Source organism: Microcystis sp. LE19-131.1A (assembly GCF_027532015.1).
Taxonomy (GTDB): Bacteria; Cyanobacteriota; Cyanobacteriia; order Cyanobacteriales; family Microcystaceae; genus Microcystis; species Microcystis ichthyoblabe_A.
Genome location: NZ_JAPZSS010000160.1, coordinates 1 through 43,950, shown reverse-complemented (window position 1 = coordinate 43,950; position 43,950 = coordinate 1). Strand labels below are relative to the sequence as shown.

The window sequence follows — 43,950 nt, the reverse complement described above, 5'->3', positions numbered from 1 at the left end:
GTTTGTGAATCTTTTGTCAGAAGACAATGTTCTAAATCTTCATCGTAATTTAACCAAAGTTTAATTATCCAAGAGAAGATATTGATAAAAATAGCAATCATAAAAAGCAAATCCCCAACATTTATCAAGCAATTATTTTTATTAGTAAATATTCTACACAACTCAGTCCAGATAAGCAAGATGGCTTACCACTACTACCGAATCACTACCCAACATACCTTCGATACCCACAATGGGAGATTTACTCGAAGGAGGGGCAGAATCCCAGTCTAAGTTCTGACACGGAAGTAATGTCTTCGGCTCCGGTTCTTTTTCGATACTGGCTGAGTTTTGACAGCTTCTCGCAACGGGTTCATTATGTCCTCTATTGTAATTTCTCCATAACCCAAATCTGCCAATAAATCTTCAACGACTTTGTAATTAAGTTGAACTACTAAAGATCGCATTGATTCGGACTCTAAGAATCTTTTAAATCCATCACTGCCCAGTTCTTTTTCTAGGACTTCTCACACTTTCCTGCATTCGCGATTGCTTGTACCACTCGAGAATGCATTTTCTGGCGTTGGGTGTAACCGCGAAATTGAGCCAGTCTAGACTTGGGTGACTATTCTTGCTGGTGACAATTTCTACTACATCCCCATTTTGCAGGAGGTAGTCCAAAGTTGTCCAACGCCCATTAACCTTAGCACCTTTCACGCGATGTCCCACCTCGGTGTGGATGCAGTAAGCGAAATCCACTGGAGTTGAACCTTGAGCTAGGAAGATGACATCCCCTTGGCGATTAAACACATAGACATCGTCCTCAAATAGATTGTTCAGGCTGTTCACGTATTTCCAGTATTCCTGGATATCCTTAAATTCCTTCCGCCAATCTAGCCGTTGTCTCAGCAACTGAAACTTTTTTTTATCATCAGAGGTTAGTTCACTCCCATCCCCATATTCAGCAAAATGGTGCATTTCTAGGGTGCGAATCTGTACCTCTAGGGGGCGGGCATTTAAACCAACAACGGTGGTATGGAGAGATTGATAACGGTTAGCTTTTGGTAAACCGATATAGTCTTTAAAACGGTTGGGAATCGGAGTAAATTGGTCGTGAACTACGGCTAAACAACGATAACATTCCTGTTTAGTTTCGACGATAATGCGGACGGCGGCAATATCATAAATCTGCTCGAATTCTTTGCCTTGATTGTGCATTTTATGATAAATGCCGTAGAGATGTTTGGGGCGACCCTGTAAATCAAGAACTTTTATGCCAATTTCTTGCAATTTTTCCCGCAATGTGTTAACAACTGTTTCGATGCGGGCCTCTCGATCGATACGTTTTTCCGATACCAATAACTGTACGGTGCGATAAGCATCGGGTTCGAGGTATTTAAAGCATAAATCCTCTAATTCCCATTTAAATCGCTCAATCCCTAAACAGTTAGCCAGAGGAGCAAAGATTTCTCTAGTTTCGAGGGCGATGCGTTGCTGTTGTTGCGGGTTAAGGTATTCGAGGGTTTGCATATTGTGCAGGCGTTCGGCTAATTTGACCACGATGACGCGGATATCTTGAGCCATCGCCAGGAACATTCGGCGAAAATTCTCCGCTTGCCGTTCAGTTTTGCTAGAAAAGTTGTATTTGGAGAGTTTTGTCACCGCTTCCACCAAATTACGCACCTCGACACCGAATCTAGCCTCGATTTCTTCTGGAGTTACTTCTGTATCTTCCACCACATCGTGCAGGAATCCCGCCGCAATGATAGTGCTACTCCCACCTAAATCTCGCAACAGGCCAGCAACGGCGATGGGATGAGTGATGTAAGGTTTTCCTGACTTACAGTATTGACCTCTGTGCAATTGATAGGCAAAGTTGAAGGCGCGACAGATTAGATCATTGTCTTCACTTTTATCTTGCCCAGAATCAGATTGATAAGCACTCAAGCATTCTTGAAGCCAAGCAGGCAATTCTAAAGAGAACAAATCTTTGAATTTTTCTTCTCTGCTTTCACGACTAATTCCCAATTGCCTAAGAACGCTTGGGGCTAATTGTCTTAACTCTTCTTCCCTTATTTCTCCCTCGGCTTGCTCTTGCTGAATTTTTTCTTTGAGTTTCTGTTCATCTCCATAAAAAATTTCTGATAAAACTTTTGAGTTGTCAGTTAAGTATTGATATTCTTCGTGATAATTTGTTCTCTCAAGGGGTTCGGCTAATAGTTCTACTGTATTAGTAACTTGGATTTGCTCTGAAAGTCCTAAGATATGATTTTCTTCAGATAAACTTGACTCTAATAAGTGAGTCATTTCTTGAACAACTAAATCAGGATTTAGATAAGCCTGAGCGATCCACCGTTGGGTTTGAATGATTTGTGGGCGTAGCTTTAATCCAGACTTGCGAGCCAAATAAAACTCTAAAAATTTCGCCAAAGTGAACGGACGTTCCCAACCAAACTGATTCTCCAACTCCACCAACAAAACTTCCCGTATGGCTGGCTCAACCTCATACAAACCCTCATCAACCGGACGGCAAAGAGGCGACAGCAGCAAATCCACCTCAGCTACCCAAGGAATCCCTTCCCCTTCCAAAAAATTCAGGTGAATTAAATTGACCAACTCTGGAGATAAAATTAAAGGCAAAGCTGCATGGCAAGCTAACTTTAAATGCCTCAGACCAAACCGCCGTTCAAACGCCAAAACTTCCCGCACCGCCAACTCAGTGGGCAGCCAATTTTCCCGCACCAAACTAGGAGAAGTAATAATCTCTTCCAGCGTCTTACTCATTGAGTCCCACTCCTGCCGGAAAAGGATGTCCCCGCAAAATATTCACCGCATCCTCCAACCCCTCTCTTTCCAAGGGAAACATCGGCACCATGTTGGCAATATCTTCAGCAGTTGTCGTCAGCCAGCGATTTTGAGGCATAGGATTGAGCCAAGCGTAGAGGTAAGTGTAGGTGCTGAGGGTTTGGAGGAAAGTTTTAGTATCCGTCACCCGCATACCATCATAGTAACCACGCGCTGCCCCCCCATCGCTGATAATTAGCACACTATTTCCCTTGGCCTTCTCCTGCAAAACCTCCTCCAAAGGCCAAGCATTAGTCAAAGTAGAGCACTGGTAGAGAAACTGTTCGGGACAGTCATGGAAGTAATAGCAGTCAATTTTTCCCAGCAACCCTCCCCGTGAAATACTTTCGATAGCTGCCTCAATTAGCGGGACGAAGGGAACCATCGAACCCTGCTGGTCCATCAAAACCAACAAACGGGCGAGATTGCGGCGGCGGGGCTGCAATACTGGGCGCAACAACAGGCCAGTGCGACAGATGCTGTCAATCGTACCTTCAACATCCAATTCTTCGGGAACGCCCACTCGCTGGGGGCGGCGCAGTTGCCGCCACACTCCCGCCATATCCCGCCGATTCAGGGGCAATCGGGGCGTTAATTGGTAGTAATGGGGACTTTCAGTAAAATCAGTCTCCAAGACAAAGGACTGCTTGACCGCACTAGCAGGTAGTATTACTTTTTCCGGCTGCGGTTGCTGCACTTCCTGCGGTTGGAGTTGAGGCTGCGGTTCAGGGGAACTGGGGGGAGGCTGAGGGGCTGTGGTTGTCGGTTCGGGAGTTGTCGGTGGCGGCCCGGTGCTGGTGGGAGTTCGGGGAATCGGCGTGGTAATAATTTTTAGGTGAGGTTCGACTAATTCGGCAAAGGCAGTATCGAATAATTCCTGGTCTTCCCGTGATTTTGCCCAGAATAAGTGCAACAGTTCCTTAAAACGGTCATTATCTTCTAATCCCATCCCCCCGCGAATGGTTTCAATGGCTTCTAGATAATCCGATACTCCCAACGGGATACCATTGCGGCGCAACCGCTCGAAGACTTGAAAGAGTGAGGTATCTAACTTGGCCATTCTGCACCCTGAGTTTGCGGCGAAATTAGTTCTATCTTATTCTCGATCTTATTAATGACATACTCAAAAAAAGATCTATCTTTTTCATCATAACTAGAGTCAGTTTTACTGAGCAACTCCAAAAAATCAAATAATCCTAGTCTTGTTGAAGAATTAGTTTGAGAATGAACCTTTGTAAGTTGAGCCAAAATACTAATAGAAAACTGATTCAAAGGTTTATCTAATTGAACTAGATTACTAGCATTTTCTAGCCCACAAAGGCTAAGGAAATTTTTGCGCTCCTCGGCAGTTTGAAGAAGTTCACTTCTGGTTAAAATTTGCTTTAGAATTACAATTTCATCAGCATCAAGAAATTTGGCTAAATTCGAGTAATTCTCATGGCTATCTGTAAACTCATTATTGATGAGTTGTTCTTTAGCTCTAGTGATTGAAGAAATTACTGGTTTCTTTCTAATTGCCTCAAAAATAGTTCTAACGATAAATTTTATCTGGCTTTGTTGAGAATCTTGCTCTAAGGGAATGTATTCGGTATTTCCTGAATTATCCCAAAAGAAAAGACCGGGCAATTGGGAATACTCAATAAATCTAGTTCTTTTTAAGACATTTAGGTTTTCTATATAATCATAAGCATCCTCTAAATTATGAAACTGCCCCAAGCTAGGATAAATATCACAATACTCTCCAGAGAGAGTATCTAATGCTCCCCAATTATGCAAAATGTAATTTTCGATATTATCATCTTCTGATGTGTACAAAAAAATCCCATGCAGAGGGACTTCTCTATATCTTTCAAATACGTCACGCCCTTGCCTATTATGATTTTTGAGGCTTGCTCCCATTGTTTTAAATTTTTGAAACAGACGATTAGAACGTATTTCAATTAAGTTAAGCTTGTTTCTTGCAAAAGCATATCCTTCCCAATCTTCACGACCTCTAAAAAGGAAATCAAAGCCATCCAGCCACTTGTTTGTCAGTCGCTGATTATTTTTTAACTTTCCACCTTCAAATTCATTGACCAACTCTAACAATTCATTGTCGTTGAGATGGCGTAAAGAAGTTAGATGTGGATAACGTTTTTCTAGCCAATCTAGAAAGTTAAGCATAGTATAGCCACGAATTGGATTCATAGTATTCCTTCTTCAGGGACTCTGGTTAATCAGTCTTGCTACTATTATCTCTATCTTAGTCATTCTGCGCCCTCAGTTGATTGAGCGCATCCAAATCGCTTTGGGTTTTCACCAGGGTTTCTAATCGGGGTAAATTCACCGGATGGGTGCTTGCCAATTCTTTGGCTGTCAGTTGTTTTACCGGTTCCTGTTCCTCCAATACTGCCACCCAATCCAAAAATTCGCTCGTCCCCGGTATTTTGCGCCAACTCCTCAACTGTCGAAGTTCCCAAAATTTCTTGACAGCAGCTTCAAATAGGGGCGTAAGCTGGGGTTGGAAGTGACTTTGGAGGATATTCCTCAGCGTCGCTTGTTCTGGAAACTCGATGTAGTAATACAAACAACGGCGCAAAAACGGTTTGGGCAGTTCCTTCTCGCGATTGCTGGTGATGATAATCAGGGGCAAAAATGGCCGCCTTTCCTTCCTCATCTTGCCTTTGAGAGCATCAAAGCGCATCTGAGGTACTTCTTTTACCTGAAATTGCAACCGATCCAACTCCAGCAGCAAGTCATTAGGAAAATCGATGTCCGCCTTGTCAATCTCATCAATCAGCACCACTGAGGGGATGTCCTTTTCCGACTGTTCAATCGCCCTTCCCAACTCTCCTAGAGAGACGTACTTTTGCCGCAAGGGAAATTGATTCAGTGAGGGGGATGGCTGGCGATCGCTACTTTTGACTTTCTGTTGCTTACTAAGCTCAGGTTCCGCTCGATTTTCCCATACTTTTTGCTCCTGAATGTCGTACAGCCGCCCCAAGGCATCATAGTCGTAGAGCAAATCCTGCGCCCGACTGGTAGAACGGATGTAGCAGGAATGGAGAGGATAACCTAGTTCATAAGCCACTGCATAGGCGAGTCGCGTCTTGCCACAGCCAGCGTCTCCTTCCAGCAACAGGGGACGGCGTAAATAAAGGGCAGTATTGACGGCATTTGTTAGGGTGTGGGAGGCAACGTAAGGTTCCGGTTCCCGCCAAGCATCAGTAAGCGGTTGGTAGGAACATTTGCCCTCACCCGTGTATTGTCGTTTTTCAAGGTCATTCATACAGTTTAGAACTACCTTGTAGTTCGCTGACGATTTGGTTCATTTCCTGGTAAGTTCCTATTAAATTACCATATTGGCTTTCCAATCGCTTGAGGTAGTGTTCAATTCTCTTCTCCTCAATTCCTAAAATTTGGAGTTGACCGCGAAACCAAGGCAAGAGGTCATCAGGGTCGAACCGTTTGGGAGTTGGTAAAGCTGGAAATCCCGTCAGGGTTCTTTTTCCCTGAAGATTTGCCCAAAGAATCACGAAACAACGGCTCTTTCCTGTTAAGTAAGGATCAACAGAGGAATGGGTATCTGTCCAAAAATCTTGGGACAGGGACTTGATAATTTTGGGAGGAATGTCATGATTCCAAATGATCAGCACAAGGTCAGAATTATATTGAATTTTAAATAAATCAGTGAAGCATTCAAGTTGATGTTTTTCGAGAAACTTACGTTCAATGTCGGCAGAAGTAGCTATTCTATATCGGTAAAGGCTGATTTCTAATCGTTCATTTTCTCGTCCAGTTTTCTGTTTCAATTCCCGCCGGATGCGTTCTATAATATATTGCTCTAGAATCATAAATTCACCCGCAACAGCAAAAACAAAAGCACCTTCGTATCCCACTTTCTGTCTGAATGCCGACATCAGTTTGTCCAGGTTATAGTTAATAATTAAACTTCGGTCAACTTTGAGGGTTTGTTGTAGCGAGATTGAGGTATCTGATTCTTCACGTCCTTGGGCGAGTAGGTTATTAATTTGATTCCGTTGTGGTTTCTGAATGCTGGCTTTCTGCTGTTGTTCCCATTTAGATTGTTCTGGTGAGCCGTCTAAGTTTTCAGCTACTTTTTTGACAGATTTCGCCAACTTGTCAACAACGTCTTTAATAAAATTCTTATCTTCCGGATATAAACTAAGATCAGCCCCATGCAGATATTCCAAAAAAACAATCAATCCAAGTTGGTTTGATTTATTATATGGGACTTCAATCTTTAAAAGCTGAACGAATAGATCGCGGACAAACTTACCTGAAGTTTGATCTAACTTTAATTCACAAAATTCGGCTAAACCGCAAGCTTCTAAAGAATTCCTGCGATCATCAGCCGTTACCAAAAATGAACTTCTGACTAAAATTTTCTGAAGTTTAATTCCATCATCAATCTCCATCAGCATATCAGCATATCACCCAAATAACCGTTCCAATGCTACTAACTCCGCCTCCATTTCAGCATCCACCTCTGGCAAAGGTTGCTGCATAATCGAATAAAGAGATCGCCTTCCCTCCGTTACCCCTTGCAAGCCAATTTCCCGCAAATAATCCTCAACTTTCAGCACCACCGCACGGCGGTCAGATTTCGTCACATCAGCAGTACGATAAATAGCCGTTCTAATTGCAGGCAATAGAGTCTTTTTTACCTCCTGATATTCTCCTTTAAAAACTGCATCTTGAGCCTGATTAACTAACTCTTTAATACTTTGCAATGACTCCCAATCCTGTGCAGTACGCATCTCAATCCGAAAGAGCATATAACTATAGCCTTCTAAGGACTTGCCATCCTTAACAAACACCTTCGTCTGTCCTGGCGAACCCACCTTCAAACTGTCGTTAACTACGCAAAGCGTACTCCCATTAAGTTGATTTTCCTCCGCTAAAATTGCCACAAAATACCCCGCTCTCAGATCATTGTTTCCCCCTCCCCCTTTTTCCGAAAAAGTTTGTTGATACCCCAATTCTAACTGACTATTCCCAATACAGATTAAGTCTTCAATCCCGCGATAAACGGGTTCTGCAATCTTTAACACCGATGAAAATTCTGGCACAGGCAATAACGCAGAAAACCGCCCCATCGTCTTGATAAACTTGCCAATGGGGTCACTCGCTGCCAAAGTAAACAAACCCGCCTGCAACTCCACTAAACCCTCATTGAAGGGAAACAGAGGAGTCAGGGGATAGTTACACTGAATCACCCTATCCAGGTTATCGGCTGCTAATTCCCGTAAATATCCCGGTTCAGCCAGATAGGGGACTGTAACGGGTTTGCCGCCGTAATTGAAGCGAATAGCAGCATGAACCACTGGATAACGCTGTTTAAACCAATCCACATCTCTTGCTAGGCGCATCTCCACCAACCAAAGGCGACAGTAAGCTTTTCCAGCTTTAATTCCCGTCCCATCATAAGCCACATCCACCCGATAATCTGGCAGGAAAAGTGCCTGATATTTCTTCGAGTCACGCCGGAACATTTCTGCAAAATCTTGCCACAAACTCATAAGCGCATTCCTTACCACGATTAAGATAGGTGAGATTGAATTTGAGTCCAGAAGCTACGCAGGGGAAGCCCTGATGTCGTTCCTGGGACGAGAGTTCGCCCCAAGATTCCTGGATGTCCGCGATGAATCGCCACCAATTTCCAGTCCCGATTGAAGATGGGCGCACCAGAGGAACCTTCGTCGGTACTAATATTGTGGTCGATGTAATCTTCTCCCACTTGCACTACGTGTCCCAATTCGGAAACTACAACGTGCTGTCCTTGGGGATGGTGGATCAAGCAAATTTCCTGTCCACTATCTAATATAGCATCAGTCGAGATCGCCGTCTGTTGTTTCGGTTCGCCTTTAACGGAGATTAAGGCATAATCTTCTCGACTGGAACGATTTGCACAATTGAGATCCAGTTCAAAGACATCGGAATCTAAAGCGTAACTGTTAGGAGTGGAATTGAAGCGAACCCAAGCTTGTTGCGCCCGACTTTTAGTAAAAATGTGGTCACAGGTGAGTAATATTTTCTTGCCAATTAATACACAAGTACCAATACCTGTACCTTTCGGTGATTCGATTCTACCAACCGTACTGCGGGCAGTTAAAGCTTTGAGGTTTTCTTCTCCCCTTTCTACTAATCTGGTGAATAGAGCGACATCTTCATCTGCTAGTTGATAAATAATTGGTGCTAATTCGTACAGGTGTTTGAGAAAGCGTACCATTGGATGATAGTCTAATCTTTGATTGGAGACGCAATAGGTTTTAAACGCTGCGACTAATGCCTGAGCAAATATATTAGGTTTAGTGTCCTGTCTCAGGTTGCTGATAAATGCCATATCGATACCAGCATTTTCTAGAACTTCTTGGCGATCACTGGCAACATTTACCCTAATAGCAAATAGATTGAGAGCTAAAATCAGGGATGTAACTTCCGTTTGCAGTAAGAAAATTTCTGGATTCATAATAAATTTTTGGGATAAGTTTGAATTAGCTTGAGAATCTAGAGTGAGAGAATCTCAAAAGCTATTGAAAATTGGCCAATTTTGTAATCCGCATGGGCATTTCAGGTTATACCAGTCAATCAGAATAGTCACGAAATCGACCCATTTGGCTAATTTTTGCTTAACAATTGAGATGGCCAATTCTCCTCAAATATACCTGAATCGTCCTCTGGGTAAGCCACTCACATAAAGTTCATTTTGTCAAGAATTGTTAAGATACGTTTACACTGCTTGAGAGCCAAGGCTAAGATTCGACTGGTTTTGATTATATTTGCTTGTGTTTTGAATTACTTTTTGTCGTTTTTGTGTTTTGTATTTTTCTATTTGTTCGATAGGTAGAGATAAGGTTTCCTCAATTTCTTGTCTAATATAATTACTAACGTTACGGACACTGGTTAAACACTCCCAGATCCCAGAGGGAGCATCTCATTTATGCAAGTGAGTAATTATACTTATTCCTAAAACTGTTTTCTAGCAAGGCTTTCAAAATAGCTTGACATAAAAACCTGATTTAGGGGTTGCAAAGGTGAGATGCTCCCGCTCCCAGAGTAATTGATTGACATTATAACCCACATTCCGCACCCTAAAGTGCCGGCTCTTCTGTTTCTCAGCAATTCTCAGTTTTAGACACAGCAAACCTTTTAGGGATTTAAAGAACATTTTAAAGGGGGATTTTTGGGGCAACTTTGGGTGTACTATCACGTCAGAAGCCCGAAAACTCGTGAAATGAAATTCGCCATCCCATTGAATTTTACCCCGTATTATGGGAACTAACTCCCAAAAGCCTTGCTACAGGGCAAATTTAGAATTGCTGTCTGTTTCTTCAGTTTGTGTTGTACAATGGACTGGGGTTATAAGAGATAGAACTCTTATAGAGAAAGACGTTTGGCGATTTTTATCAAGTATTTTGTCTAGAGCGAACTAATCAATTAAATCTTTTGCCAGATAAGGATTTAGTCGATTTATGCTCCCCTATCGAATCATACCAAGTAACGAAGAACTGTTAAAAGGTATAATAAAAATAATGAGAAACGAATAATGGATACTAAAACTAATAAGAATATTGCTCCTAAAATTCGCAAATTGGCTGAGACAGCGAGGGAACTATACCAAACCAAATATGCCCTCAATGTCACAAGGCTCACCAGTCTCAAAAGTCTTTGCCAAGACGAAGAAGCCGCCGCTAATTTTGCACTGTACCTAGCTAAATTGGTAGTCAAACAGATGGAATCTAATCAAACTACTAGGTCTTTTCTTGGAGAAGAAGCCTGGACAGAACACTGCCAACTAATTAACCATACTGTTGAAAAAATGGAAGATTACCTAGAATATCCAACTCCAGATAAACGGCAGGATTTGTATAAATTGTTAACCCAACTAGAACAAATTCAAGGTTGGGAAAAACACATAAGATTTGGAACACCAATTCGTGTCATCAATAACAAATATGCCTTAATAATTGAAGATGCCCTGCGCTGTATGACAAGTTTAGATTATCCTTATTGGAGTTACCAAATGGCGAGAGATTATGCTGAACGCTATAACTCAAGTTGTGGCAGTGGACTAACTTCTGAATCCGCTCCTTTAGTCGCAGAAATTGCCGAGTTTTGGTGTCAATATTATTTTGGCAAAACTCTCACAGAGAAATTCCCTGATAAGAGTTGACATCAAAATAGAATAAAATTTAATAATTTTTATCTCCATACTGTTCAGGAGGTTGCCCTACTAATTCAGTAGGACAAGCTCTTGATTTTCTTCATTTAGAGGGGCTACATTTTTCCAGACCATCTCAAATTTCCATTCTTCGATTAAATCATAAATAAAAATTAACTGACTTCTCGATGATAAGGATAAATCTCCTAATTTCTAACTATCATTGTAAGGAGGAATTTCGGTAAAAGGATGGTAAATTTATGTCGTGCAACGGGAGTGTCAAATCAACGAGGCATAACATCGTTGAGAGAGAGTTGAAGATCGGGAAAAATAGGAGAGGAAATCAGTTCTCCCAAACGGTATTGTTGTTGCCGATAAACTTCATCAAGTAGTTGGCAGACGGTAAAAGTGGGTTGTTTGGGTTTGCCGATAAAGGCAATTCCTCCTAATCCGCGATAATCGACGATCCAATATTCAGGAATTCCAAAAAGCGCGTATTCTTCGACCTTACGAGCGTAATCAGTCTCCCAATTGCTACTGACCACCTCGACAACTAATTGAATCGATCGGGGTAGGGTAATTACAGGTTCTTTGTCCCAGATGGGTTCTAGGGCGAGAACGGTCTCATCGAGAACGACAACATCGGGACGACGAGCCGTGGCCGCATCGGTAAAAGGGCGGATCAGACAGGTTCGGGGAATGAACCAAGATTTTCGCGCTTTAATTAAAGCCATACCGATGTGGGTCGCTATTTTACCGCTAACCGTTTCATGCGGCCCGGTCGGTTCCATATCGATTAATTCTCCATCGGCTAATTCATAGCGAAATTCATTGCCATATTTTTGTAAAAAATCCTCGAATATCAGAGGTTTTTGGGATAGGTAAGTCATCTGCACTCCCGATGGCAAAGCCCCTCAAGATAACGATTTGTAATTAGTTGAATTATATCCCAATTTTCAATCGTCGTGACTAACATCTAACCCACATTCCGCACCCTAAGTGTCACAACGTCTCAAAAGAGGAAGGGGCGTGAGCCAAAATACTTATCTAGAGGAGTTAGGGACTTGCGTGGGAATAATATCCCAGCCAGAAAATCGCTCTGTAGAAGAATCAGACCAGCTAGATGGCACAGGATCAAAGCGCAAGTCCCTTAGCTGCGGGGGCTCTGGAAGGCTCTCTCCCTACTTAGGGTGATCAGCAAACCTGATCGATCCGGAGGGCGCAAGCCTTGCGCCCCTACAGCAGCAATTCTCATTTTGAAAAAAATTCAGATAAAATTCTCTTATTTAAATAGAGAACTTGTGTAGAAGCATTATTTTTTGACAGATAATTATCATCCAACGCTGGAGATAGAAAGGTTTTAAGAACTTTGTCCATGAAAAATCGATTTCAACTCATAAATCTGGATGAAATTCTAACAAAATTTTTAGTTTTTTTTATAAACAACTTTCTTTTTCTCCTTCAAGAGTTCTGACATTTTCAACTAGAATTTACTTTTTTAAATGGGACATATTCGGTTAGAATAAATGAGAAAAATTCCGACCAATTCTTAAACCAAATAAATTTTAATAGGGTACGAATATCATTAAAGAAAGAAGTCCGAGTTACTAATAGCTCACGAATCTTTTGATAGGTGTAATTAACTAAATCCAAAACGGTATGAAATAAAAAAGCTAGTAAATTCAAAGACAATAAGAACTCGCACAAATGATTCTGACCATGACCAAAGTTATGCTCTAAATTATAACCGTGATTTTTAAGAACGTTATTGCCTTCATTTTCAACTTTCCATCTACTGCGTCCAGCTTTGACAATTTCTTCGACATTATTTTCCGTGATTTTATGATTAGTTATCCAATTATTTTGGTAAATAGTTTTCTGGGTTTTCTCATTAATAACAGTCACTTCACACCAATTAACTTCGAGACTTGAGTCGCCTTCTCTTAAGGGAACTCTAGAAGCATAACGATAACGATAAATTAGATTTTTTCGCCCATCCCATTGTTTCTTTTCAACGATCCTAACTTCGCCACTTTTTTCTAAAAATTCTAGCCATTCATATAAAGTTTTATGCGACGTTTCTAAACAAACAAAAATAAAACTATAACCTTGTTTTACCGCTAATTCACAAATAGGTTCGTGAGAATATAAGTCGTCTCCTAAAAGAGTTACAGGATAACCATACTTATTTTTATGATTCTTATTTAACCATCTTTTAACGGCCGCATTTTCACAGTCTTGTTCTTGATTTCCATCTTGTTTTTTAATGAATTCTGGCTCTAAATTAATTACTTGTTTTTGCTTAGGAGAAACCACCATAGGCGTGACACAGCCATGAAAATAAGTTGTAGTTCCATTTCGATGATTACGACAGTTACAATGAGGGCAATTAATTTTCTTGGATGAGAAATATTCTGTGCCATCTAACGCCACTAAAATTTCTCCATCTAAGTAGAGAAACTTTTCCAAAACTCCCTTTTCCTTTAACCATTGATAGACTTTTTGAAAAGTCCTAGAGACATTAGAGGCTGGCACTGGATCTAACAGATTTCTTATTTGATTATCCCCAGGAATTTTTTCAATTGAAAATAAACTTTCAGCATTATCTTTTCCCTTATTACTTTTCATTAAACGTTGATGGTTTAAAAAAGACGGCGACTGAGTAAAAAAGACTGAAAATGCAGCCATCACGGCATCTTCTACCTCATATTTTCTATTATTTCCAGGTTTTCTCTCCTCGGGTAAATCATCTAATTCTTGACGTAAAAATTGCATTAATTCCGAAACTTCTAGGGTTGCCGCTTTTTGAGCCATCTTGGAATAATTTGACGTGCTGGTGGATTTCTATCTCACCCATTTTACCTTAGCTGACAATAATTATAAATTTTTATTTCCCTTGAATTCCCTATTCTAAAAATAGAACTATCTTCCTGAATTAACCCCGTTCGTTCTCAGCCAACCCCTTTGATTGCTTGAGTATTTATACTTAATTTGTCCAACCAATTGTTTTTTTAGTGACCGCCTCTCCTCAAAAATAGTTACTTTGTACTATATTGCCCATGCCAAAATCGGGGTTAATGCTCTATTTATTTCAAAATGAGAATTGCTGCCCCTACAGTAACGGATTTTGTCCACAATGTAGGGGCGAACTGCGTTCGCCCAAAAGGTACATTATCAAAGCGCAAGTCCCATAAATAGTTTAAGGTTCAATACTGACAATCCAAGTACCGACGTAGAGACGGACGGGAATATTGCCAGAGGCAGTCACATCACAGGTAAAGTAATAAGTGCCTAATTCGGGATTTCTGACATTAGACATGACGATTTCAACTTTGCTGGTGGGATCGATCGCTTGTTCGGGGACAATTTGAATAACGCGACTATCCTTATCCCAAACCACTTCCTTTAAAGGTAAAGATTTGCCGTTGATGCGTACCTCGATTTTATTGGTGTCAAACTGGCCGTTAAAATAATCGGGATAGGAAATAAAAAAAGCTGAAGCTCCTTGGGAGAGTTTTTTCGCGGGAATATAGAGTTTATAACGATCCATTTGCTTGGGACGACCGCCAAATTGCAAAAAATAATCTAATATATCCTTGCGATCGACTCCACTAAAAATTGTTAGGCCAGGGTTGCCATTGGCTAAAGTTATTTTTGGTAAAATAATTCCCGCACCCACCCCTAAGGATAGAGCGATCAAAGCGGGTGTCCTAGCATATTTAATTACTTTTGTCAAGAGTTTTAACATAAATTTCAATCCAAGGTGAGGGGGATGGTGATGGCTGCAAGGAGCCGAATACAGTTCAACTCTAACAAAACTCGCTCGTTTCTTACCTAGACCTTTGCCAGTCCGATAAGTGTCTTGGTTAACGCTTCATCGCTCGTGCCATATCCCGTTGATCCTGACGACGTTTCAAATCTTCGCGTTTATCGTGTAATTTCTTGCCTCTACCGAGGCCAATGCTGATTTTTACCCAACTACCTTTAAAATACATCTTCAAAGGCACAAGAGTTAAGCCTTTCTGTTCCACTTGACCGATGAGTTTGCTGATTTCCTTTTTGTGCATCAACAATTTTCTCGTCCGGCGCGGATCGTGATTAAAATATTCGCTACTCTGTTCGTAGGGGGAAATATGAACATTAATTAACACCGCTTCACCATTGCGGACTAAAACGTAACCATCCCGCAGGTTTACCTTACCAGCGCGCACAGATTTAACCTCGGTCCCCAGCAACTGCACCCCCGCTTCAAAAGTCTCTAAAATCTCGTAGAGATGGCGTGCTTGCCGGTTATCAGTGATAATTTTGATTTTGTCGTCTTGATTGGCCATATAGTCAAGTGAAAAGTGAAAAGTAAAAAAGCGATTGGTAGAGGCAGTATCGGCTAATTATCTCGATTTTTCCATGTCCTTATCTTTATATCTTACTCGTTCTTTTGCTCTCTGGGGACTGACTGCTGGTGGCTCTTTGGTGATCACCGGCCTTGTCAGGGGGAACGAGAAGGGGGAAAATGAGAGCAGTGTTAAATTTTTATGAAGTTTGGTTCTGTGGACAAAATTCGTACTGTTTCCGATAGTAAGCGTGATTTTTATACTCGCCACACCCGCCCCATCAATTCGGTGTATCGGCGCGTGGTTGAGGAATTATTAGTCGAGATGCACCTGCTCTCCGTTAATGTAGATTTCCATTATGATCCAATTTATGCTCTTGGTGTGGTTACTTCTTTCGAGAAGTTCATGGAAGGCTATCGTCCGGGGGAAGATAAACCGAATATTTTTAATGCTTTGTGCCAAGCGGTTAACGGTAATCCCGAAGTCTATCGTCGTGATGCCGAAAATATTATCGCTATTGCCAAAGAAACTAATATTGATTCCTTGCTTTCCCAACTGCAAAACCCTGCCCTAGGTGGTAACAATCAGTTGTCTGATAGTTTAGTTTCGGTGATCAACGCGGCTAAGTTTAAGTATAGTCGCCTGTTTGCCATCGGTCTTTATACTATTTTAGCCGAAGCACAACCAGACATAATCAAGGAAAAAGAAAAACGCGAACCAATTTTGCAAAAATTCTCAGAAATTCTGCATCTCTCCAGCGAAAAACTGCAAAAAGACCTCGATGTTTATCGCGGTAATCTCGATAAAATGGATCAGCTGCTCAAGGTTATCGAAGATGCTCTAGAAGCGGAAAAGAAAAAACGTCAACAAAAAGAACAGGAAAAACAAACCACCCTGCAATAAAGGCTCTCAACCGGAAATTACCGCGTGCAGACAAGGGAATAGGGAACAGAAAAAGGATTAAATCGGCTCTCTTTCTTTACTGTTCCTTCTGACCTCGTTCTACAATTAGGATCGGCAACCCTCAATATTTATTTCCCGTGACTAACTCCTCCATCACCGCACCCGTAACCGATATTTTGGCAAAAGCGCGGTCAGGGGCGAATTTATCGGCAAAAGAAGCGATTATCTTGCTAGAAACTACCGATAACCGTTTAATTGCCCAGATTCGGGAAACGGCCGACTTTTTGCGTCGTCAACAGGTGGGAGATACCGTCACCTACGTGATCAATCGCAACATTAATTTTAGTAACATTTGTGAGCAGCATTGCAGTTTTTGTGCATTCAGACGCGATGAAAATGAAGAAGGGGCCTTCTGGCTTAATTTAGAGGAAATTATCGCTAAAGCGGCGGATGCTGTCCATCGTGGGGCGACAGAAATTTGTATGCAGGGAGGATTAAACCCAAAAGCCAAGATTAAGGGCAATTCCTTAGACTATTACCTCGAAATTGTTAAAAACCTGAAACAAGCTTTTCCTGACCTGCATTTACACGCTTTTTCACCCCAAGAAGTCCAATTTATCGCTAGAGAAGACGGTTTAAGTTACGAAAAAGTTATCGCTTCCCTGCAAGAAGCAGGAGTGAATTCTCTCCCGGGGACGGCTGCCGAGGTGTTAGTCGATGAGGTAAGACGGGTAATTTGTCCAGAAAAAATCGATGCCGCCACTTGGTTAGAAATAGTCGGTATTGCCCATCGCTTGGGGTTACATACCACCAGTACCATGCTCTGCGGTCATATTGAAACCCCTAGTCAACAGGTGCAGCACCTTGAAAAAATTAGAAAACAGCAAGAAATCGCCCTAGCAAATAATTATCCGGCTAAAATAACCGAATTTATTTTATTGCCTTTTGTGGGACAATCGGCCCCCAAACCCCTGAGAAATCGAGTCGGACGGGATCAACCAATTTTAGCCGATACATTAAAATTAACAGCAGTGGCGCGGATTTATCTGGGCAATAGCATTAAAAATCATCAACCCAGTTGGGTAAAATTGGGCTTACAGGGGGCGACAGAAGCCTTAAACTGGGGTTGCAACGATCTCGGTGGTACTCTCATGGAAGAACATATTACCACTATGGCCGGGGCCCTGGGCGGTACCTGTTTGACCGTCGAGGAGTTAGAAACGGCGATTAAATCCCTCGATCGCCCCGCCCGTCAACGGGATACAATCTATTAGAGTCTATTTAACCCGAATCCTGGATTAGCTGAAAGCTTGATCCTGTCCCGGGTTAAAACTTTCCTTCTCCCGTCCGAGTCCTGAGAAAATTCCCCTAACCCGAACTGACGTTATTAAGAGGAACTATTTCTTTTCAAGGCAATTGCTAATTGTCTCAGTCGTTCACTAACTTCTAAATTAAATTCTTGAGATTTCAAATTAGCGGGTAATTCTGCTACAAGCTGAGGATTCTCCTTATACCATTCGTTTTGGGCGACACCTGCCCATGTTCCTTCTTTTTCTCGAAAAATATCCACTAATCCTCTTAATTCTTGAATACAGTAGGACTCAAATCCTGCAGCTTCAAAAATACCATGGCGTAGATATTCTTCAAAAGCGTTAATATCATTAGTTACTTCAAAGGTAACAACCTCTCTGGGTGGGGTTAATTGGTCAGCCAAATCGATCCAATTAACCCCAACTGTATCTACCGTCATTCCGATAACGTTTTTGGCAATTTCTGTTACACCTAGCACCTGTTGACGAAGATTAGGATTAAAGAGTAAATCAGAACCATACTTAACGTATTTTTTTAAGACTCTAAAAGCAGGTTCATCTCCTTGATAATAGTTATCAATCAGTTCCACATCAACCCCTAATGATTTGACAATTTGGCTGCGGGTATCACTGTTAACAGGACCGCGAATTAATGCTTCAGCAACGGGACGAGCAAATCTTAAAAATAACACTGATAAGCTATTTTCTAAGCGAGTTAAAAACTCCTGTTCTGAATAACCAATTAATCGTTCTTTTACTTGAGAACTTCCCCATAATAAGGAGGACATATAATCGACTAATTTTAAAGCTTCATCTTTTAATTCTGCCGCTAATTGTCGAGCAAGGGCATCCAAAAATTTTCTAACATCCCCATACAAGTCATCCCGCCAAGCATAATTAGCTTTTGCCTTGTCGAAGTCTGGAAAAGAATTTGCATCAAAAATAATTTCTTTTTTTCTTAAAGTTTCTTGTCTTAATTTTGCCATTTCACTGGCTAACAGTTGCCCATAGCGTTCTTTAAACTTTTCGATACTACTAGAAGATTCGTTATTAACTTTTTCTAAGGGTTTGTTAATGGCAGATGTTTCATAAAAGTTTTGTAAATCAGCTTTTATCTGTTCCCATTTTGTATGCCACCATTCTGAAAAATCAATTCTTCTTCTTTCCTCTTCAAAGCGTTGTGCTTCTTCAGGATTTTCGGGAAATCTTTGACTGACAAAATGGTGAATATCCTCTGAGGTGCTGACAATTTTATCAATGGAAGCTTCACAGCGTTTCTTGAGAATTGCTACTCGCTCAGTATTAATATAATTAAAGATTTTTTGTTTAATTTCAGGGATTCCTGTAGCTTGAGTTCTTAACATTTCATCATCTATAATTCCAGTTAAAGTTTTTAATTTATCTTGAATATTGCTGGCTTTTCCGATTTCTAATTGAGTATGTTCTTCCGCCAGATTATTTAAGATTAAATAAGCTCCTGCTGAACCAGAAACAATGCGATTAACCGGTAAATTAGCGCGTTTTGACCAATCCTGAGAGGCTTCTGTAATATGAGTTTTAAGGGCTTCTGGGCTACCAAGAGAGTCAATATGACTTAAAAAGACAAATAATTTATCAGCAATGGTGACATTCTTATCACCTTGTTCTGTAAATTTAATAATTTCTAATTCGGCTTCTCGAATACTGCGAAAACGCTGAATCACGATGACTGCATCACAGTCTGATAACATTTGTTGTGCTTCATCAACGTGCTTGGCTAACCCAGAATCTGAACCAGGAACATCATAAAAGACGATTCCTTCTGCTTGAGCGAGTTTATTAGTATAAAGTCGTGCTTCTAGGACCGCATGGGCGTATTTTTCATCAGCAACGTATTTTTTTAGTTGTTCTCGGATGTCTTCTAGTCGAGTAAAAGGAATAACTAAATTACCTTCTCGTCTGACTTGTTTTAGGGTGATTTCGTTTTCTCTAATGGTGTTTAAGTCTTCTTTTGCGCCAACGGTTTCTAATTCTTTGAGAAGATGAATAAATTGTTCTTCGCTGCGGGTTTGCACTTCTAATCTTTGTTCAGATTCGCTTTTAACGGAATAAATTTGCGTGGTGGTAAAGGTACATCTTCCTCCTTTGGCAGGAAGTAAATCACATTCTAACCATGCGTTAATAAAGGTACTTTTTCCCGCCTTTTCTAAGCCAACCACAGCAATACGAAATTCTCTTTTTCTCAGTCTTTCGAGTTGACGGTTAGCAGGTATTGCCTCTTGCAGGAGGATTTCTGTTAATTTAGAGGGAACTTCAGCTTGGGGAAGTTTGGCTAAGTCAACGGCAAAATGTTGGATATTTAAGACATCACTGAGACGGGTTTCATAGTAGGATGAGGCCGATTTCCAATCCATTAAATTAACTCCTTAAATACGGTTGAATTCTCTGAGAATAGAGACATTTTTGAGAAACCCTATCTGTATAACTTTTCCTGTTACATTAAGTGGAAGTTCTCGCTTCATTCCATACTGAGTTTCTTTACCAATGATATTACCTCCATTTTTGAGATTAATTCTAACGTAGAATTTTAATCGACTTTCAGGAGAGCGTCCTTCCTCCGGTATAGTCTCTACAGATATTTTTTTATACTCTGGCACACATAAAAATTCTGTAGCACAATCAATTAATCTTACAACATCATCTCTATTAAGATCATACCCTTCATGTAAATTATAAACTTCTGATGCAGGAACAGCTAGACATAAAGAAGCTGTCGGACTAATTTCATTTTTAGAACGAGTCCTTTGTAGATATTTAAAACAAGTAAATGCCCCTACCATTAAACAAGCTACTGTAATAATTAATTCCATTTGGCGTTCTTCCTTTGATTGATTTGATTTTGTTAGATCAACGTTATCTAAGATATCACTTATGCCAGTTGCAAGATTTGTTGAATTAAAGTCCCCGAATTTAAGCCTTTCTACATAAACGAGCTTTGTTACATCATTAAGAAATTCACCAGACAACCTTTTATCTTCATCTAAACAAGAGGATTGATTAATTCCAAAATAACGACATAGATCATCTCTCTGAGATTCTTCTCTTTCAAGAATAATACTTAAAACATGATAGAGTACACCTCCTTTTTTAGATTTTATTTTTGGATACACAATTGCAAAAACATCTTTACAAATACTCGAAAAATATTTATTATTCACTAATTCACCTCCTCTTTTTCAAAATTTTCTAATTCCGCAAGGCTTTGTTCTAAAAATTTAGCTCTTTCTTGGATAGGTTTCCATATAATTTGTGTTTCCTCGTAGTTAGTAGTTATTTCCTGTTGAGCTTTTTCTAGGCTGGCTAAATAGCTATTAAAAATGTCATGGGTTTTATGATCTACATTTTTTTTTAAATTATCAATCTGTTCTAATAGCCATTCAAACATTGAACATAACATTTCAGGTTCGCCCTGTTGCTGGAATTGATGAATCCAATTCTGTAAAAGAGTTTCAGTGCTTGGAATTTCTGCAATCATGCTTTCCTTTTTTTTCATCCATAGCCAGTGTTTAAAACTTCTGTAAGTACCAGAACTGATTTCAATATCAGACTCCAAATTAAAGTCAAATTCCAGTTTTCTAGTAAATGTATTAAGTTCAGATTGTGGAAATTTTATAACAAAATTTGGTGCTTTTTCTTCAGCACCCTTTTCTATATGTTTAATATGAAATCTAAACAATTCAGATACAGATTCCTCTATTCTGTTAATCTCCTGAGCAGACACTCTCTTTAATATTTGCGATAATATGATAGTTAGATTAATTGATAAATTATTTAACTCTTTTTTAATTATTTGAAGACTTAATTTCTCTTTATCCCTTTTTGCTGTGATTAATAAACCATTTCTTGCATCTGAACCTGTATAGCCCAATTGAATCAGGATATCCAAGTTGTTTTTTAGCATATTAACCTGATTAACATTGGCCTTTTTAAAGTTGATATTGTCCAAATCAACTCTGCCATTATCTAAAGATTTAACTACTGCTTCTAAGACGTTTCTAATAACAGTCTTTAGTGCCTCTCTCCACTCAACTAAGGGAACTAATTTCTCTTGAATTTGGTCATAAGGGGGAGTAAATTGAAGTTCATTGATAGCCTCTCTTAAACTAGCTACTAAATTATCGGCTGTTTTGGTATCAATATCTAATTTTTCAAAAACGGCTAGAGGCTGTCTTAATTTGGCATTACTAGCTTGGAGAAAAGAATCAAGATTTTCTTTTGTTTGTGATAACAATTCAGATTCTTGCTGATAATTTTCTTCCGAACTGTTAAGAATTGCCGTAGTAGTTTGTACTGCCCATTGTGCAATACTATTTCCCGCCGCTACATTAAATTTTTCTATAGCTTGGGGAATAACTAATTTAGGAAAATGTTCTGCTATGTGCTTGCTTAGTTTCTTTTCAAATTCTTCTGCATAGGATTGTTTGAATAACTCTTTGGCAATTTGTTCTTGTTGAGAGATAGTCCATTGTTTAGCATCAAGACTTAAGTTTCCTCGCTTCATGATTTCCTTAATTAAAACTTGAAAGTTATCTATGGCTTGCTCATAGGGTTTTAATACTTTCTCAAGTCTAGTTTGATCATGCTCTGACCAATTTTCCTCTCTTGTAGGTAATTCCTCTAACAGATCCTGAAGCAATTTCTTATTATCCTGAATTTGTAAAGCCAATAAAGCTGGCCATGTACTCAGTTTTACAATTCTCAAATTTTCAATATCTTTTGTATATTCTCTTAAATTCTCGATCAGTTTTTCCTTAATGTTTTCAGTCGTTTCTTCAACAAACTCACTTTCACTTTCTTGCCAATCATCATCTGATCTGAATATATCAATCCGATTTAAAATAAATAGCATTCGTGCAGGAGAGCCGCCTAAATCTTTAACTTGATCAACAACTTCTGATAACAGATTATCAACTTTATAAGGATCTGTTTCTGCGCTGTTATATGTTACTAAACATAAAGCTTCACGACATTGTTTGATCATCCCAATATTTCCCTCATCTCCTACATAAGATAACCCGGGTAAATCTAATAATTTAACTCTAACCCCTTTAGGCAATTCTAAGAAACTTTCATCTTTAACCAGTCTAAAAGGATAATAAATAATAGATCGAGGATAAGCTAAATCAGGTTGTTTTTTTCTGGCTTTAATATAAGCCTTCATTAACTGTTTTAAGCGACTATAAATATCTTCGTCGCTAATCTTTTCCCACTTCCCGCATTCCCACAACGCCCCCGGTGTTTTTTCAATAATTAAAGTCTTTTCTTCGCTATACTCAATGGTAACTGTTCCTGCACTCATTTCTCGCTGTGCCATCGGCACAATATCAGCACCACAGAGGAAATTAACTAGGGTACTCTTCCCACTGCTCGTCGTGCCAGTCGTCGCTAAAATCAGGGTAGGATGGCGCAATTCATTGATTAAAACTTCTAAAGCTTTCTCTAGATTACTAGAAAGTTCGTGGATCTCACCATGATAGGATTCAGGCAAATGCTGAATAATCTCCGTTTTGAAGTCACCCCAATAACCCGCTAGAAGGTTAGCTTTATTTTCCACTGCTTGGAAAACTGCGTAAGATTTTTGACCCATAATACTCTATCGCTGACAGAATAAGCTGATTCAAGAATAAGCCACAACTTCATTATAACGATAATTTTCTTTCTTGCCTTTAATTCTCCTATTCTAAACTGGTAAAAAATCAAAATCTATAATTTCTGCAAAGGTATAAGGACAAACTTGCGGAAACGTATCAACAGATAAACCAGTTTTTTTGATCACCGATCGCTTGGCTTTATCATAAATTATATCTAGCCTAGAAGCACCATAATTGTAGAGGGTTTTTGACTGGAATAAAATTTCTAGTTCTAGACGAAAATTATCGATTTCATCGGTCCATCCCCGGCCACAATTACCTTTTTCCGTCAGCCAATACTGATACATCAATAAATGTTTAACGGTTTGAATTAGATAGCTTTCCACTTTGTTTCTTTGTTCTCGCCCCAAATCTTCTATCTCCGTTAAAAGATGTTCCCAATCTAAATTTTTAATCTCCCCGCGTCGAATTTGTTCGGTGGTTCGCTCAATCCACAAAACAAAGTCCTGATCATAAAGTTGTTTTAATTCTTCCACCTGCATAGATTTTTGAGATTGAGCCGCGCTTTTATGATCAATCATAAACAAAAACCCCCCACCAATGGGCGGGGGGTTTTTTAGTCACCTAATTCAAGGTTTAGCCGAACTTGCCAGCAGTGGAGGCGATCAAGAAGGCGGCGTAGGTGAAGATATAGCCAACGGTGAAGTGAGCTAAACCAACCAAACGAGCCTGAACGATCGAGAGAGCCACGGGTTTGTCTTTCCAACGAACGAGGTTCGCCAGAGGAGTGCGTTCGTGGGCCCAAACGATAGTTTCGATCAACTCTTGCCAGTAACCACGCCAAGAGATCAGGAACATGAAACCGGTTGCCCAAACGAGGTGTCCAAAGAGGAACATCCAGGCCCAGACAGAAAGGTTATTAACACCGTAGGGGTTGTAACCGTTGATTAACTGAGCCGAGTTAGCCCAGAGGTAATCGCGGAACCAGCCCATCAGGTAGGTGGAGTTTTCGTTAAACTGAGCCACGTTACCCGACCAGACACCGAGGTGTTTCCAGTGCCAGTAGAAGGTTAACCAACCCAAGGTGTTCAACATCCAGAACATGGCTAGGTAGAAGGAATCCCAAGCAGAGATGTCGCAAGTACCGCCACGGCCAGGACCGTCGCAAGGGAAGGAATACCCGAAGTCTTTTTTATCGGGCATTAATTTGGAACCACGAGCGTCTAAAGCACCTTTAACCAGGATTAGAACGGTGGTGTGTAAACCAAGAGCGATCGCATGGTGAACGAGGAAGTCGCCAGGACCGATGGTTAAGAAGAGGGAGTTAGTGCCGCTATTGATTGCGTCTAGCCAACCGGGTAACCAAACATCACCGTAGTTGGGATAGGCGGTGTAAGCGATACTATCGGGGTTAGACAACAGTACGTTCATGCCGTACAGGGTTTTACCCGAAGCTGCTTGCACGAATTGAGCGAACACAGGTTCGATCAGGATTTGTTTTTCGGGAGTACCGAAAGCGACGACCACATCGTTATGAACGTAGAGGCCGAGGGTGTGGAAACCTAAGAAAAGGGAAACCCAGCTTAGGTGAGAGATGATCGCTTCTTTATGCTCCAGCATCCGGGCCAGGACGTTATCTTTGTTCGCTTCGGGATCATAGTCACGCACGAAGAAGATAGCACCGTGGGCGAAAGCACCCACCGCTAGGAAACCAGCGATGTATTGGTGGTGAGTATAAAGAGCCGCTTGGGTGGTGTAGTCCTTAGCGATAAAGGCATAAGGGGGTAGCGCGTACATATGCTGCGCCACCAGAGAGGTGATCACGCCTAAAGAAGCGAGAGCCAAACCGAGTTGGAAGTGGAGAGAGTTGTTAACCGTGTCATAAAGATTTTTGTGACCGGCTCCTAACTTACCACTGGGGGGTCTGTGTGCATTGAGGATGTCCTTGATGCTGTGACCGATGCCCCAGTTGGTGCGGTACATATGACCAGCCACAATGAAGATCACAGCGATCGCCAAGTGGTGGTGAGCCATATCGGTTAACCAGAGGGACTCGGTTTGGGGATGGAAACCACCTAAGAAGGTGAGGATCGCAGTTCCCGCGCCTTGGGCAGTACCGAAAATGTGGTTAGCAGTATCGGGGTTTTCCGCATACACACTCCAGTCACCGGTGAAGAAGGGTAGTAAACCCGCCGGGTGGGGGGGAGTGGAGAGGAAGTTGTCCCAACCAACGTGCTGACCGCGGGATTCGGGGATAGCAACGTGAACGAGGTGTCCGGTCCAAGCCAGAGAGCTAACACCGAACAGAGCGGCGAGGTGGTGGTTCAGGCGAGATTCAGCGTTTTTGAACCAAGCGAGGCTAGGACGGAACTTAGGTTGTAAGTGTAACCAGCCAGCAAAGAGGAAAATCGCCGAGAGAATCAGCAGGAACACCGCACCTTGGTATAGGTCTTGGTTGGAGGTCATACCGATGGTGTAGAACCAGTGGTAAACCCCGGAATAGGCGATGTTAACAGGGTTAGAAGCGCCAGCTTGGGTGAAGGCATCTACAGCGCCTTTACCGAACTGGGGATCCCAAATCGCGTGGGCGATGGGACGGATGTTTAAGGGGTCTTTGATCCACTGCTCGAAGTTACCTTGCCAAGCGACGTGGAATATAGTGCCGGAAGTCCACAGGAAAATGATTGCAATGTGGCCGAAGTGCGACGCGAAAATCTTTTGGTAGAGATTCTCTTCCGTCATGCCATCATGACTTTCAAAATCGTGGGCTGTGGCGATCCCGTACCAAATCCGACGGGTGGTCGGATCTTGGGCTAGATCTTGGCTAAATTTAGGGAATTTAGTTGCCATAGCTGTTTAGGAAATTCTCCTCTCTAAATAACTGAGGCTCTTACACGAGTGCTGGTTATTTCCTTTTTTCAATTCACCTTCTGTAATAGGAAACGCTTACAGAGGTATCGGTCAATCGACGCCTGTTGAGCCTAGTCTTGCCAATCCCCGGGGGACTGGCAAGCCCTTATAGGCAAGTTTAGCCAATCGAGAGACTTCTGGCCAAGAAGAATGCCCAAGTGGTGACAATACCGCCTAAGAGGTAGTGAGCCACACCAACGGCACGACCTTGAATGATGCTCAGGGCGCGAGGTTGGATAGCGGGGGCAACTCTTAACTTGTTGTGCGCCCAGACGATCGACTCGATTAATTCTTGCCAGTAGCCGCGACCACTGAACAGGAACATCAAGCTAAACGCGAAGACGAAGTGACCGGCTAGGAACATGATTCCGTAGGCAGACAGAGCGGAGCCATAGGAATTAATGACTTGCGCTGCTTGCGCCCAGAGGAAATCGCGTAACCAACCGTTGATGGTGATGGCACTTTGGGCGAAGTTACCAAGGGTAACGTGGGTGACAGTGCCATCGGGGGCGACGGTTCCCCAGACATCGGACTGCATTTTCCAGCTAAAGTGGAAGATTACGACCGAGATGGAGTTGTACATCCAGAACAGGCCGAGGAAGACGTGATCCCAACCCGAAACTTGGCAGGTACCGCCGCGACCGGGACCATCGCAGGGGAAACGGAAACCGAGATTCGCTTTATCGGGAATCAGACGGGAACCACGAGCGTAGAGAACCCCTTTGAGGAGAATCAACACGGTGACATGGATGGTGAAGGCGTGGATGTGATGCACGAGGAAATCGGCAGTACCGAGAGTGATCGGCATCATGGCCACTTTGCCACCCACTGCTACCACGTCGCCACCGAAAGCATAACTAGCGGTAGTGAGAGCGTTAGGAGCGGTGTTGCCGGGGGCTAGGGTGTGGAGACTTTGTACCCATTGGGCAAAGATGGGTTGTAGTTGAATTCCCGTATCCGAGAACATATCTTGGGGACGACCAAAAGCCCGCATGGTGTCGTTGTGAATGTATAAACCGAAGCTATGGAAGCCGAGGAAAATACATACCCAGTTCAGGTGGGAGATAATTGCGTCGCGATGACGGATCACCCGATCGAGCAGGTTATCCACGTTTTTGGCTGGATCGTAGTCGCGCACCATGAAGATCGCTCCGTGCGCTCCCGCACCGACGATTAAGAAGCCACCGATCCAAGTGTGGTGAGTGAACAAGGATAGTTGGGTGGCGTAGTCAGTCGCCTGATAGGGATAGGGCGGCATGGCGTACATATGGTGGGCCACGATGATGGTTAGCGAACCTAAGAGAGCCAGGTTAATCGCTAACTGGGCGTGCCAAGAGGTGGTCAGGATTTCGTACAGTCCTTTGTGACCTTGACCGGTGAAGGGACCTTTGTGGTTTTCGAGGATTTCCTTCATGCTGTGACCGATACCCCAGTTGGTACGGTACATATGACCAGCAATGATGAACAATACAGCGATCGCCAAGTGATGGTGAGCGGTATCGGAAAGCCAGAGACCACCAGTCACGGGGTTCAAGCCACCTTTGAAGGTGAGGAAATCCGAGTAAGCACCCCAGTTAAGGGTAAAGAAGGGGGTCAAACCCTGGGCGAAACTGGGATATAAATCCGCCATCTTGCTCGGTTCGAGAATGAACTCGTGGGGCAAGGGGATGTCTTGGGGAGCGACTCCCGCATCGAGGAGTTTGTTCACCGGTAAAGAAACGTGAATCTGATGACCGGCCCAACCTAGGGAACCTAAGCCGAGTAAACCCGCCAAGTGGTGGTTCATCATCGATTCCACGTTTTGGAACCATTCCAGTTTCGGTGCGCTTTTGTGGTAATGGAACCAACCGGCAAACAGCATCAGGCCCGCCATCACTAAACCACCGATAGCGGTGCAGTATAGCTGATAGCTGTTGGTGAAACCAGAAGCTCGCCAGAGGTAGAACAGACCAGAGGTGATCTGAATCCCGTGGAAACCGCCGCCCACATCGCCGTTGAGGATGCCTTGACCGACGATCGGCCAGACCACTTGGGCGCTGGGTTTGATGGCGAGCGGGTTGGTTAACCAAGCTTCATAGTTAGAAAATTTCGCGCCGTGGAAGTACATTCCACTTAGCCAAACGAAGACAACGGCGAGATGTCCGAAGTGGGCGCTGAAGATTTTCCGAGAAATATCTTCGAGATCGCTGGTTTGACTATCAAAATCGTGGACGTTGGCGTGTAGGTTCCAAATCCAGGTAGTGGTTTTGGGTCCTTTGGCTAAAGTGCGATCAAAATGCCCCGGTTGACCCCACTTCTCAAAGGAAGTAGGTACTGGGTCTTTATCTACAATCACTTTAGCTACCGCCTCTTTGGGGGGGAGTGCCATGAGGATTCTCCTCTCTCGACAATAGACTTAGCGTTTTATTTGAGGATAGATTTTTTAACCTAAAAAAGGCAAGTTGAAATCTGACCCACCTTTTGTTAATGTCGCTTGACTTTCCTCTTGGGTGAGATTCCAGTCGAAAGCATCAATAGTAGATGATAAGTCTTTGTTCTCTCCTCTGTTCGTTGTGCTTAACAATAATTAAAATTCTCTCAATCCTTGATAGGAGAGACATTTTCTGCTATGGACGGTCTTAGTCAGGGTCAGACCGGTAATTTTTCTTTACAAAAGTTTATTAATTGTCGCCCCAGAAGCCGATTTCCCCTTTTTCTCCCTCACCAGACCATATAGAAAATTCAATAGATAGATTCTCAAAAAACAATCAAACAATTCTGTAAAATTGAGGCCATAACCTGATCTTCTCGCGCTTTTGCTGACACCAGAGCATTCAATGACTCTAGCAAAAATCAATGGTTTGTATAGATTTTGGCCTTGGCTCTAGGAGGAACGTGCTATCCCTACTACATAAATTAATCCCAGTCAAAACCCTTCATATATGTCTTGTGATCGGTTTACTGACCACTCTGTTAAACGCCTGTGGCGATCGCTTGACAGCCACCAATCTCCCCACTTCCGAAACCTCTAATCTTCCCGTCGTCCAAGGCCGCATTTCTGAGGTTGCTCCCCCGGCCCTAATTCAGGAACTGCGCCCCAGTTTAGAGCGTTACGCCCCCCAAGTAACGATTCTCAGCCCTCTGGCCGAACAGGTTTTCGATGACACCCAGGTGATAGTTAAACTACAAGTGTCAGATCTGCCAATTTTCCAAGACGATACCCTGAAATTAGGACCCCACTTGAGTCTAATTGTCGATAATGAACCAGCAGCAGCTATTTACGACCTCAAGCAACCGATTATCCTAGAAAATCTTGCCCCAGGTACTCATACCCTGCGCGTCTTGGCCCTGCGTCCTTGGCAGGAAAGTTTTAAAAATGATGGGGCATTTGCTGAAACAACCTTTCATATTCTGACAAAAACAGGCAAAAATGCCCCTGATCATAACTTACCCCTGTTAACCTACAGTAGTCCGCAAGGAATCTACGGTGCGGAACCGATCCTGCTCGATTTTTATCTGAGTAATGCTCCTCTACGTCTGTCCAATACTGCCAACGGGGATAATAATCTTCAAGATTGGCGCATTCGTGTCACTGTCAACGGTGACAGTTTTCTGCTTGATACTTGGGAACCGATTTATCTCAAGGGTTTTGCCAAGGGCAATAACTGGGTACAACTAGAATTCATCGATGGTCAGGGAAATAAAGTCGAAAACGAGTTTAATACCAGCGTGCGCGTGATTAGCTTTGATCCCTCTTACCAAGACGGCCTCAGTCAATTAGTCCGCGGCGATTTATCCCCTACAATTGCCCGTAGCATCGTTGATCCCAACTATCAAACTATTCCCAGTCCAGAGGAAGAAACCCCTGTTATCGAACCAGAAACCTCTATAGTTGAGGAAGAAAACCCTGTAGTTGAGGAAACCCCTGTTATTGAGCCAGAAAACCCTGTAGTTGAGGAAACCCCTGTTATTGAGCCAGAAAGCCCTATAGTTGAGGAAAACCCTGTTATTGAGCCAGAAAGCCCAATCGTGGAAGAAAAACCAGTAGAGACAGAAACAATCGAAAAGGTGGAGGAAACCCCTGAAGCGATCGAATCTCCCCTAACCACCATACCAGAGACAAAGGAGATTAACGAACCGGCCTCTGGGATTCAGCCTCCGCTAGAAGTGGAACCTATTCCCGAACCCCAGAACAATAGCGAGCAAAAAATCACCATTTTTGATCGCGTTCAACAAACCTTAAACCGCTTCCAGTTGGCCTCTTCCCCAGCAGAAAAAGATATCGAACTACCCACCCTCGATCCTCAATTATTCAGCAATGTCGAGCGGTCTTAGAGCCTAGCTTAATCCAGTTTTCAGGGGAAGTGGGGGGGTGGGGGTTTTTCAGTGAGCAGTAAACAGTAATCAGTAATCAGTGAAAAGAAAGCTCCCAAGTTTGGTTATATTGGAGTTAAAGTGATCAGCTTATCTTATCGAAAAAACGGCATAAGCCTTATGTCCCTACCATTAACATCGTGCCGGCTGTAGGGGCGCAAGGTGGTCAGTGAGTTTATCGAACTGCTTGCGCCCATTATGTGACATAGTGAACATTTTTCACCTGATGTCCAGAAGACACCGAAGTTTTCACCCAACACTGTCTACTTAAAACTGCAATCTGATAACTGATAACTGAAACCTCCAACCGCTCGATCGAGAAATTATTAAACTAATATTTCGCAATATAGACAAAATTGGGAACTAGGTTATAATCTAAAACGTCTATAGACAATTTACTAACTTTTTGCTTGAGGTAATTGTGTTTAACAAAATTTCCCTTGTCGCTGGTTTTGCCGGTTTAGTTGCCCTAACTACCGTTGGTGCTGTACCCGCACAAGCAGGACCACAAAATAACGAAATCCTGATCAGTCAACTGCGCGGCCATGACACCTACAGGGGTGAGCCGCAACTCAACCCCGGTGACTATATACTCGGTCGCGTCCGGGGAACCGTGGGTGGCATTATGTCCATCCAATTGATCAGACTTGTAACAGTGGATGGCAAAGAAATTTTCAACGGCGACTTTGCTGACGGAACCACCACTCGTATTGTTGGGGATGCCATGGGTGGTGATGACGTGATTTTGCAAGTGGTAGATGGCAAATTAGTTTATGTGGGTAAAGCTCATCCCTATTGGGTTTCCCGCTTGAAACTAAAATCAGAAATCGCCGTCAGTAGCACTCGCTCGCAACTTTTAAGAGAAATCAACGAAAAACAACCCGCTTGGGGACTTCCCGCTTTACCCCCGGAAACCAGAACCTTTACTGAAGTTGCTCCCCAACCTGCTCCCGAGCCTAGTGTATCTCCTATCCGCGGACTTTGGTAGTGGGAAGACATCAGCAGAAAATCTCTTGTCTTGAGACTGAGAAGGGTGAAAACTTTCCTCACAATCTAACCAATTTGGACTAAATAAATCCCTCTTTTTCAGATAAAAGGGGGATTATTATTGCTCTCTTAGGTTTGGTGGGTAAAATGTATTCTAAGATACAGTCCTGCTGGCGAGGGAGTGGAAGGAACCACTCCAGACACAGAGGACACAAAGATTGATCGCTTCTATAGTAAGTTAAACTGATCACACAAAGAATAAGAGAGCCATGACCGAATCCAGATAGGGAAATTTCCCGATATTCACTCCAGTTCAAAAGACTGATTATTAAATTTCAAAGTCCGACAATTCTCCGTCACCGTCCGCACCACATCATCGGGCGCACCATCGGGAATTTCGGCTTCAATCTCCAGTGTTACCTTAACCCTGGCCCCACTGAGTCGGGTGAGATGCTGGATGATCTCATTGGCGATCGCTGGAGCGTCTCGATTGATCCGCAGGGGATCGATCGAGACAATGCCGTAAAACCTCCGCAGAACTGGCTTTTTCTCAACCAGATCATCGGGGGACTCTTTCGCAGTTAATCCAACACCAGAGGGTAAAGATGGCGGCCGATCGGGGTCACTAGAGATAACGGAATCAGTCTCGGCAGCGGTCGGGGGGTTAGCTGGTTTCTCGGCCTCTAGCTGCCCCATGGCTACATCAGGCTTAACCAGAAGGATGTGACTGCTGATACTCGGGTTAATATCCCGAAGGATGACAAGACCAGTATATCTTTGCTTCGCCTCATCCCAGCCCTCTGCATAAGCGAAGTTCTCCTGTACAAGCGTAGAACGGACTCCGTTCCGCACAGTTTGAAGTAGAACATCCTGGTTCTTGAGACGGGGCAAGTAAAGATACTGCGCTAGGTACTCCCACAGACGTTTCAGATCGATGTGGTTAGTTGAACGCCACAGGTATTTGTCGAGGGCTTCCCTCCGCAGGTTGTCACCAGAGTAATGGGTAATCAGTTGCCCCTCATGAACCAGTTTGCGGCTGGCTCGATCGATAGGGGAATCATCCCCCTGAAGAGGGGTTTCAGTCCAGTGGATGCCTTTCTGGGGGTCGGGTTGCTCTGGAACCAGCAGCCACTTATAGGTTTGGTTGAGGATTGTGCTTACCTCCTTGTCGGCTTGATCGCGCTTAGTGATCGCCTGTTTATTCTGAGAAACATCGAGATTGAGGGTTTCCTTATCCGCCACAATTGAATTCCAGGCAAGATATCCGGCGACGTTCTTCTCTAAGTTTTCCAAGTTCGACTTGTCAGCGGCAACGAATACAAGCGTATTCTTGTAATAGCGGGGGCTACCCCCTCTCTGATTGAGAATTTCCGCCACTAAACGCCGAGCGGGGCTATCTTCGGCGGATTTGCTGTGGGGTTGCCCAGGACCGAGAACTACAAGCCGCACCCCCAGATGAGGATCATCGGGAATATCAGCAGTAGATTCTGGGGCAATATGAATCGCTCCAAACTCGCCCCGCTGCTGGTCGGCCTTCAAGCACCGGACGATTTCTTCTGTCACTTTATACCGCTCCTCAAAGAGCAGGTTTGCCCGATCTTGGGCGGTGCGGGTAACGTTGGGCTGGTTAGAAATCCAGTAACGGTTGCCATCGATGTAGAGGTAGGTGGCCCGATCTGTTAGCCGCCGTAGGGCATCACCAAAAGTGGCTACAGTCTCCCCCGGCTGCACGCAACCGAGTTTTATCCTCTTATCTTCTAGTCCTCGGTTAGCAGCCCGAATCGTGGGGGCCGAGCCAAGGTAAATAGTGCGCGTAACCCGACGGCAAGCAGAATAGCGTCCCAGGTTGGAATTTTGGCGATCGATGTCGAGGGGCAGAGAATTGGGGCCATCCACATCCTTTTCGATGATCGGAACCCAATTATCATCTAAGTAGCGGGTTAACTCCGACTGAACCTGAGCATCATCCATCGGGACGTGGGACGGCATGATCAACAAGCTCTTGTCCTCTCGCTCCCAAAGGGAATGGATGACCTTGGCCATGAGTCGCAAAACACCCCTGGTGCGTTGGAATTTATCGAGGGTTGACCAGTCGGAGTAGAGGCGATCAAAAAATTCCGGGTGAATGGGATAGGCTTCCCGCAGGCGGCGCCCGTAGTCAGCCTCCCGGCATTCGCTAGGAAACTCCTGGGCCTGGGTGCGATACATCTCGGAGAAAGCTTTAATAACCGCATCCCTGGCCACATATAGTTCCGAGTCAGTCATGGTCTGGAACAGGCGGCGGCGGACGATCTCGAAACTCTCCTCGGCACTGGCGGGTCGCCAGGGGGACTGGACGCGCCCGATCGCATTTTTAAGGCGGTCTAGGGCCTCTGTGCCCCGTTCTCCTCCGGTTTCAACATCTGTAGCCCGTACTTCTCCGGTTTTTTCGTCAACGGTTTCCGAAGCGGGGATACTCACAGCCAAAAGCGTCTGCTGGGCATTTTTCGCCGACTCGCTCAGGGTTTGGGCAAAAGTAAACTGGGTGTCAAAACTACCGCCGGCAATATCGTTCTTGTCGTGCAATTGCCTGGCATAGGCAACCCATTCGTCGATCAAGATCAAACAGGGTGAAAAACGATTAAACAATATTTTGAGTGCGTCCCCGGGATTAGTGGAAGTTTCATCGGCGTTGCGAACTAGAGCGTAGCCCTCAGCGCCGCCGAGTTGCCAAGCTATTTCTCCCCACAGGGTCTTGATTTCTGGTCGATTTTGCTTGTTGTGTTCCGGTTTATAGGGGGGAATGCCACTAGGCTGGACTTTAGTGCCGACCAGAACAGCAATGTTGACATTTTCGGGGGGTTTTTTAATGTTCAGAGCTTGGAAGATCGACTCCATACCGGGAAGATCTTCGATCGCCAAAGCATTGCACAGATGGTAGAGGGCCAGCATGGCGTGGGTTTTTCCGCCACCGAAGTTAGTTTGCAGTTCAATCACCGGCTCTCCGCCATTACCACTCAGACGCAGCAGGGCATTGGTCAGAAGTTGCTTGAGTCCTTCTGTGAGGTAGGTGCGGCGGAAAAATTCCGTCGGGTCGCGGTATTCGTCAGAGCCTTCATCGAGATAGACTTGCCAGAGGTCGGCGGCAAATTCGGCCTGTTGGAAGCGTCCAGAAGCCACATCGGGGTGGGGGGTGGCGATTTCCCGCCAGGGTTTCAATCCCGACATCGGTTGTCCTTCCGTAGGTGCGATCGCTTGGCGCCTTGTCTCTCGCCGGGCCTGTTCTTCAAAGCGAAGTCTGAGGATTTCTTGCTTCTGCTTCTCCACCTCTTGGGTGTCGGCGGAAACCGAACTCAGTAGGCGAGAGATGCTGTCAAAAGCCCGGTAAGCATCGTCGAGGCTGAAAGCATCGTTATGGGCCCAGGCGTTGCGGACATCTCTTAGTTCACTGGACAGAGAGCGATCGCTTCTGCCTAGGGTTTTCTTAAAAACTTCATTCCACTGCTCCCAGAGGACAATTAGTAGGGCCGAAACGTCTTCTTTGAGGACGGCATCACCTGTCCTGCGGATCGTGTAGCTCTCAGGGAGGCAACTTAAGGCCACGGCCACCCACTTCTGGCCGTAGCTTGCTTTCATTTCTCGTTCAATGAAGGGGTATAGTCCCTCTCTGAGGAAATCTAGGGCGCGTCCGACTCGTTCACGATTGCTGATTGCCATGGGATTTGATGAGGAGTTATTTTTATAATGCCTCAATTTGGGAGAGATAACCACAAAGGCACAAAGGTCACAAAGTTTGGGGAACCACAAAGGCACAAAGGTCACGAAGGGGGATTTTGAACCACAGAGGCACAGAGGTCACGGAGGGTTAGGTACTTGTGCTTGAGTGGTCTGTGGGGAGACGATTTCACCACAAAGAAACTCTATGCTGATTCCGTAGATGGTTAGGGCTTCGTAAAACTCGGCCCAGTCTGAATCCACAGCGTTGATAATGGGAGGGCAATCTTGTGCGGCGAGGGCAACAGCGACAAATTTTCGGTCTGATGGGTCGAATTTTTTTAATTGAGTATCATCAGGAAATTCTTGAAAGCTATTATCTTCTGAAGGATGAATCTTGACTTGTTGACAACGTTGAGAGTTTGTCTGATTAGTCAATACCCATTTGAGAAATGCGTCTCCTATTCCTGGTTGTCCTGTTTGATTTACTTTGTTTCTATATTCTTTTAAGATTAGCCATTGATTGTCTATCACAATGATTCCATTTTCTTTTATGTCTTTTAAATATTGTCCTGTCCTTAACTGACATTTAGGAGTAACTTGAGGACAATCTCTACCGTTAGCGGCGATTAAGACGTTCGTATCAATAATGACTTTCATGGGTTTATTCACTAACTATCTGACGTTTCATAGCAGCTTCGGTCATGGCAAATAAATCTCCTATTTCATCACCAAAGAAATTTTCTGGCCAGTTGGCAATATTTCCAAAGTCGTCGATTTCTAAGGTGGTTAAACTAGAGCTTCCATCTTGCTTGGAATTACAGAAGTAAAGTTTAATGTCTTGAGGGCTTAATCCGTCTTTTTCTTCAGCAATACGACGCTGAAGACGACGCAGTAAATGTTCGCTATGACTCTCGACAATGATTTGAATTTTGCGAGTTTTAATAGCATCAATAAATACATCGGCAAGTCCAGCCTGTACGGAAGGATGCAGATGAATTTCTGGCTGTTCTAAAATGATTGTTGAGCCTTCTGGCGCATAATAACACAGAACCAAAACAGGTAAAACCTGAGAAACACCAAAGCCGACATCTGTTATTAAAACTTTTGCTGTATTGGGAAATCTTTGTACCAAAACTTCATAGTCTTTGCGATCTTTTGCAATTGCTTGCACCTGAAAACTATGAATTAGAGCTAATTCTTTTAGCCAGTAAGCAATGGTCTCTTGAATGGTTGATTGTTGAGAAGCTAGTAAGGCCGGAATAGCTAATTCTCCCCTACGACCAACATCTCGCGGTTTTTCTCCGGCCCAAGAGTAAATTCTTTTGGGGTATTCTCTCAGGGGACCAAGATAATAGATACTCTCAAATGCTTTTTCATAGGCTAGGGAAAAATCCGATAAAAAGCCTGTATTTTGAAAATAACTAATTGCTTGGTCAGGAAAACCATAGTTTTTTATTGGAACTGGGAGAGGCCAAGCTCTCCCCCTACTTCTTTTCGGTTGATATCCTTCTGATTGTAGTTCATATTCACAGGAGTCTTTTTCGGCATTTTTCTTGAATTTAAAGCTTATATTTTCTGAATTATAGTTAAAATTATAGCAAAAATTTTCTAAAAATATTTGATTATCATTTAGCTTTATTTCTGAATAAAATTCCAGAGAGTTTAAGGAAAAAAGTACATCTTCTTGAGAGCTTTCGGGATTAAAAATATTTAATTCTTCTGATAAATCCCATTCTAATTTAAAAGAGATTACACTGGGGATAATATGATTATAAGCAATATCATACAATGTCCCTAACTCAACATAACTTCTTTCATCCCCTGTGTTTAAGACTCTTTGGCGATCGCTAGACTCCACAGTTTGCTTGAGAAGTAAAAAGAATTGAATAATGCTGGATTTTCCAGAGCTATTATTACCAAAAAATCCTGTAAGAGAAGCTAAGGAAATGTCTCCTGTATCTTGCCATGATTTAAAGTTTTTAAACTTGATTGTTTTAAACATAATTACAATTTGAGATTAGAAACTTGTGGGGATTTGGGAGAGGGGGGATTTTGAACCACAAAGGCACAAAGGTCACAAAGTTTGGGGAACCACAAAGGCACAAAGGTCACAAAGTTTGGGGAACCACAAAGGCACAAAGGTCACAAAGTTTGGGGAACCACAAAGGCACAAAGGTCACAAAGTTTGGGGAACCACAAAGGCACGGAGGTCACAAAGATTAGGTAGATGGTGTCCATAGCTCAATGTTTTTAAACCAAGTTAAGTCTCTGTAATCGAGAGTCCAGATTAGGGCGTTAAATTTTTGAGCAATGACTACCACTGAAGCATCTTCTAGACTACCCTGCCAATTGGTCATTTGTATGACTAAATCAAATGTAGTCTGCATGGTTTCCATTTCAAGCGGCACGATTGTGGTCTCTTCTTTAATTATAGTTAATGCCTTTTGCGCTACTTGTGGACATTGTTCCCTAGCTACGAATTTATAAACCTCGAACAAGATGGGTAAAGGGGTTAAAACTGCGCCAAATTCCTGCGGTAGTTGTGCAAACCCCTTTATCGCTTCCTTGTGGTAATTATCTTGGCTCGATAACAGGGCAATAAGTGGCCCAGCATCAAGGACTAATCGTCTCATGTCAAATAATCTTCGTTAACGGAGGCATCTGGTGGGGCATTCTCGACAATTCCCGCTAGTTCTAGAAGTCTAGAGGTATCTTTGGGAATTAGTTTGATTTCTAGCACTTTACCGGCTTTTGCCTCTAGTATGCCAGCTTCAACCATGCCCTGAATACTGGTGTTTTTGGCTTTGGACAGGGTTTCTGCATCGCCATATAGTCCTTCGTTGAATTGGTACTGCTCGAACCAAGTCAGCGCCCAACGGGTATCACTATCAAATTCTCCTTCTTGTTCGGTGAGAAATTCGTCGAGAATCTGGTTAATCAGTTGCAGGGCGGTGCGAACACCCATAGAAGTGCCGTTAGATTCGAGGATAGCGGCGTATTTGGAGTAGATTGCCATCCCGGGCCCGATACTGGCTTGGGCGAGGTCAACGGGGGCAATATTGCCCTGTTGCAGCAGTTTTAGGGCTTGGGGAAGGTCTCGTTTCAGTTCGTTGAGGAATTGGCGGCGGCTGGCTTTGGGCGCGTCGGCGGGACGGGGGCGACACACGAGGACTATAGATGAGGCGAGGGCGTTAGAGTTGATATTACGGGTTCTAGCTTCTCTTTCTGTTCGGAGAGGCCATGTTCCGTCAATACTAAAATTAGCTTGTATTAAACCTTCTAAAATTGTTTCCCAACCTGTAGAAGAGACGTTCTGCTGATCATCAGTTTCAGTTTGCTTGAGCGCATAGTAGATTGTGACGGGATAATCTTGATAGTTGATTTGATTGACTCGTTTAAAAACTTGAATAAGACTATCTTCAAAAAATTGTTTTGCCTTCTCCTTGCTTCCGTGTCGAAAGTGATCGGCAACCATTTCTTGAGTTTTAGGAACTAATAACGTATTAAAAATCTCTGGATAAATTGAACCTATAGACCGACGCAGCCAAACATAAAAGAAATCAGATAAGTCTGCATAGGGTATAGCATCATAATAAGGGGGGTCTGAGGAAATCAATTTAGCTATTGAATCATTTTTATGATTTTTAGTAGCATCGAGTTGAATAACTTGTCCTGGAGCGGAACAAGAGGATTTTTTAATAACTTCAACTATCCAATCAATTGCACCATTAAAATTGCCCGTCGAGTCACTCATGGGATTTGCTTCGGCAAAATCCCATGACATTGGTATAGCTTGACGAGCGAAAGTATTGCGAATCGTATCGCGCCCAGAATGCCAACTACAAATAGTGGAGTGATAGTCTGTCATCTTATCCACTCCAAAAGCCAAATAAGTCGCCACCGCATCCGCATAAGCCGTCGCGCCTATTCCCCCATCATTAAGAGGTAAATCATCATCAGGGATTCCTGCGGCTACTGCATCAGCTTTAATCTTTTCTCTGGCTTCACTTACTAAATCGCTAAAAGTAGTGAGGGCGACGAGTTGACGGGGAGTGAATAAATCGGCAAAAGTCCTCATCCCGTAATTTGGTGTCTTGAAATCTCGCGGATTATGAGGTAATTCAGCATCAGGTTTCCATTCAGGCTGTGCTTTTTTAGCAATTCTCACCTGTTCCTCATCAGGAGAAAGATAAACCCTTCCCGCTTTTCCTTCAGCGACAATAGCCATTAACTGAGCATCCATCCGGCCTGCCTTACCTTCGCTACGGATATGATCCAAGAGAACAGGAGTATTACAAGCGATACAAACTGCACCCTTGCGGTTTACCGTCCCATCTGGGGCCGTACCCTTACCCGTTTTGACCTCAAAGCGGATTTTGGGTGGCACCCCAGAGACACCAAAATCATCCTCCTTTGTGTCCTCTGTGCCTTTGTGGTTAAAATCCCCCTCAGTGCCTTTGTGGTTAAAATCCCCCACAATAGGCTCAACCCAAGCCTCCTTACCCTTCTTCGTCGAAAGCGAGAACTTATTAACCAGAGGCATCTGACAGCCACAGGCCGGATTAGGACACTTCACCGTCCTGGCCCAAAGCCAAGCAATCACCTTAGTGTCCTTTGTGCCTTTGTGGTTGGTTTCCACCATCGGATAAAGATAGCCAATCCTTTTAAAAGCCTCATCCCGCATCCACTGACCGTAATAGCGCACATCTGCGGCCAATCCCTGGGCCCCTTCCCAGGAAGAAATCTTTTGTTTTTGGCGAGAATCGGGATTAACCGGCGGTTTATCCTTAAACTTGGGCGGAATCTCGATCAAAGCCTTAGTAATCAACACCGCCACCGGATTGAGGTCACTACCGTGGGCCTGCAAACCCAAGCGCTGGGCCTCCAAAGGAATGGAACCACCACCACAAAACGGGTCATAGGCGGGGGGGGCATATTTAGCGATATAATCCCGTATAGCATCAGGTTTAGTGGGGGGTTCTTCCCCACGTTCCCAAGCCAAACAGCGCGCAATTTCTCGCTGTGCTTCTAGCAATACTGCTGAGTTAGGCTGGTTAATCTCATCCCAAGATACCAACCCTCTAACCACCTGCTTAGTGTTGCCTTTTTTGTCCTTTTCAAGCTCAATCCTACCCAAAATATCAAACAATCGCTGCCGTTCCTGATTCTGTGCTTCTTCCGTGGGAAATTTCTCTGGCCAACTGGAAGGATCATCCACCAAAGAAGCCCATAAAACCGCCCTAGTTGTAGCCAAAGGTTTCCGGGACCACCAAAGATGTAGAGTAGAGGGATGACCATGGCGAATCGATTTTTCCCGTGCCGATTCGACGTTAATGGCTTCTAGGGGTAGGGCCACTTCAATGAGTTTTTTACGGTAGGTCATGGGAGATAAAAGAACCACAAAGGCACAAAGGACACGAAGGTTTAGTTGAGCTTAAGTAATTGTTTGAGAGCTTTCTCTACAATACTTCGATCATTCACTGTTAATTTGCCGATGCGTTTGACAATTAGTGAATGCTCCAGGGTAAATAACTTCATGCGGACAATAGATGGAGTTTTTAATCCGGCCGCTTGTAGATTGGTAATCCTTACATCAAGCAACCAAGAAGAATGGGTTGCCGTTGTAATCATTGCCATAACGCTACGACCAACAGAAGTATTGAAAGCGAGCGCATCAGACAAAATCAAAGCTGGTCGTCGTTTAGTGGCATTTATATCAGTGAAAGGAAAGGGAACAACGACAACATCAAACTGTTCATAAATCACTGTAGGCACATTCATCAGCCTCTGACTCCCATTCACTCATCATAGATGAAATTCCCTTGAGATATTCCCTATCCGCAGGCTCAAGAGGTTCGTCGTATCGAGAGGGTTCTTTTTCGCGTAACGGATATAAATTAGACGCTGATTTATTAGTAATAATTTTATCTTGCTGAGTTTTGGGATGCGATCGTATGATCACTTCCACCGCATCTCCAGCGTGAAAAGGTAATTCTTTCAATAATACTGTCCCATCTTCAGTTAAAACTGTTTGTATTTTGTAGGTATTCATAATTGAGACTCTTGAGATAAGGAACCACAAAGGCACAAAGGACACAAAGGAAGGGTTGTTTGTTGGGGAGAGGGTTTGTATTCGTTGGCTAGTCCGTAATCTTTGGACAGGAGGTGACTAGACGATTGTAGGCGATCGCATCGGTAGTCCAATTTTTTCTGGCGCATAAGCTATAAATAGGCGAGTTCTTTGGCTAAAAGGAATCACTTAAGCGTGTTTACGTCGGGGTAGGCAAGTATTTTTTCATCTACTGTCAGGAGGGGACAATTGTGAACCTTCGCTGTGGCGACAATAATTTGGTCGGCTGGATCGTTATGAAATCCAGCAAGTTGAGTTGATTGCACGATAATGGGTAACGTCAGTAGAAGTAATTGAACACCTGGATAAGCGATCGCATAATTGAGCCACTCATCGACCGGATAAGATAACTCCACTCGGTTCTTCTCAACTAATTTAGCAACTTCCCAGCAAGAAAAAATACTAACTCCAAGCTGACTAACCTGATGCTCTAAAATTAATTGTTCTAGCCGTGCTGTGAGACGTGAGCTACTGTCAACCCACCAGAGCCAAATATGAGTGTCCAAAATAATCATTTTAGAACTTCCCAGTCTTCTGGTGGAATAGCTGGTTCAAAGGGATCATCATAACGAAGGACAGAACCTTTCAAGGAATGTATTAGTTTTTCCTGACTAGATGATGACGATGTTTTAGATTGCTCTAAAATAATAATTTCCACCGCATCTCCAGCCTGAAAAGGTAATTCTTTCAATAATACCGTCCCATCTTCAGTTAAAACTGTTTGTATTTTGTAAGTATTCATAATTGAGACTCTTGGGATAAAGAACCACAAAGGCACAAAGGACACAAAGATTAATTATTGACAAGGCGTTTGATGCCTTGTTTGAGAACGGGAACGTTAAAATTAATCAGTAATCCTAGCCAAAGCCGGCGTAATTTGAGATAGGTTAACAACTGGGCCTCGTGAATGGGGGTAAGTTGTTCAACCGTTTTCAGTTCGACAATAACCAGATTTTCCACCAATAGATCGAGACGATAACCACAATCAAGTTTAACACCGCGATAAATCACTGATTGAGGAACTTGACGCTCCACCGCTATCCCCCTATCCAATAACTCGTACTCTAAACAGGCCTCATAGGCCGACTCCAATAGTCCTGGACCCAACTCCCGATGAACAGCGATCGCCGCCCCAATAATCTCCTTAGATAAATCATTAGCCCTCTCATCCATAACCTTAGTGTCCTTTGTGCCTTTGTGGTTAATCCCCTTAGTGTCCTTCGTGCCTTTGTGGTTCAATCATATCCCCCCTCTCCCATAACTCTCCCCAATCATAATTAACACTACACGCCCCAAAATCCGGTTCTCTCTGGAATGGCCGGCGCACATATCTGACCCGAACCTCCTCTGAGGGAGAAACCGAAACCAAGGCCAGCAGAAAATCCTCTGGCTTGTTAAAGGATGCAAGGATCTCGTTCTTGGTGACAGTCACCGTCTCTGCTCCTTCTACTCTACCCTTGACTTCGATAAACCGTAATCGGCCAGTTCCGGTCTTGCGCGATTCGATGTCATAGCCGCACTTCTCGGCACTCACATCCCGCGGTTCATACCCCAAAGCTTTTTCGGCCGCCATGACTGCCGCCATTGCCAGCTGCTCGACGCGCTTTGTCTCCCGGGCAAACATTGGCTTGCCTAAAAGTCGCCCTAACAGTCCCCCCGGTACTATGAGGGCTGCTCCCACCACCACCGGCGGCGATGGGGATAAATGACGCTCCTGCTCCAATTCAGACAAGCGCTTTTGCAACCGCGTTTGTAGTTCATCGGCCCGCATCTGGGCTTTGTTGGAATTGATCCGCGCATTTGTCTTCCCCGCTTCTTCCTGTAGGCGCAACTGGGCTGCCCGATGGTCCCAGTAGTTGATCTCCTTGGTCAGGCGGTCTTTAACTGCTATAAGGGTCTTTTCAATTAACTCTTCCTTGCGCTGCCGTACCTCCTGAAGATGGGAAGAGACGAGGTTAGCGATCGCATAATTGCGGGCCTGGCTCTCAATCTCATTACCGATAGGGAGAGAATCAAGGATCGGCCCTAGGATCGCCCGCTCCTCCTCCTGCAAAGGACGATAATCTAGATAAGGGGCATACCCAGCATCTCTCTCTCCCTGTCTCTGTGGTGCAAACAGAGGAATTTCCACATACTGCATTCGCCGCGACACCACCCGCCGTCTGCCATCGGGATTTAGCCGAGCGTCTTGAATGGCGTGTTCTAAGTACACCAGCGCCCGAATTTCCTCCCTCGGATCACTGTCATCAACTAGGATAGCCCCCCGTCTGAGTAATTCCCGATGCCGTTCCAAGACAAGATCGATAGTGGCATCTAACAGGGGATGGCCGGGACAGACAAAGGTAGCAACGGGTTTCCCCGGAACACTAATCAGATCTTTATCAAAACAGATGCGCTCATAGCGTTTGAGAATTGGCTCTCCTATCCCGAAAAAGCGGTCTCTGTTACGGATAACGGCGGGGACGTTGGTAATCTCGTATCGCTTTGGCTCTCGCTGGCAGCAATTCTCATTTTGAAAACAAAAGAAGATAAAGTTCTCTATGTGAACAAGAGAACTTCTGTCTAATTATCATTTTTTTTTCAAGATAATCATCATAATTAGCTTCAAGAGACAGTTTTAAAATATCTGCCCATAAAAAACTTATCTCAACTCATAAATTTAGCTGAAATTCTGACCTAATTTGTGGTTTTTTCAATGAATAAAATAATCTTT

34 protein-coding genes and 3 pseudogenes are annotated in these 43,950 nt (G+C 43.4%); 8 read left to right on the top strand and 29 right to left on the bottom strand.

The window, feature by feature from the left end:
- Positions 1–322: 322 nt before the first annotated feature.
- The 7 genes and pseudogenes from O9323_RS12845 to O9323_RS12815 all read right to left on the bottom strand — a co-directional run.
- Positions 323–2,007 (bottom strand): annotated as a pseudogene (locus O9323_RS12845) (RelA/SpoT family protein); the annotation flags it as partial.
- Between the two features lie 748 nt (positions 2,008–2,755).
- Positions 2,756–3,883, bottom strand: a complete 1,128-nt coding sequence (locus O9323_RS12840) for a hypothetical protein (RefSeq protein WP_149106789.1) — start codon at positions 3,881–3,883, stop codon at positions 2,756–2,758.
- The gene (locus tag O9323_RS12835) at positions 3,871–5,010 is read right to left on the bottom strand and encodes a hypothetical protein (RefSeq protein ID WP_130758525.1); all 1,140 of its coding nucleotides are present in this window, start codon (positions 5,008–5,010) and stop codon (positions 3,871–3,873) included. Before O9323_RS12835 ends, O9323_RS12840 begins: the two co-directional genes overlap by 13 nt.
- 55 nt (positions 5,011–5,065) lie before the next feature.
- Positions 5,066–6,091 carry an AAA family ATPase gene (locus O9323_RS12830; RefSeq protein ID WP_149106788.1) on the bottom strand — a complete coding sequence of 342 codons (1,026 nt, stop codon included), beginning with the start codon at positions 6,089–6,091 and terminating at the stop codon, positions 5,066–5,068.
- Positions 6,084–7,247 carry a hypothetical protein gene (locus O9323_RS12825; protein WP_288125235.1) on the bottom strand — a complete coding sequence of 388 codons (1,164 nt, stop codon included), beginning with the start codon at positions 7,245–7,247 and terminating at the stop codon, positions 6,084–6,086. Before O9323_RS12825 ends, O9323_RS12830 begins: the two co-directional genes overlap by 8 nt.
- Positions 7,248–7,256: 9 nt before the next feature.
- Positions 7,257–8,345, bottom strand: a complete 1,089-nt coding sequence (locus O9323_RS12820; protein WP_002754224.1) for a hypothetical protein — start codon at positions 8,343–8,345, stop codon at positions 7,257–7,259.
- A gap of 20 nt (positions 8,346–8,365) precedes the next feature.
- Complete coding sequence (locus O9323_RS12815; RefSeq protein ID WP_288125234.1) at positions 8,366–9,295, bottom strand: trypsin-like peptidase domain-containing protein; 930 nt, start codon at positions 9,293–9,295, stop codon at positions 8,366–8,368.
- 850 nt (positions 9,296–10,145) lie between these two features.
- Between O9323_RS12815 and O9323_RS12810 the strand changes: the two are divergent.
- Together O9323_RS12810 and O9323_RS12805 are read left to right on the top strand one after the other, a co-directional pair.
- Positions 10,146–10,341 (top strand): annotated as a pseudogene (locus O9323_RS12810) (hypothetical protein).
- 31 nt (positions 10,342–10,372) lie between these two features.
- Positions 10,373–10,999 (top strand): hypothetical protein, encoded by a 627-nt coding sequence (locus tag O9323_RS12805; protein WP_024969805.1) that lies wholly within the window; start codon positions 10,373–10,375, stop codon positions 10,997–10,999.
- A gap of 272 nt (positions 11,000–11,271) precedes the next feature.
- On the opposite strand, the gene O9323_RS12800 is transcribed toward O9323_RS12805, so the two are convergent.
- From O9323_RS12800 to smpB, 4 genes and pseudogenes are all read right to left on the bottom strand, one after another.
- Complete coding sequence (locus tag O9323_RS12800; protein WP_123229997.1) at positions 11,272–11,877, bottom strand: Uma2 family endonuclease; 606 nt, start codon at positions 11,875–11,877, stop codon at positions 11,272–11,274.
- A 675-nt stretch (positions 11,878–12,552) separates the two neighbouring features.
- Positions 12,553–13,801, bottom strand: a pseudogene (locus tag O9323_RS12795) (ISNCY family transposase).
- 385 nt (positions 13,802–14,186) lie between these two features.
- Complete coding sequence (locus O9323_RS12790) at positions 14,187–14,735, bottom strand: DUF2808 domain-containing protein (RefSeq protein ID WP_002754207.1); 549 nt, start codon at positions 14,733–14,735, stop codon at positions 14,187–14,189.
- A 118-nt stretch (positions 14,736–14,853) separates the two neighbouring features.
- Positions 14,854–15,318, bottom strand: a complete 465-nt coding sequence (smpB, locus tag O9323_RS12785; protein WP_002732921.1) for an SsrA-binding protein SmpB — start codon at positions 15,316–15,318, stop codon at positions 14,854–14,856.
- Positions 15,319–15,352: 34 nt separating this feature from the next.
- Between smpB and O9323_RS12780 the strand changes: the two genes are divergently transcribed.
- From O9323_RS12780 to cofH, 3 genes are all read left to right on the top strand, one after another.
- Positions 15,353–15,523 carry a hypothetical protein gene (locus O9323_RS12780; RefSeq protein ID WP_002754206.1) on the top strand — a complete coding sequence of 57 codons (171 nt, stop codon included), beginning with the start codon at positions 15,353–15,355 and terminating at the stop codon, positions 15,521–15,523.
- A gap of 11 nt (positions 15,524–15,534) precedes the next feature.
- Positions 15,535–16,221 (top strand): photosystem II biogenesis protein Psp29, encoded by a 687-nt coding sequence (gene psb29 / locus O9323_RS12775; RefSeq protein WP_176721703.1) that lies wholly within the window; start codon positions 15,535–15,537, stop codon positions 16,219–16,221.
- Between the two features lie 137 nt (positions 16,222–16,358).
- Positions 16,359–17,495 carry a 7,8-didemethyl-8-hydroxy-5-deazariboflavin synthase subunit CofH gene (gene cofH, locus O9323_RS12770; protein ID WP_002754202.1) on the top strand — a complete coding sequence of 379 codons (1,137 nt, stop codon included), beginning with the start codon at positions 16,359–16,361 and terminating at the stop codon, positions 17,493–17,495.
- Between the two features lie 113 nt (positions 17,496–17,608).
- Here the strand turns inward: cofH and O9323_RS12765 are convergent, their stop codons facing one another.
- The 6 genes from O9323_RS12765 to psaA form a co-directional block, all read right to left on the bottom strand.
- Positions 17,609–19,924, bottom strand: coding sequence for a dynamin family protein (locus O9323_RS12765; RefSeq protein WP_149107753.1), 2,316 nt, complete (start codon positions 19,922–19,924; stop codon positions 17,609–17,611).
- Positions 19,925–19,936: 12 nt separating this feature from the next.
- A complete protein-coding gene (locus O9323_RS12760) occupies positions 19,937–20,728 on the bottom strand; it encodes a hypothetical protein (protein ID WP_002733763.1) in 792 nt (263 codons plus the stop codon).
- A complete protein-coding gene (locus tag O9323_RS12755) occupies positions 20,728–23,157 on the bottom strand; it encodes a dynamin family protein (protein WP_288125233.1) in 2,430 nt (809 codons plus the stop codon). Before O9323_RS12755 ends, O9323_RS12760 begins: the two co-directional genes overlap by 1 nt.
- 93 nt (positions 23,158–23,250) lie before the next feature.
- A complete protein-coding gene (locus O9323_RS12750; RefSeq protein WP_288125232.1) occupies positions 23,251–23,742 on the bottom strand; it encodes a DUF29 domain-containing protein in 492 nt (163 codons plus the stop codon).
- A 55-nt stretch (positions 23,743–23,797) separates the two neighbouring features.
- Positions 23,798–26,011, bottom strand: coding sequence for a photosystem I core protein PsaB (gene psaB / locus O9323_RS12745; RefSeq protein WP_002732591.1), 2,214 nt, complete (start codon positions 26,009–26,011; stop codon positions 23,798–23,800).
- A 178-nt stretch (positions 26,012–26,189) separates the two neighbouring features.
- A complete protein-coding gene (psaA, locus tag O9323_RS12740; protein WP_002734764.1) occupies positions 26,190–28,439 on the bottom strand; it encodes a photosystem I core protein PsaA in 2,250 nt (749 codons plus the stop codon).
- A 467-nt stretch (positions 28,440–28,906) separates the two neighbouring features.
- Here psaA and O9323_RS12735 point away from each other — a divergent pair, with 467 nt between their 5' ends.
- Together O9323_RS12735 and O9323_RS12730 are read left to right on the top strand one after the other, a co-directional pair.
- Positions 28,907–30,385 (top strand): hypothetical protein, encoded by a 1,479-nt coding sequence (locus tag O9323_RS12735; RefSeq protein WP_288125231.1) that lies wholly within the window; start codon positions 28,907–28,909, stop codon positions 30,383–30,385.
- A 460-nt stretch (positions 30,386–30,845) separates the two neighbouring features.
- The gene (locus O9323_RS12730; protein ID WP_288125230.1) at positions 30,846–31,412 is read left to right on the top strand and encodes a hypothetical protein; all 567 of its coding nucleotides are present in this window, start codon (positions 30,846–30,848) and stop codon (positions 31,410–31,412) included.
- 302 nt (positions 31,413–31,714) lie between these two features.
- On the opposite strand, the gene O9323_RS12725 is transcribed toward O9323_RS12730, so the two are convergent.
- From O9323_RS12725 to O9323_RS12675, 12 genes are all read right to left on the bottom strand, one after another.
- Entirely contained in the window at positions 31,715–35,107 is a 3,393-nt protein-coding gene (locus O9323_RS12725) for a Swt1 family HEPN domain-containing protein (RefSeq protein WP_288125229.1), read from the bottom strand.
- A gap of 138 nt (positions 35,108–35,245) precedes the next feature.
- Entirely contained in the window at positions 35,246–35,764 is a 519-nt protein-coding gene (locus O9323_RS12720; protein ID WP_288125228.1) for a hypothetical protein, read from the bottom strand.
- Between the two features lie 4 nt (positions 35,765–35,768).
- Positions 35,769–37,109 carry an AAA family ATPase gene (locus O9323_RS12715; protein WP_288125227.1) on the bottom strand — a complete coding sequence of 447 codons (1,341 nt, stop codon included), beginning with the start codon at positions 37,107–37,109 and terminating at the stop codon, positions 35,769–35,771.
- Between the two features lie 217 nt (positions 37,110–37,326).
- Entirely contained in the window at positions 37,327–37,740 is a 414-nt protein-coding gene (locus O9323_RS12710; RefSeq protein WP_002777130.1) for a type II toxin-antitoxin system VapC family toxin, read from the bottom strand.
- Entirely contained in the window at positions 37,737–40,490 is a 2,754-nt protein-coding gene (locus O9323_RS12705) for a DUF1156 domain-containing protein (RefSeq protein WP_288125226.1), read from the bottom strand. The genes O9323_RS12710 and O9323_RS12705 overlap by 4 nt, the downstream gene beginning before the upstream one ends.
- A gap of 41 nt (positions 40,491–40,531) precedes the next feature.
- Positions 40,532–40,888 (bottom strand): type II toxin-antitoxin system PemK/MazF family toxin, encoded by a 357-nt coding sequence (locus O9323_RS12700; protein WP_002754179.1) that lies wholly within the window; start codon positions 40,886–40,888, stop codon positions 40,532–40,534.
- The gene (locus tag O9323_RS12695; RefSeq protein ID WP_002754178.1) at positions 40,863–41,159 is read right to left on the bottom strand and encodes a hypothetical protein; all 297 of its coding nucleotides are present in this window, start codon (positions 41,157–41,159) and stop codon (positions 40,863–40,865) included. The genes O9323_RS12700 and O9323_RS12695 overlap by 26 nt, the downstream gene beginning before the upstream one ends.
- An 88-nt stretch (positions 41,160–41,247) precedes the next feature.
- On the bottom strand, positions 41,248–41,337 hold the full coding sequence (locus O9323_RS22895) for a DUF8807 domain-containing protein (protein WP_502705817.1): 90 nt from the start codon (positions 41,335–41,337) through the stop codon (positions 41,248–41,250).
- A 25-nt stretch (positions 41,338–41,362) separates the two neighbouring features.
- On the bottom strand, positions 41,363–41,752 hold the full coding sequence (locus O9323_RS12690; RefSeq protein ID WP_002754175.1) for a type II toxin-antitoxin system VapC family toxin: 390 nt from the start codon (positions 41,750–41,752) through the stop codon (positions 41,363–41,365).
- Positions 41,749–41,979 carry a hypothetical protein gene (locus O9323_RS12685; RefSeq protein ID WP_002754174.1) on the bottom strand — a complete coding sequence of 77 codons (231 nt, stop codon included), beginning with the start codon at positions 41,977–41,979 and terminating at the stop codon, positions 41,749–41,751. Before O9323_RS12685 ends, O9323_RS12690 begins: the two co-directional genes overlap by 4 nt.
- A gap of 50 nt (positions 41,980–42,029) precedes the next feature.
- Positions 42,030–42,410 carry a GxxExxY protein gene (locus O9323_RS12680; protein WP_002754172.1) on the bottom strand — a complete coding sequence of 127 codons (381 nt, stop codon included), beginning with the start codon at positions 42,408–42,410 and terminating at the stop codon, positions 42,030–42,032.
- Positions 42,411–42,447: 37 nt separating this feature from the next.
- Positions 42,448–43,530, bottom strand: coding sequence for a protein NO VEIN domain-containing protein (locus O9323_RS12675; RefSeq protein WP_002754169.1), 1,083 nt, complete (start codon positions 43,528–43,530; stop codon positions 42,448–42,450).
- Between the two features lie 30 nt (positions 43,531–43,560).
- Between O9323_RS12675 and O9323_RS12670 the strand changes: the two genes are divergently transcribed.
- Positions 43,561–43,803 (top strand): hypothetical protein, encoded by a 243-nt coding sequence (locus O9323_RS12670; protein ID WP_288125225.1) that lies wholly within the window; start codon positions 43,561–43,563, stop codon positions 43,801–43,803.
- The last annotated feature ends 147 nt before the right edge of the window (positions 43,804–43,950 follow it).

Coding starts and splice junctions, on each gene's coding strand:
- O9323_RS12735 (WP_288125231.1), top strand. CDS start 28,907: ATGGTTTGTATAGATTTTGGCCTTGGCTCTAGGAGGAACGTGCTATCC.
- O9323_RS12700 (WP_002754179.1), bottom strand. CDS start 40,888: ATGAATGTGCCTACAGTGATTTATGAACAGTTTGATGTTGTCGTTGTT.
- psaB (WP_002732591.1), bottom strand. CDS start 26,011: ATGGCAACTAAATTCCCTAAATTTAGCCAAGATCTAGCCCAAGATCCG.
- O9323_RS12790 (WP_002754207.1), bottom strand. CDS start 14,735: ATGTTAAAACTCTTGACAAAAGTAATTAAATATGCTAGGACACCCGCT.
- O9323_RS12725 (WP_288125229.1), bottom strand. CDS start 35,107: ATGGCAATCAGCAATCGTGAACGAGTCGGACGCGCCCTAGATTTCCTC.
- O9323_RS12820 (WP_002754224.1), bottom strand. CDS start 8,345: ATGAGTTTGTGGCAAGATTTTGCAGAAATGTTCCGGCGTGACTCGAAG.
- O9323_RS12720 (WP_288125228.1), bottom strand. CDS start 35,764: ATGAAAGTCATTATTGATACGAACGTCTTAATCGCCGCTAACGGTAGA.
- O9323_RS12805 (WP_024969805.1), top strand. CDS start 10,373: ATGGATACTAAAACTAATAAGAATATTGCTCCTAAAATTCGCAAATTG.
- O9323_RS12705 (WP_288125226.1), bottom strand. CDS start 40,490: ATGACCTACCGTAAAAAACTCATTGAAGTGGCCCTACCCCTAGAAGCC.
- O9323_RS12800 (WP_123229997.1), bottom strand. CDS start 11,877: ATGACTTACCTATCCCAAAAACCTCTGATATTCGAGGATTTTTTACAA.
- O9323_RS12835 (WP_130758525.1), bottom strand. CDS start 5,010: ATGAATCCAATTCGTGGCTATACTATGCTTAACTTTCTAGATTGGCTA.
- O9323_RS12670 (WP_288125225.1), top strand. CDS start 43,561: ATGGCCGGGACAGACAAAGGTAGCAACGGGTTTCCCCGGAACACTAAT.
- O9323_RS12685 (WP_002754174.1), bottom strand. CDS start 41,979: ATGAATACTTACAAAATACAAACAGTTTTAACTGAAGATGGGACGGTA.
- O9323_RS12825 (WP_288125235.1), bottom strand. CDS start 7,247: ATGCTGATGGAGATTGATGATGGAATTAAACTTCAGAAAATTTTAGTC.
- O9323_RS12755 (WP_288125233.1), bottom strand. CDS start 23,157: ATGGGTCAAAAATCTTACGCAGTTTTCCAAGCAGTGGAAAATAAAGCT.
- O9323_RS12750 (WP_288125232.1), bottom strand. CDS start 23,742: ATGATTGATCATAAAAGCGCGGCTCAATCTCAAAAATCTATGCAGGTG.
- psaA (WP_002734764.1), bottom strand. CDS start 28,439: ATGGCACTCCCCCCCAAAGAGGCGGTAGCTAAAGTGATTGTAGATAAA.
- O9323_RS12695 (WP_002754178.1), bottom strand. CDS start 41,159: ATGAATACCTACAAAATACAAACAGTTTTAACTGAAGATGGGACAGTA.
- O9323_RS12765 (WP_149107753.1), bottom strand. CDS start 19,924: ATGGATTGGAAATCGGCCTCATCCTACTATGAAACCCGTCTCAGTGAT.
- O9323_RS12840 (WP_149106789.1), bottom strand. CDS start 3,883: ATGGCCAAGTTAGATACCTCACTCTTTCAAGTCTTCGAGCGGTTGCGC.
- O9323_RS12690 (WP_002754175.1), bottom strand. CDS start 41,752: ATGATTATTTTGGACACTCATATTTGGCTCTGGTGGGTTGACAGTAGC.
- O9323_RS12815 (WP_288125234.1), bottom strand. CDS start 9,295: ATGAATCCAGAAATTTTCTTACTGCAAACGGAAGTTACATCCCTGATT.
- O9323_RS12715 (WP_288125227.1), bottom strand. CDS start 37,109: ATGTTTAAAACAATCAAGTTTAAAAACTTTAAATCATGGCAAGATACA.
- O9323_RS12680 (WP_002754172.1), bottom strand. CDS start 42,410: ATGGATGAGAGGGCTAATGATTTATCTAAGGAGATTATTGGGGCGGCG.
- O9323_RS12830 (WP_149106788.1), bottom strand. CDS start 6,091: ATGAATGACCTTGAAAAACGACAATACACGGGTGAGGGCAAATGTTCC.
- smpB (WP_002732921.1), bottom strand. CDS start 15,318: ATGGCCAATCAAGACGACAAAATCAAAATTATCACTGATAACCGGCAA.
- O9323_RS12710 (WP_002777130.1), bottom strand. CDS start 37,740: ATGAGACGATTAGTCCTTGATGCTGGGCCACTTATTGCCCTGTTATCG.